At 35.0% G+C, this 57,671-nt stretch carries 51 protein-coding genes, 1 pseudogene and 2 riboswitches (2 of these 54 only partly in view); of the genes and pseudogenes, 29 read left to right on the top strand and 23 right to left on the bottom strand.

What is annotated here, in order from left to right:
- Nucleotides 1-463, bottom strand: partial view of a YfbR-like 5'-deoxynucleotidase gene (locus ACIQ4I_RS15120; protein WP_403097443.1) — the 5' portion only. 167 nt of this gene lie to the left of the window's left edge; the window shows 463 of its 630 coding nt (coding positions 1-463); its start codon is at nt 461-463; its stop codon lies off the left edge, out of view.
- A gap of 257 nt (nt 464-720) precedes the next feature.
- On the opposite strand from ACIQ4I_RS15120, the gene ACIQ4I_RS15115 reads away from it, so the two are divergent.
- Nucleotides 721-1,158, top strand: coding sequence for a hypothetical protein (locus tag ACIQ4I_RS15115; protein WP_403097378.1), 438 nt, complete (start codon nt 721-723; stop codon nt 1,156-1,158).
- 213 nt (nt 1,159-1,371) lie between these two features.
- Here the strand turns inward: ACIQ4I_RS15115 and pbp4 are convergent, their stop codons facing one another.
- Entirely contained in the window at nt 1,372-3,369 is a 1,998-nt protein-coding gene (gene pbp4, locus ACIQ4I_RS15110) for a penicillin-binding protein PBP4(5) (RefSeq protein WP_403097376.1), read from the bottom strand.
- Between the two features lie 199 nt (nt 3,370-3,568).
- On the opposite strand from pbp4, the gene ACIQ4I_RS15105 reads away from it, so the two are divergent.
- The gene (locus ACIQ4I_RS15105; RefSeq protein ID WP_403097373.1) at nt 3,569-4,045 is read left to right on the top strand and encodes a hypothetical protein; all 477 of its coding nucleotides are present in this window, start codon (nt 3,569-3,571) and stop codon (nt 4,043-4,045) included.
- A 118-nt stretch (nt 4,046-4,163) separates the two neighbouring features.
- Here ACIQ4I_RS15105 and ACIQ4I_RS15100 read toward each other — a convergent pair whose 3' ends face one another.
- Entirely contained in the window at nt 4,164-4,670 is a 507-nt protein-coding gene (locus ACIQ4I_RS15100) for a ferritin (protein ID WP_397536874.1), read from the bottom strand.
- Nucleotides 4,671-5,216: 546 nt separating this feature from the next.
- On the opposite strand from ACIQ4I_RS15100, the gene ACIQ4I_RS15095 reads away from it, so the two are divergent.
- The 7 genes from ACIQ4I_RS15095 (at nt 5,217) to ACIQ4I_RS15065 (ending at nt 14,191) form a co-directional block, all read left to right on the top strand.
- Entirely contained in the window at nt 5,217-6,341 is a 1,125-nt protein-coding gene (locus ACIQ4I_RS15095; RefSeq protein ID WP_403097371.1) for a sensor histidine kinase, read from the top strand.
- A 175-nt stretch (nt 6,342-6,516) separates the two neighbouring features.
- On the top strand, nt 6,517-6,999 hold the full coding sequence (locus ACIQ4I_RS15090) for a PaaI family thioesterase (RefSeq protein WP_403097440.1): 483 nt from the start codon (nt 6,517-6,519) through the stop codon (nt 6,997-6,999).
- 116 nt (nt 7,000-7,115) lie between these two features.
- Complete coding sequence (locus ACIQ4I_RS15085) at nt 7,116-7,484, top strand: helix-turn-helix domain-containing protein (protein ID WP_397536877.1); 369 nt, start codon at nt 7,116-7,118, stop codon at nt 7,482-7,484.
- Between the two features lie 583 nt (nt 7,485-8,067).
- A complete protein-coding gene (locus ACIQ4I_RS15080; RefSeq protein ID WP_403097369.1) occupies nt 8,068-8,883 on the top strand; it encodes a 3D domain-containing protein in 816 nt (271 codons plus the stop codon).
- 184 nt (nt 8,884-9,067) lie between these two features.
- Nucleotides 9,068-11,614: a bifunctional lysylphosphatidylglycerol flippase/synthetase MprF gene (mprF, locus tag ACIQ4I_RS15075; protein ID WP_403097366.1), complete on the top strand. Its 2,547-nt coding sequence runs from the start codon at nt 9,068-9,070 to the stop codon at nt 11,612-11,614.
- Nucleotides 11,615-11,805: 191 nt separating this feature from the next.
- Nucleotides 11,806-12,567, top strand: coding sequence for an ABC transporter ATP-binding protein (locus tag ACIQ4I_RS15070; RefSeq protein WP_403097438.1), 762 nt, complete (start codon nt 11,806-11,808; stop codon nt 12,565-12,567).
- Nucleotides 12,554-14,191 carry a hypothetical protein gene (locus ACIQ4I_RS15065; protein WP_403097363.1) on the top strand — a complete coding sequence of 546 codons (1,638 nt, stop codon included), beginning with the start codon at nt 12,554-12,556 and terminating at the stop codon, nt 14,189-14,191. Before ACIQ4I_RS15070 ends, ACIQ4I_RS15065 begins: the two co-directional genes overlap by 14 nt.
- A gap of 12 nt (nt 14,192-14,203) precedes the next feature.
- Here the strand turns inward: ACIQ4I_RS15065 and ACIQ4I_RS15060 are convergent, their stop codons facing one another.
- Nucleotides 14,204-14,485 carry a hypothetical protein gene (locus tag ACIQ4I_RS15060; protein ID WP_403097361.1) on the bottom strand — a complete coding sequence of 94 codons (282 nt, stop codon included), beginning with the start codon at nt 14,483-14,485 and terminating at the stop codon, nt 14,204-14,206.
- 143 nt (nt 14,486-14,628) lie between these two features.
- Here ACIQ4I_RS15060 and ACIQ4I_RS15055 point away from each other — a divergent pair, with 143 nt between their 5' ends.
- From ACIQ4I_RS15055 to nhaC, 3 genes are all read left to right on the top strand, one after another.
- The gene (locus ACIQ4I_RS15055; protein WP_397536882.1) at nt 14,629-14,763 is read left to right on the top strand and encodes a hypothetical protein; all 135 of its coding nucleotides are present in this window, start codon (nt 14,629-14,631) and stop codon (nt 14,761-14,763) included.
- A 161-nt stretch (nt 14,764-14,924) separates the two neighbouring features.
- Complete coding sequence (locus ACIQ4I_RS15050) at nt 14,925-16,019, top strand: amidohydrolase (RefSeq protein ID WP_403097359.1); 1,095 nt, start codon at nt 14,925-14,927, stop codon at nt 16,017-16,019.
- Between the two features lie 244 nt (nt 16,020-16,263).
- Complete coding sequence (nhaC, locus tag ACIQ4I_RS15045; protein ID WP_403097356.1) at nt 16,264-17,709, top strand: Na+/H+ antiporter NhaC; 1,446 nt, start codon at nt 16,264-16,266, stop codon at nt 17,707-17,709.
- A 77-nt stretch (nt 17,710-17,786) separates the two neighbouring features.
- On the opposite strand, the gene ACIQ4I_RS15040 is transcribed toward nhaC, so the two are convergent.
- Complete coding sequence (locus tag ACIQ4I_RS15040; protein WP_403097354.1) at nt 17,787-19,031, bottom strand: hypothetical protein; 1,245 nt, start codon at nt 19,029-19,031, stop codon at nt 17,787-17,789.
- A gap of 99 nt (nt 19,032-19,130) precedes the next feature.
- On the opposite strand from ACIQ4I_RS15040, the gene ACIQ4I_RS15035 reads away from it, so the two are divergent.
- The 3 genes from ACIQ4I_RS15035 to ACIQ4I_RS15025 all read left to right on the top strand — a co-directional run bounded on the left by ACIQ4I_RS15035 (nt 19,131) and on the right by ACIQ4I_RS15025 (nt 22,037).
- The gene (locus ACIQ4I_RS15035) at nt 19,131-20,240 is read left to right on the top strand and encodes a mandelate racemase/muconate lactonizing enzyme family protein (RefSeq protein ID WP_403097352.1); all 1,110 of its coding nucleotides are present in this window, start codon (nt 19,131-19,133) and stop codon (nt 20,238-20,240) included.
- 15 nt (nt 20,241-20,255) lie between these two features.
- Entirely contained in the window at nt 20,256-20,936 is a 681-nt protein-coding gene (locus ACIQ4I_RS15030) for a GNAT family N-acetyltransferase (RefSeq protein ID WP_403097435.1), read from the top strand.
- Nucleotides 20,937-21,071: 135 nt separating this feature from the next.
- Nucleotides 21,072-22,037 (top strand): nucleoside hydrolase, encoded by a 966-nt coding sequence (locus tag ACIQ4I_RS15025; RefSeq protein WP_403097349.1) that lies wholly within the window; start codon nt 21,072-21,074, stop codon nt 22,035-22,037.
- Nucleotides 22,038-22,128: 91 nt separating this feature from the next.
- Here ACIQ4I_RS15025 and ACIQ4I_RS15020 read toward each other — a convergent pair whose 3' ends face one another.
- The 6 genes from ACIQ4I_RS15020 to ACIQ4I_RS14995 form a co-directional block, all read right to left on the bottom strand.
- Nucleotides 22,129-22,335: a hypothetical protein gene (locus tag ACIQ4I_RS15020; RefSeq protein ID WP_403097347.1), complete on the bottom strand. Its 207-nt coding sequence runs from the start codon at nt 22,333-22,335 to the stop codon at nt 22,129-22,131.
- Between the two features lie 46 nt (nt 22,336-22,381).
- Nucleotides 22,382-23,668 carry an Nramp family divalent metal transporter gene (locus ACIQ4I_RS15015; RefSeq protein ID WP_403097344.1) on the bottom strand — a complete coding sequence of 429 codons (1,287 nt, stop codon included), beginning with the start codon at nt 23,666-23,668 and terminating at the stop codon, nt 22,382-22,384.
- A 170-nt stretch (nt 23,669-23,838) separates the two neighbouring features.
- Entirely contained in the window at nt 23,839-24,549 is a 711-nt protein-coding gene (locus ACIQ4I_RS15010; RefSeq protein ID WP_403097341.1) for a Fe-S oxidoreductase, read from the bottom strand.
- A gap of 345 nt (nt 24,550-24,894) precedes the next feature.
- Nucleotides 24,895-25,875: a DMT family transporter gene (locus ACIQ4I_RS15005; protein WP_403097338.1), complete on the bottom strand. Its 981-nt coding sequence runs from the start codon at nt 25,873-25,875 to the stop codon at nt 24,895-24,897.
- 27 nt (nt 25,876-25,902) lie between these two features.
- A complete protein-coding gene (gene pepT / locus ACIQ4I_RS15000) occupies nt 25,903-27,129 on the bottom strand; it encodes a peptidase T (protein WP_403097335.1) in 1,227 nt (408 codons plus the stop codon).
- Nucleotides 27,130-27,160: 31 nt separating this feature from the next.
- Nucleotides 27,161-27,814 (bottom strand): lysoplasmalogenase, encoded by a 654-nt coding sequence (locus tag ACIQ4I_RS14995; protein ID WP_403097333.1) that lies wholly within the window; start codon nt 27,812-27,814, stop codon nt 27,161-27,163.
- Between the two features lie 134 nt (nt 27,815-27,948).
- On the opposite strand from ACIQ4I_RS14995, the gene ACIQ4I_RS14990 reads away from it, so the two are divergent.
- A complete protein-coding gene (locus ACIQ4I_RS14990; protein ID WP_403097331.1) occupies nt 27,949-29,637 on the top strand; it encodes a hypothetical protein in 1,689 nt (562 codons plus the stop codon).
- A 577-nt stretch (nt 29,638-30,214) separates the two neighbouring features.
- Here ACIQ4I_RS14990 and nfsA read toward each other — a convergent pair.
- Nucleotides 30,215-30,946, bottom strand: a complete 732-nt coding sequence (gene nfsA / locus ACIQ4I_RS14985; RefSeq protein WP_403097328.1) for an oxygen-insensitive NADPH nitroreductase — start codon at nt 30,944-30,946, stop codon at nt 30,215-30,217.
- Nucleotides 30,947-31,212: 266 nt separating this feature from the next.
- Nucleotides 31,213-31,326, top strand: a riboswitch (SAM riboswitch).
- A gap of 117 nt (nt 31,327-31,443) precedes the next feature.
- Between nfsA and ACIQ4I_RS14980 the strand changes: the two genes are divergently transcribed.
- Complete coding sequence (locus tag ACIQ4I_RS14980) at nt 31,444-32,739, top strand: O-acetylhomoserine aminocarboxypropyltransferase/cysteine synthase family protein (protein ID WP_403097326.1); 1,296 nt, start codon at nt 31,444-31,446, stop codon at nt 32,737-32,739.
- A gap of 356 nt (nt 32,740-33,095) precedes the next feature.
- Complete coding sequence (locus ACIQ4I_RS14975) at nt 33,096-34,082, top strand: homoserine dehydrogenase (protein ID WP_403097323.1); 987 nt, start codon at nt 33,096-33,098, stop codon at nt 34,080-34,082.
- A gap of 178 nt (nt 34,083-34,260) precedes the next feature.
- On the opposite strand, the gene ACIQ4I_RS14970 is transcribed toward ACIQ4I_RS14975, so the two are convergent.
- The gene (locus ACIQ4I_RS14970) at nt 34,261-34,491 is read right to left on the bottom strand and encodes a MerR family transcriptional regulator (protein ID WP_403097321.1); all 231 of its coding nucleotides are present in this window, start codon (nt 34,489-34,491) and stop codon (nt 34,261-34,263) included.
- A gap of 151 nt (nt 34,492-34,642) precedes the next feature.
- On the opposite strand from ACIQ4I_RS14970, the gene ACIQ4I_RS14965 reads away from it, so the two are divergent.
- From ACIQ4I_RS14965 to ACIQ4I_RS14955, 3 genes are all read left to right on the top strand, one after another.
- Entirely contained in the window at nt 34,643-35,533 is an 891-nt protein-coding gene (locus ACIQ4I_RS14965) for a DMT family transporter (protein WP_403097318.1), read from the top strand.
- Nucleotides 35,534-35,741: 208 nt separating this feature from the next.
- Nucleotides 35,742-36,437, top strand: a complete 696-nt coding sequence (locus ACIQ4I_RS14960; RefSeq protein WP_403097317.1) for a response regulator transcription factor — start codon at nt 35,742-35,744, stop codon at nt 36,435-36,437.
- 140 nt (nt 36,438-36,577) lie between these two features.
- Complete coding sequence (locus ACIQ4I_RS14955) at nt 36,578-38,779, top strand: sensor histidine kinase (protein WP_403097315.1); 2,202 nt, start codon at nt 36,578-36,580, stop codon at nt 38,777-38,779.
- A 53-nt stretch (nt 38,780-38,832) separates the two neighbouring features.
- Here ACIQ4I_RS14955 and ACIQ4I_RS14950 read toward each other — a convergent pair whose 3' ends face one another.
- The 6 genes from ACIQ4I_RS14950 to ACIQ4I_RS14925 form a co-directional block, all read right to left on the bottom strand.
- Complete coding sequence (locus ACIQ4I_RS14950) at nt 38,833-40,128, bottom strand: helix-turn-helix domain-containing protein (protein WP_403097312.1); 1,296 nt, start codon at nt 40,126-40,128, stop codon at nt 38,833-38,835.
- A gap of 167 nt (nt 40,129-40,295) precedes the next feature.
- Nucleotides 40,296-40,931, bottom strand: coding sequence for a response regulator (locus ACIQ4I_RS14945; RefSeq protein WP_403097310.1), 636 nt, complete (start codon nt 40,929-40,931; stop codon nt 40,296-40,298).
- Nucleotides 40,909-41,958 carry a sensor histidine kinase gene (locus ACIQ4I_RS14940; protein ID WP_403097307.1) on the bottom strand — a complete coding sequence of 350 codons (1,050 nt, stop codon included), beginning with the start codon at nt 41,956-41,958 and terminating at the stop codon, nt 40,909-40,911. The genes ACIQ4I_RS14945 and ACIQ4I_RS14940 overlap by 23 nt, the downstream gene beginning before the upstream one ends.
- Nucleotides 41,955-42,650, bottom strand: a complete 696-nt coding sequence (gene liaF, locus ACIQ4I_RS14935; RefSeq protein WP_403097304.1) for a cell wall-active antibiotics response protein LiaF — start codon at nt 42,648-42,650, stop codon at nt 41,955-41,957. The genes ACIQ4I_RS14940 and liaF overlap by 4 nt, the downstream gene beginning before the upstream one ends.
- 213 nt (nt 42,651-42,863) lie before the next feature.
- A complete protein-coding gene (locus ACIQ4I_RS14930) occupies nt 42,864-43,520 on the bottom strand; it encodes a PspA/IM30 family protein (protein ID WP_403097302.1) in 657 nt (218 codons plus the stop codon).
- A gap of 15 nt (nt 43,521-43,535) precedes the next feature.
- Complete coding sequence (locus ACIQ4I_RS14925) at nt 43,536-43,892, bottom strand: lmo0954 family membrane protein (RefSeq protein ID WP_403097300.1); 357 nt, start codon at nt 43,890-43,892, stop codon at nt 43,536-43,538.
- Nucleotides 43,893-44,087: 195 nt separating this feature from the next.
- Here ACIQ4I_RS14925 and ACIQ4I_RS14920 point away from each other — a divergent pair, with 195 nt between their 5' ends.
- The 4 genes from ACIQ4I_RS14920 (at nt 44,088) to ACIQ4I_RS14905 (ending at nt 50,254) form a co-directional block, all read left to right on the top strand.
- The gene (locus tag ACIQ4I_RS14920; protein ID WP_403097297.1) at nt 44,088-45,179 is read left to right on the top strand and encodes a metallophosphoesterase; all 1,092 of its coding nucleotides are present in this window, start codon (nt 44,088-44,090) and stop codon (nt 45,177-45,179) included.
- A gap of 101 nt (nt 45,180-45,280) precedes the next feature.
- Complete coding sequence (locus ACIQ4I_RS14915; protein WP_403097295.1) at nt 45,281-46,108, top strand: undecaprenyl-diphosphate phosphatase; 828 nt, start codon at nt 45,281-45,283, stop codon at nt 46,106-46,108.
- Nucleotides 46,109-46,630: 522 nt separating this feature from the next.
- Nucleotides 46,631-46,808, top strand: a riboswitch (cobalamin riboswitch).
- A 166-nt stretch (nt 46,809-46,974) separates the two neighbouring features.
- A complete protein-coding gene (locus ACIQ4I_RS14910; RefSeq protein ID WP_403097294.1) occupies nt 46,975-49,197 on the top strand; it encodes a ribonucleoside-diphosphate reductase subunit alpha in 2,223 nt (740 codons plus the stop codon).
- Between the two features lie 16 nt (nt 49,198-49,213).
- On the top strand, nt 49,214-50,254 hold the full coding sequence (locus tag ACIQ4I_RS14905; protein WP_403097292.1) for a ribonucleotide-diphosphate reductase subunit beta: 1,041 nt from the start codon (nt 49,214-49,216) through the stop codon (nt 50,252-50,254).
- 229 nt (nt 50,255-50,483) lie between these two features.
- On the opposite strand, the gene ACIQ4I_RS14900 is transcribed toward ACIQ4I_RS14905, so the two are convergent.
- Together ACIQ4I_RS14900 and ACIQ4I_RS14895 are read right to left on the bottom strand one after the other, a co-directional pair.
- Entirely contained in the window at nt 50,484-50,606 is a 123-nt protein-coding gene (locus ACIQ4I_RS14900) for a hypothetical protein (protein ID WP_403097290.1), read from the bottom strand.
- A 622-nt stretch (nt 50,607-51,228) separates the two neighbouring features.
- On the bottom strand, nt 51,229-52,023 hold the full coding sequence (locus ACIQ4I_RS14895; protein WP_403097288.1) for a TIGR00266 family protein: 795 nt from the start codon (nt 52,021-52,023) through the stop codon (nt 51,229-51,231).
- Between the two features lie 267 nt (nt 52,024-52,290).
- Here ACIQ4I_RS14895 and ACIQ4I_RS14890 point away from each other — a divergent pair.
- Both ACIQ4I_RS14890 and ACIQ4I_RS14885 read left to right on the top strand, forming a co-directional pair.
- A pseudogene (locus tag ACIQ4I_RS14890) lies at nt 52,291-52,938 on the top strand (aldehyde dehydrogenase family protein); the annotation flags it as partial.
- A 72-nt stretch (nt 52,939-53,010) separates the two neighbouring features.
- A complete protein-coding gene (locus ACIQ4I_RS14885) occupies nt 53,011-54,183 on the top strand; it encodes a saccharopine dehydrogenase family protein (protein WP_403097286.1) in 1,173 nt (390 codons plus the stop codon).
- Between the two features lie 164 nt (nt 54,184-54,347).
- Here the strand turns inward: ACIQ4I_RS14885 and ACIQ4I_RS14880 are convergent, their stop codons facing one another.
- Nucleotides 54,348-55,736: a polysaccharide deacetylase family protein gene (locus tag ACIQ4I_RS14880; protein WP_403097284.1), complete on the bottom strand. Its 1,389-nt coding sequence runs from the start codon at nt 55,734-55,736 to the stop codon at nt 54,348-54,350.
- 139 nt (nt 55,737-55,875) lie between these two features.
- Here ACIQ4I_RS14880 and ACIQ4I_RS14875 point away from each other — a divergent pair, with 139 nt between their 5' ends.
- Nucleotides 55,876-56,625, top strand: coding sequence for a threonine/serine exporter family protein (locus ACIQ4I_RS14875; RefSeq protein ID WP_403097282.1), 750 nt, complete (start codon nt 55,876-55,878; stop codon nt 56,623-56,625).
- Between the two features lie 10 nt (nt 56,626-56,635).
- Entirely contained in the window at nt 56,636-57,100 is a 465-nt protein-coding gene (locus ACIQ4I_RS14870; RefSeq protein WP_403097281.1) for a threonine/serine exporter family protein, read from the top strand.
- A gap of 112 nt (nt 57,101-57,212) precedes the next feature.
- On the opposite strand, the gene ACIQ4I_RS14865 is transcribed toward ACIQ4I_RS14870, so the two are convergent.
- Nucleotides 57,213-57,671: the final stretch of an EAL domain-containing protein gene (locus tag ACIQ4I_RS14865; protein WP_403097278.1), read on the bottom strand. Its footprint extends 1,554 nt past the window's final position; the window shows 459 of its 2,013 coding nt (coding positions 1,555-2,013); its start codon lies off the right edge, out of view — the gene reads right to left on this strand; its stop codon occupies nt 57,213-57,215.

Below are 57,671 nucleotides of genomic sequence, written 5' to 3'. Positions count from 1 at the left end.
CGGTGTTGCCTCGTTTTAGCTCCGCAAATGCTTCATAAAAGAGATCTAGTTTATCTGCAAATTCGAGTAATCGACCTTCAATTGTTGCATCTTTTCCTTCTTTCATACGATTGAAGAATACCTCTTGAAATTCTTCTGGAATTTCGTTGAAAATGAACTTTTCCATCATTTTCTCTTCCACATGAGCAATCATTTGTTTAAGCTCAGGAGATGCATGTTTTACTGGTGTTTTGATATCGCCAATAAATACTTCTGCAAAATCATGGTTGATTGTCTTTTCATATAGTGATTTCCAATCGATAATTGCACCGTTCATTTCTTCAATTGTCCCAAAAAACATTGCGTATTGTGATACTTTCCAAGAGTGTGCTGCCACATTATGTTCTTCAAATTTGAAGCGGCCCGGGCAACGTATAATACGCTCTAAATCATTTAAACTTGTAAAAAACTTATGGATTCCTATAAAAATCCTCTCCCTTTTTAATTTTATTTATTGTATGCTACTTTACCAAGAATGTGCTTAGGATGTCCACTAATTTCTTCTTGATACGGATATTATAATACATAATTTGCTCGTAATTTATGTATTTACAAAGAACATAGGTTATTTTTACATTGTATTTACAAAGCGAATTTCATGTTCACCTTTTTGTCGATTGCCTGTATTTATGAATTCCTTTATTGTTGAAGTAAGAAATATATAGAAAAGGAAGCCTATCTATGCTTTATTCAACAGTAACTTACATACATGTTATAAGTGCAATTTTATCGATTGGTCCTTTTTTTGTACTCATTCCAATGCTGAAGAAAATGAGACTAGCAAAGACGCATGAAGAGATGACAGCATATGTAACTATTTTCTCTCTTGCTATTCAAGTAGTGAAGCATTCAGGGCATGTACTTACATTATCGGGGATATACATACTATGGTGTAGTGGTTACTCTATTACAACACCTTTTATCGTAATGACGATCACTTTGTTAATTCTTTCGATTGTCTTTTTAGCACGTGCATTTAAGCCAACGATGCAAACATTTAATACACCACAATATAATCAGCAACACTTTGTAGATAAACTAACCAAATCCACATGGATCTATACAATATTATTATTAATCATGCTTTGGTTTATGGTGACAAAACCAGCGTTATGGTAAATATAAGTGCTGAAGTGGCTCGTCCAGGCCCGAAAAGCACATAAGCTTTCGAATCGAAAACATCTTTTTAGTTTTCGACCGAGAATACGTTGTGACTCGAGGGTCTAGCCACTGAAGCCGGATAACATTAGGTAGAATCAACTCTTACTCTCATAAAAATAAAAGGATGCCTTTATAAGTGTTTTTATGCACTTATAGAGCATCCTTTTTTATTTACTTTTCTAATTCTTGAATTAAAGGTTTTACAAGCTCAGTAGCTGTTTTCCCAACTTTTTTATGATCCTCTACTACAGACAAAACTAGGAATTCATGCTTCTTTTTCGTATCAAATGCTACAACAAAGCTATTCTCTTGTCCTTCTGTTCCCTGTGTTTGTTTTAATTCAGCTGTTCCTGTTTTAGCAGCTAGAGTAGAGCTAATACCATTTAAGCTATGTGCTGTACCGTTTGTATTTTGAACAACTTGTAGCATTGCATTTTTGACAATATTTGCTGATTTTGCACTGACAGCATTTTTGGTCTTTGTTTGTTGATTTTTTAACAAATGTGCATATACCACTTTACCGTTATTGGCAAAAGCACTGTACGTAATAGCTTGCTGAATAGGGGACATTAATACTTGACCTTGTCCATAAGCAGTGTCAGCCAATAGAATATCGGATTTAAAAGAATCATTGTTTGAAATTTGTGCAGGTTTCATATCAAATGGTAAATCTAATTTTTCACCAAAGATAAATTTATTGAACCCTTTTCTTAAAAAATCTTCGCCCATTTCTAGTCCTTCTTGAGCAAAGAAAATATTATCTGAGTAGATCAAGGCTGTCTGTAAATTTACTTTTGGAACATTTGATACGCGGGTTACAAAATAGTTACCCCAAGATTTATCCTTTTGCCATTTTAGTCCATTGATTGTACGTTCTTTTTTAGTTGTTAGAGTAACTGAATCAAGTGCAACGCTTGCTGTAACAGTTTTCAACGTAGAACCGGGTGCAAATCGTTGAGTAAAACGATTGATAAATGGCTTTTGTTCATTATTCATATAAGCATCGTATTCTTTTTGTGAAATACCTCGAACCATTTTGTTTGGATCGTAGGAAGGCTTGCTCACAAGCGCAAGTAGATCTCCCGTTTTAGGCTGCATAATGACAGAAGCACCAGTAGCATTTTCAAGTGCATCATATGCCTTTAATTGTGTCTCAGCATCTATGGTTAAGTGAATATTTTTCCCGTCTTCACGATAGGCTTCAAGTAATACTTCTTTGACTTTGCCATTTTGATCTATTAAAGAAATCTTACCACCGTTTTTTCCACGTAATTCTTTATCGTAAGCTCTTTCTAAGCCACTTTTTCCAATAATGGCATCTGTAGCGAGAGTTGGATCTTTTTCAAGATCTTCTTGGGTTACTTTCCCTGTATAACCAATCATTGTTGAAGCAGCTTCAGCAAGGGGATAGTAACGAACATCTACTGCTTGATACTGTACGCCAGCCATTTTTTTTATTTGATCATTATCGATGACTTTTAAAGGGACAAACAAATCTTCTTTGACCCATTTTTGGTTGAGCTTTGTTTCAATATCCTTCGTAGTTATGTCAAATTGCTTTGCAATGGCTTTAATATTTTCTTCTTTTTTGGTTCCTTCTCCAAGTTCTTTAGGGATAATTCCTGCTTGGCGAAATTCTGAATTTGTTGCTAATTCATTGCCATTTTTGTCGAGAATTTTCCCTCGAATAGCATCTTCTTCTGAATAGGAGATCTTATCAGTTGCATCCATATGAGGGAAGATGAGTTCGGGACTCCAATCGACAACAAAATCATTTCCTTCCTTTATAATCTTTCCTTTATAAGAAAGGCTAGGTATTTTACCAAGTGCTGTTGTTAAATCTAATTTATACGTGAATGTGTATTGCCCTCTTTTAATCTTGGTTATGGTTACGTCGCTAGCTTTCATATTTTCTGCACCAATACCATGAAATATATTTGTATACTTATTAATCAATGTTTGCTTATCGTAATTATTTTTTTTAAGCGATTGATTGGATACTAGTGCAGGTAATTCTTGATACTGTTGATTTGTGATGGTTTTGACAAAATTCTTGGCTGTTTGTTCAGCCTTTTGTTCAGCACGTTGTTGTGCCATATAATATGTGCCGCAAGAAATAACGGCGATTAGTATTACTACTAGGCTAATGAGTAATTTTTTACTTTTCAAGCAATATCGCCTCCTTATCGTTATTATAACGATGTATGGTTAAAAGTATAATAGAATTAACTATTAATGTTAAAATGATAAAGTGAAATTTCACTTAACGGGAGTTTTCTAATTCTTGTTTTAAGTGTTAGTAGAATCGGGCTTTTGTATTGAGTGTTGAAGTGAGGGCTACTGATAATACATGAAAAGAGGATTTAATATGAAGAAAATGCGAATTTCACTCATCCTGATAGCGGTTGTGCTTATTGTTTTCGGATGGGGAGCACATAAACAAAAAGAGCAAAAACAACAAATAAATTCAATAATAAATGAACAGCAAGGCGTCAATCAAATCGAGGTAAAAGATAGCGCTGACAAAGTCGTATGGTCAACAAAAAAAGAAGCAGATCAGTACAAAGAACAATATCCTTTAAGCCATGTTGATAAACTGGAAAAAGGAGATCGCAAGGTATTTGCAGAAGATCCAGATTACAAGATTACTTATAAAAGGGATAATAAAGCGCTTTATTCTGTTGAAATATTACGTTTGACAGGCGAAAATACATCAGTTTCTAAGGAAATACAGCCATTTTTGTTTGATGTAAAAGGCAATACTTATGTAATCTATTGGCCAGAACAAAATAAAGTACTTGAGCAATCAGAGAATACACAAAAATTATTAAATCGTGTAAAATGAAACGTCTATCTTTAAAGATTTTAAAGGGTGCCTCTCGATAACTTGATAGAATAATGCAAAAAGCATGATGCTGTGACATCGTTTGTCATTCAACATCATGCTTTTTCTTTTGGAATTTTTATGCTTCAGGAGCGGTAAATGTACGACCTGCTAATTCAGAATCTAACATGAAGATAGCATTTGAATCATTTTCGATTCGTTCAAATTTGTGGATAAGTGTATCTAATGTAGATTCTTCTTCAACTTGTTCGTCAATAAACCATTTTAAGAATGCCATTGTAGCATGCTCGCGTTCATCTAATGCAATATCAGAAAGTCCATAGATTCGACGAGTTACTTCTTTTTCATGTAAAAGTGCAGTTTTAAATGCCTCTAAAACAGATGGAAAATCATTTTCTGGACTTTCAAATCCTTGGATTGTTGCACGATAGCCCATATCATTTATGAAGTTGTACAATTTCATCGCATGGAAGCGTTCTTCTTCAGCTTGTACTAAAAAGAAGTTCGCAAAGCCATCGTAGTTTTCGCTAGTACAATAAGCTGCCATCGCTAAGTAAGTGTGTGCTGAATAAAATTCAAAGTTCATTTGATCATTTAGTGCATTGTGTAGTGTTTCAGTTAACATGAATTTTCCTCCTCAGAATATAATGACGTCAATATTTCCCCTCTAGTATACTACGGTCATAACTATTGGTTCAAAAAATGAAAAAATATTGCTTTTTTTGTAATGTTTTTTATATTTATGACAATTCCTAATTCTATAAATCGCAATTGGATTTAAGGGATGAAAATGATTTATTTTTACGCAATGTTTGTGCATTGTATTATTGTAAGATATTTTGTTTACGGTGCTTTTGCTTGGTATTAGATGGGAGACATCATTTAATAAGCAATTATTATATAATGTATTTTGAAGAACTGCACCCAGAAACATTTGCCGCAATGATTATATTGTTGTTGCAATTTAAATGAAAATCCACCTAATAGTGAAGAAAAAATTGTGATTAGGTGGAATTTTGTCTTAAAAAATTTCCCGAGAAATAATTTTGTCGAAAGCTGATGCAAAAGATGATACTAGCACCTTTTTCATCGTTATTTATATGGTCAAGTCACATAGATACACTTAGACTTTGCTATAATGAAATCAACTAAAAGGCGGTGAGTTGTAATCGTGACAAAATGGTATAGTGTCTTTCCAAAAAATCCAGTGATGAGTGGGGTAGCATGGATTGCTTTTTGTTTGATTCCATTTTATTTAATTTTCCATTCATCACAAAAGCTTGAAGGATCAATTGCTCTTGCGGTATTAATCATGTATTTAATATGCTTCCGTTTTGCCTATAGCGCTACAAATGGGCTTGTATATATGTGGATAGCTTTAGGTATGGTGATCAATGCTGGGATGACAGTATTATTTGGATATATATATTTTTCCTTTTTCACAGCATTTTCTATAGGGAAAATCCACCATACAGTAGGATTTTACATTATGTATGGTCTTCATATTGCGATGACTGTTGGCTCAGTTATTGGTGGGTTCTTTATAGAGACAGATTTGTTCGTTCAAGAGCTTCCTTTAATAGTAGTAATTTTGTTTAGTGCAATTTTGGGGCCTTTTTATCTTTATAGTGAAAGTAAGAGTAAAAAACTTGAAGGTGCATTAGAAACGGCAAACGCACGAATTTCAGAACTAAGCGTTTATGAAGAAAGACAACGAATTGCAAGAGATTTACATGATACGTTAGGACAAAAACTGTCTATGATTGGCTTGAAAAGTGATTTGGCTGTTCGTTTAGTAGAGAAGAATCCAAAAGCTGCTATCGGGGAGCTTCATGATATTCGACAAACATCTAGTATTGCATTAAAAGAAGTACGCGAAATGGTATCGAATATGAAGAATGTTAAATTACAAGAGGAACTAGCGCATGTACAGCAAATTTTAAAGGCGGCTAATATAAGGCTATCAATGGATGGAAATCCACAGTTCGAAAAGATTCCAACAATGCTTAGTAACTCATTGAGTATGTGTTTAAAAGAGGCTATTAATAATGTGGTGCGTCATAGCCAGGCAACAGAATGTAAGATAGCCATCTTGCAAACTGCCGATTTTATAGAAATCATTATTAGTGACAATGGGATCGGGTTATCCAATAGCACTAAAAAGCCATCATGTAATGGTTTAAATGGTATGAAAGAACGCGTTGAATTTGTAAATGGTGAATTGGAAATACGCGAAAAGAATGGAACGACAGTGAGAATAACAGTGCCGATTGTGATCGCACCTAATAAAGAATAATTATTTCGCTCGAATACCTTTGTGGATATTCGGGTTTTTTTATAGAAAAATTCTCTCTTAAGAATAATATTTTCTTTTTAAAGATAAAATTCACTAAAAAGAAAAGGATTCACTTAATTGACGTCGAAATGTAAGTAGTGTGAATATTATTTTAAACAGAAAGGTTGAAATGGGTATGATCAAAGAGAATAGTAAAGCAATTCAAGATGATTATCCAAATGATTTTGCTTGGTGCTATGGATGTGGTCATTTAAACGATGAAGGCATTCATGTAAAAACTTATTGGGAAGATGACCTAACAATTTCCTGCATACAACCGGATAAAAAGTATACAGCAATACCTGGTTTTGTGTATGGGGGATTTATAGCCTCTTTTATAGATTGTCATGGGACTGGGTCAGCATCATTAGCATTGCATCAAAAAAATGGTCACAAACCAGGTGACGGAGTAGAACCACCACGCTTCGTTACGGCATCTTTACATGTAGATTATCTAATGCCAACGCCACAAGGGGTGCAGTTAAAGGCGATCGGTAAGGTAGAAGAGATTCATCCTAAGAAATTTAAAGTGATGATTCAAGTTTTTGCAAGCGATCTTCATGTAGCAAATGCTGAAGTAGTAGCTGTTGTCATGCCAAAAAGCTTTTTGAAAAGCTAAAGGAGTATTTATTATAGAAGAAAATTCTTTTTAAGAAAGTCATTTTTAAAAATCACTATTTGGACATTATGTAAGCGCTTGACATCAGTCTGACAAACACAAGGGAGAGATGGCGAATGTTTAATCCACAAGATTTTGGTGAAAAGTTAAAAGAGCTACGTATTCAAAATGGGTATTCAATGCTATCGTTAGGAAAAGCCATTGGTACATCCGCAAGCCGTATCAAAAGTTGGGAAATGGGCGAAAGTGTACCGTCTGCTAGCTGGATTGTCAAGCTTAGCAATATTCTACAAGTATCAGCTGACGAATTGTTGCTTAATATGCTTGATGAAACACCTTCAAAAGGGGAAAAGGTGTTTCCTAAAAAGCGCAATGCTATTTTAAATGAGTTGAGTGTTTTATTACATGAACTGGATAAAAAGGATTTATGGGAACTTTATACTTTAGCTGAATTAAAAGCATTGCAAAAAGAAGTATCATTATAGAAGTAGAATAATTTTAATAGTAAATAGAGCGAAGTTTTTCGTTTCTAATTAGATACTGGACTGATAACTTTATAATAATTTAATCGTGAGGAGTTATACAAAAGATTTTCTTTTGTATAACTCCTTTTTCTTTTCTAATAGAAGAAACTATCTTCGGCGAAATAAAAGAACATTTTAGTATATTATGCTTGTTAATCCTTTAAAATAGGAAAATTACCATAATAAAGAAAAGGTTTTGTAATATTTCAGGGTGAAAAAGCAGTTTTTTAGCATGATTTTAGCCGATTTTTAACTAAAATTAAAAATATTTTAGGGTGTTTATTGAAATCACTTCTTCTTTTGTAAAAAATATACTAAATCTTTTTCGCGTAAAAGTTAATATATTCCACACGTTACTAACCCAGTCATATCAATAGCTATGAAAATATCTCAAAAAAAATATTAAACTTAATGTATTAAATATCAGAAAATTGGCAAAGAATGTAACACGATTGTCATAGGGTGTACATCGATTAGAAATAGTTATGACATGTGACGATGGTAAAGTTAGTCGTGTTAGTACAAAGGAGGTCGTTTTTAAACGATGAAAAAATATTTAATTGCACTAGCAGGTGTTTTCGCAATAGGAACAGCAGCTTTGACATCTCAAGCATCAGCTGCTAGTTACAAAGTGGAAAAAGGTGATACACTTTGGAATATCTCTCAAGATCAAGATGTATCCGTACAAGATTTAAAAAAATGGAACGAATTAAAATCAGACGTTATTGTTCCTTCACAACAGCTAGAAGTTAGCTCTAAAGCTAAAACATATACTATTAAAAAAGGTGACACTTTATTTAAAATTTCAAAAGAAACAGGGGTCTCTATTAAAGATTTAAAAGCTAATAATAATCTTAATAGTGATCTAATCTATGTAGGCCAAACACTTGCGTTATCAGGAGATTCACATAATGTGAAAGTCGCTTCTGATTCGAACAATCAAACACCAGCTAATACACAAGCAACAAATACTCAAACAACAAATACTCAAACATCTAATAAACAAACAACTAATAAACAAACGACTAATACACAGCCATCAACTAGTCAGTCTGCACAACAATCGTCAGGAAAGACCATGACAGTTACAGCAACAGCATATACACCAAATTGTGCCGGTTGTTCAGGTGTAACTGCAACAGGTATTAATGTAAAAGCAAATCCGAATATGAAAGTTATCGCAGTTGACCCTAGAGTTATTCCATTGGGTTCAAAGGTATGGGTTGAAGGATATGGTACAGCAATTGCTGGTGATACTGGCGGTGCAATCAAGGGAAATAGAATTGATTTGTTGATGCCTAATAATAGCCAAGCTAATAGCTGGGGTGTACGTACAGTTACCATTAAAGTATTAGATTAAGTAAATAATAACTTATGGATATAAGTCCTCAAATTGATATGAAACGCTCTTAATGTGAAAAATCATTAAGGGCGTTTTTTATTTTATTTTGAAAAAATGATGAAATTAAGCAATGTTAACTGCATAAATGTTGTCATAATTGTATAGTAGAATATATGAAGATTAGAAAATTAGGTGGATGTGGATGAAAATCAATAAATCGACGCTTGTTCAATGGCTAAAAATCATTTTACCAATTTTGTTGATGATCTTTGCAATTCATGAAATCGGTAAGATTTTAGGAAATGTTAATGGTCGCGAAATTGCTAATAAATTAGAATCCTTAGATGTCAGAACAGTCACATTAATGGCTGTGATCCCTCTAATACTAGTATTCCCTATGTTTTTCTACGATTATTTTATTATTAAAAAATTAAAGCTACAAAGACCATTAAGACGTTTAATGAAAGAGTCATTAATTATTAATTCGTTTTCGAATCTGATTGGATTCGGAGGTCTTGTCGGAGTATTATTACGAACTCACTATTTTAAGAAGGAAGAAGTGGATAGTACCACTTTTTTCAAAACGATTGCGTCTGTCACATTATTTTATCTTGCAGGAATTTCACTTTTCACTTGGATATTACCTATTTTCTATCGGGATTTTCCTATGTTTAAAGATCATAAAATATTAGTTGTTGCAGCAGGGGTTATCGGTTTATATGTACCATTTCTTACTGTAAAGGCAATTGTGCAATCGATTAAAGGAACGACGACTAATCGCCGGGTATTGGGTGACGTCGCTTTGTTAGGTGTCTCTATTTTAGAGTGGCTTGGCGCATTTACATTTATGATGATATTAGTGTTTATGTTACATGTTCCAATTAGTATTGCAAATATTATTCCGATTTTTATTGTTGCTTCATGTGCAGGGATAGTGAGTATGATTCCTGGAGGGCTTGGATCATTTGATTTGGTGTTTATATGGGGAGCTCAAAGCTTGCAAATTCCAAATGAATCGATTTTAGTTCTGTTGTTATTTTATAGAATTGGTTACTTTGTCATCCCATTTTTAGCAGGACTTGTGCTATTTATTCGTGAATTATGGGGGAAATTCAATGTAGGTTTTAATGCAATTCCCAGATTCTTTTTGGAGAAAACGAGCCATATATTAGCAACTGCGCTTGTATTTTTGGCGGGTCTTGTACTTCTTGTTTCATCAGTAGCTCCTGGAGCCATTGAGCGTATTCGATATGCGAAAGAATTAATGTCATTTCCTGTTGTGAGTATTTCGCATCAATTAGCAGTTGCAACAGGCTTTGTGTTACTTGCATTATCAAATGGTATCTCTTATAAAGACAAAAGCTCTTATCGTATGACCGTATTTGTTTTAATTTTTGCATCGGCACTTTTTATCATCAAAGGGATTCAATATAAGCAAGCACTGTTTATGCTATTTGTAGCAGGTTTATTATTTTTATCACGTGGTCGATTTTATCGAGAAAGTTATATTGTGACATGGGGACGCAGTATTTTAAATACAATTATTATTCTAGTTATTTTGTTGCTTTATATAATTATTGGTTTATTCACGAACCCGTATGTAAAATACTCTATTCCAGAAAAACTAAAACCATTTTTGACAACAGATTCAGAGGATTTATTTAAAAGTGCATTTATGGGTCTAATCGTGATCATAATAGTAGTGATTTTTGAAGTTTCTTTGCGTAAACTTACGCAGTATAACAAGATATCTTCATTAGACTATGAGGAGGAAATTTTTCTACACCTTAAAAAGTATGGCGGTAAGGAATTATCCCATTTAATTTTCCTTCATGATAAGTATGTGTATTGGAATAAGAAAAAAACGGTTCTATTCCCTTATCAAGAAATCGCAGATAAACTTGTCGTACTTGGAGATCTAGTTGGGGAAAAGGGAGATTTCAAAGAAGCTATTGAAGAATTTGTAGCTTTTGCAGATTCTTATGGATACACACCTATTTTCTATGATATTAGTGATCAATTTGTGCCGTACCTACATGGATATGGTTATCGCTTTTTCAAACTTGGAGAAGAAGGTTATATCGATTTACAAAAAGAAGTAAATGAAGTCTTTCATAAAGAAGGTTATTCATGTGAAATATTGCACCCTCCCTATTCTGCAGAAATACTGAATCAGTTACGGAGTATTTCGGATGAATGGCTCGATAATCGAAAGGAAAAAGGTTTTTCGCTAGGTTATTTTAACGAGGGCTATTTACAATTTACACCTCTTGCTGTGTTGAGAAATAATAATCTTGAAATTGAAGCCTTTGCTAATCTTATTCCTCTTTATGATGAAGAGTGCACGGTAACAATTGATTTGATGCGTTCTAAAAAAGGAGAACTACCCGATAAAGCGATGGACTATTTATTTTTAACTATTTTCTCAGCATCTAAAGATCAAGGGTTTAAGCGGTTAAATGTAGGTATGACACCATTATCTCATGTTGGTGTTTCACGTTTTGCTGGCATAAATGAAAAAATTGGGACTCAAATATTAGTAGATGGACAGGATTATTATAATTTCCGAGATATCCAAAGTTTTAAAGAAAAATTTGTAAATGACTGGAAGCCCAAATATCTTGCTTATCGTAAGAGCGTTTTTCTGCCATTTACAATTTTGCAAATTATGATGCTAATTGGTGATAATAAATATTCAACAATGAGAGAACAAGTATCTGAAGCAAAACAATCTAGAAGAAGAACCTAGGAAACTGGGTTCTTTTTTATTTAGGCCCGAAAATTTAAACATCAAACCAAACTGCAATCGTCATAACGTTATGTTAAACTAATCATGCATAAATTGAAAATTATTGAATATATGTAAAACGAAAAGTTTGAGTTAAAAAGGAAGAGGTGTAGATTTTGCAAGATATCATTTTACGTTTAGAAGATGTGAAAATGTCCTTTGGTAATAAGCAAGTATTAAATGGGATTAACTTAACGGTCGGAAAGGGGCAAATTATCGGTTATATCGGTCCAAATGGTGCGGGTAAAAGTACAACCGTTAAACTAATGCTTGGCTTAGTAGAAGGCTATGAAGGGAAAATTGAAATCTTTGGTCAAGATTTAGCGAGTGGAGATTTTACATATAAAAAACGTATTGGCTATGTACCAGAAACAGCAGAGATTTATGATCAACTAACTGCTTGTGAATTTTTAACCTTTACTGGAGAAATGTACGGCTTAGATCATAAGGAGTCAGAAGAAAAGGCATTAAAACTATTACAGGAATTTGGTTTAGATCATGTCTTTCACCAACGTTTATCCTCTTTTTCAAAAGGAATGCGTCAAAAGGTGTTAATCACTTCCAGCTTGCTACACGACCCAGATTTATTATTTTACGATGAGCCTTTAAGTGGTTTAGATGCGAATAGTGTATTAATCGTAAAGGAAATTTTAGCAAAACTTGCGGAGCAGGGGAAGACGATTTTTTACTCATCTCATATTATGGAGGTTGTAGAGAAAATCAGTGATCGAATCGTGTTATTAAATGGTGGGCAAGTTGTAGCAGATGGATCGTTTGAAGAGTTGCAGGAGCAAAGTGAAGAAGGAACATTAGAAGAGATTTTCAACGAGATGACTGGATTTAATGAACAAGAGGCGATAGCAGAACGTTTTGTTTCAGTTGTAAAAGGTGGGCATGTCGATGAAGGATTATAAATCTTTAAAGGTAATGGATCTTTTTAGAGTTCTTTTTGAACGGTTTAATATCGACTATACATCGATGCGTAGAATTCTACAGTTGAAGTTAACGATGGATACACGTCGTACACCAGCTATGTTCAATTCACAAAAGCCTAAGAATGGAAAGAATCAGTTTTTACGTTCACTGTGGATCTACGTGCTTTATGGTGCATTAGGAATAACTCCATTTCTATTTTTCCCCTCGCAATATATGTTTTCTATGGGGATAGCCTTCACGGTTTTAATGTTTATTGCAATGACGGCAATGGTTTCCGATTTTTCAGCAGTGCTTTTAGATATAAGGGATAAAAATATACTGCAGCCCAAGCCAATCAATAACCGTACATTAAATGCTGCGAAAATCATGCATATCGTTATTTACCTATCAATGCTTAATTGTGCCCTTATTATCGTACCACTGGTAGTTGGGGCCATCCGTTTTGGTATACTTTTTGGCGTGTTGTTTATTGTGATGGCAGCTCTATTAAACTGTTTTATCGTCGTATTAACAGCATTAATATATTTATTTATTTTACGATTCTTTAGTGGTGAAAAATTAAAAGACCTGATTAATTATGTACAAATTATCTTAACTGTTACCATTATGGTCGGTTATCAATTTATGGCTCGTTCATTTGAGCTAACTCAAGTTGCAGTGACTTATCAATTCGCATGGTGGCATATTTTCCTACCACCCCTTTGGTATTCTGCGTTTATGGAAATGGTTTTGCATCAAGCTTGGACAGGAAAGCTATTGCTATTAAGTATTCTTGGTATTTTAATGCCAATATTGTCCATCGTTCTATATGTAAAACTAATGCCTACTTTTGAGCGTAATCTATCAAAGTTATTAAGTGATTCTTCAAGACAAAGAGGAAAAACACATATATGGGCAAATTTTTGGTCAAAGATATTATGCAGCGATCCGCAAGAACGAGTATTTTTCAATTTTGCTTCATTGATGATGAGTAGGGAACGTTCATTTAAACTGAAGGCATATCCACAAATAGGGTTTTCGCTAGTTATGCCATTTGTCTTTTTATTTAATACATCACGCTCATTTTCAATAAAAGCTATTCAAGAAAATGGTAGTATGATGGTTTTATATTTTACAATGATCATGCTTCCTTCAATAGTTCATCTATTAAAGTTCTCTGATAAATATAAGAGCTACTGGATTTACAGAGTCGCACCTGTAGCGGATGATCGAATTTTCTATAGTGCAACATTAAAAGCTTGTTATGTGAAGCTATTTTTGCCATTATTTATCGTTGTCAGTGGCCTCTTTGTAGCTATTTTTTCGTGGAGAATATTGCCAAGCGTAGGTATTATGCTGCTGATATCCGTTTTATTATTATGGATTTCCTATGTAATGGGTAGTAAAGAGCGTTATCCATTTTCAAGCTCTCTTGAAGCAACACAAGATACCGGTACAATTAGGTTATTAGGTTCGATGTTATTATTGGGAATTTTAGTGTTAGTGCATCTAGGGTTAAGCCATTTGCAATATGGATTAGCTTTTTATGCAGTGCTGCTAATCGCTGTTATATTTGGAGGCTGGAAGTCTTCGTTTGGAAAAAGAAAAGTCAAGAATGCTTAAGCACTCTTGGCTTTATTTAAATTGGATAGGATTTGGCTCTAATTGTGGGTCTGGCTCAATCGGTTTTAGATTTAGAAGTCCATCTTTTGTAGAGGAGATTCCTTGGACTTGTTTTAGTTCTAATCTGAGTTTTTCCGTTTCAAGTATATAATTTTTTTGCTTCATTTCCTCTAATTTAATCTCATCTTTTAATATGGAATGTTCGATTTCTAAACGTTTATTTTTATTTTTTACAATGACTTTAATAACATTTGATGCTAAAGCTAGGAATACGATTATTACGACAAATTGCAATGCTAATCACCTCTCTAATTTGGAATATATTTAATTATATACAAAATTATAGACGAAAAAGTTTCGTTTTAGTTGAATTTCTTTTAGATATAATGTAAGATTAAAAAATCAGAATATTCAATTAAATTTAGGGGGGGAAACGGATGAAACCGTCAAAATTTGAAACATATTTATTGGATGAAGAATATGATTTTCAGACAACAGGTGAAAATAAGTACCCTGAATTGCAACCTTATGAAATGGAACAATATCCAGAGGGGTTTTTTACAGAGCTATAAATAGTTGATACAGCCGAAGAGGGCTGTATTTTTTTACGGTTAAAGAATGCTTTTGATACTGCATGAAGAATAATGGATTGGGCTTCATAAAAAGCTGGATAGATTTATTGGAAAAAAACTCATTTTGCAGTATGATGTAAGTCAAATGAGGTGTATGAAAAATGACAGTTGATGAACAAATTTTAGAATGGTTCGATTATTTTCATGAACATCCAGAGATTAGTTGGAAAGAGCATGAAACAACGAAGAAAATTGCGAGTATTTTAGATGATCTACATATTTCCTATCGATTATTCGGTGACGTTCCTGGGCTTGTTGCTGAAATCGGTGAAGGAGAGGAAATTGTCGCAGTCCGTGCAGACATTGATGCATTATGGCAAGAAGTGGATGGCGAGTGGAAAGCCAACCATTCATGCGGTCATGATGCCAATATGTCGATGGTACTTGGTGCATTATTACGATTGAAAGATCAATCACTAACACATAAAGTAAGATTTATTTTCCAACCTGCTGAAGAGCAAGGAAATGGTGCGGTTGCTGCATTTGAACATGGTGCAGTGGATGGGGTATCGCATCTATTTGGTGTACATTTACGACCAATTGAAGAATTGAAATTGGGTGAAGTATCACCTGCTATTCATCACGGTTCTGCCATCTTCCTTGAAGGAGAAGTTCGTGGCACAGATGCTCATGGTGCACGTCCACATCAAGGGCAAAACGCGATTGATGTCGTGATGGCCATTCATCAAATGGTCAAAAGCTTTTATGTTTCACCATTTGAGCCACATTCTGCAAAGCTTACAAAGATTGTAGCTGATGGGGGAAGCATGAATATTATCCCTGGCGCTGCAACCTTTACGATGGATATTCGTGCACAGAAAAATGCTGTCCTTAATGAGCTCCAAGAAAAGATTGAGCAAGGTATAGGAGCAATTAAACAACAATTCAAAATCGACATAAGCTGGAAATGGGTTGATTATACTCCAGGAGCTGAAGTTTCAGACGAAGCAGCAAAAATGGCAGAACAAGCCATTATTGAAACAGTGGGGAAAGAACATTTGGCTCCCCATGTAATTACACCTGGAAGTGATGATTTCCATTTCTATACTGTTAAAAAACCTGAGTTAAAAGCAACAATGATTGGGATAGGTGCGAATCTAGCACCAGGGCTACATCACCCTAAAATGACATTCAATCATGAAGCATTGCTGGATGCGTCAAAAATATTGGCCACTGTATTAGTTAAAAAACCTTAATTATTTTGATTGAACCCATCTAACGATAGTTGTTAGATGGGTTTTTATTTGTCTGAAAGAATAATTATACAAAATGAAGAAAATTAGTTATTAATTATTTGTAAGCGTTTTCTTTCTTCGAAAACAAATGCATTATCTCGAATGTGTTGGAAGTGTGTGATTGACTAATAAACTAGTAAAATATAAAATATTCATATTAACGACAATATAACGACTATTCAGAAATTTATAAGGAGATGAGAGGATGAAAAAAGAAATCAGTGCAGGATGGGCAATATTTACTTTTACCATAATGATTATTACGATGCTTGTTACGGTGGTTGTTTTAGAACAAAGTCCACACGTACCATTAATTGTAGGTACGATTGTAGCGGCAATTGTAACTTGGAAACACGGCTATAAATGGATTGAAATTGAAGAAATGATGTACAAGGGAATTAAGTTAGCACTTCCTGCTATTGTAATTATTATGCTGGTTGGATTAACGATTGGAGCGTGGATTGGTGGCGGAGTTGTTGCAACAATGATTTTCTATGGTTTAAAAATGATTTCACCAGCTTGGTTTCTTGTAACAATCTTACTAATTTGTTCGATAGTATCTTTAGCGATTGGGAGCTCTTGGTCTACAATGGCAACAATTGGTGTTGCAGGTATGGGGATTGGTTTGAGTATGGGAATTCCTGCACCAATGATTGCGGGAGCAGTTATTTCAGGATCCTATTTTGGGGATAAAATGTCGCCTTTATCTGATACAACAAACCTAGCATCCGGTTTGACCAATACAGATTTATTTGATCATATTAAACATATGCTCTATACAACGATACCAGCTTTAATTATTTCTCTTGGTGTCTTTGCGTGGTTGGGGAGAAGTTTTGCTAATGTCGGCATGGATACAAAAGAGATTCAAACTACTTTACAAGTCATGCAGGATAGTTTTGTCATTAGTCCTTGGTTGTTACTTGTACCGGTTATTGTAATTGTTTTAGTTGCAAAAAAAGTACCAGCAGTTCCAGCTCTAATTATTGGTATTATTATTGGTTTCCTATCACAAATATTTATACAGGGTGGATCTGTTTCAACGGCTGTTAATGCATTACAAGAAGGATTTAAAATCCAAACAGGCAATGAAATGGTGGATAATTTATTTAACCGTGGTGGCTTAGATTCGATGATGTTAACTGTTTCTATGACCATTGTTGCCATGACCTTTGGAGGTATACTTGAATTTTCTGGTATGTTGAATTCTATGATGAATTTAGTAGTTAAAGCAGCGAAATCGACGGGAAGTCTAATTGCAGCAACAATTGCTTCGTGCATTACAACAAATGCTACTTGTTCAGAACAGTATATTTCCATCGTTGTTCCATCACGCATGTTTATCAATGTTTATAAGAAACGTGGTCTACATTCAAAGAATCTCTCTCGTACTTTAGAAGATGGGGGTACGCTTTCATCGGTATTTTTCCCATGGAATACTTGTGGTGTATTTATACTGGCTACTTTAGGGGTTAGTGCAGCAGAATACGCACCTTATGCTATTTTAAATTATACGGTTCCAATCATTTCGATTATATATGCTTACACAGGATTTACGATTGTAAAACTATCTCCAGAAGAAATGGAAGCATTAAAAAATGAAGAAAGTAATTCAGAAACGGAAGAGAATTTATCTTCAGTACCGGTTTAATGGTCAATGTCAAAAGGGGTGGTTTAAAAGTGTAAAAACCGCTTTTAAGCCACCCTTATACTGATTATAAAAATTATTTAGTGATAAGTTGAGAAATTAAGTTCGTAAATAGCACGGGGACGTCCTTGTTGATAAGACATTTCTTCACCGACTACTTTAGCATAGCCGTGTTCCACCAATTTTTTTAAAATACGCTCAGTTGTTCTACGAGTAACTTGTAAGTATTCTGCTAAATTGAGAGCGGTGAATTGTAAAGATTGTCTGGAGACGCTAAAAGCCATAATCTTGGAAATATTAAGCGGGCTCAACTTGGTTTCTTTTGCCATTTGCAGCACATAGGGATCCTTTGTTTGCAAGGATAACGTAGTAGGCTCTTTAGGAAACGGTCCTTGCAATTCTTTGTTTTCATTCATAATGAAAACAGAATTGGGTGTTGCGAATTTTAATGCTTGTCTTGCATTTTTTTGTGCTTCTAAAATGGATCCACCATAACCAAATGTTAGTTTTATTGGATGTTTACTAATGTTAAAAAATGACTCTAATAGATTGTGGTGAAAAGCATTTTGGATATGTCCAAATGTAGTAAATAATTCAAAATGTTTGTCATCAAGCTTTTGGTATGATGCATGTGTAGTTGCTACAATTCGTTGTAAAACAAGTTGATAATCTTCTATGGATTCAAGAAATTCTAGTACACCTACAACTGCTTTTGCAGATTCTGACTTTGTCATTTTCGACAATGCTTTTGTTTGCTCCAAACGACGTTTGATAGAGCTATTTGAATCATGCATTCGCATCGCCGGAATTCCTTCTGCAGTAAGTGCATCATAAATACTGTGAATACTTGTAATAACAAAGCCAATTTTTTTATCTTGCCATAATTGTTTATGATGACGGAAAATATGATCAAATGGTTTGTCGATATGAATTTCTTGTATAAATGGTAATGGCCCTTCATAATGAATATCATTTACAATATTTCGTACGTGTTGTATGTTCATCACATCAATTGAAATTTTTGAAAGTGGCAAGTTATTATTTGCTAATACTGATAATAGTGATGTTGATATAGCAAACTCTTCTTGTTGTAAATATGTCCATGGAATTGGCCAGCTAGATAATAATGGCTTTGCGTATAAATAAGGCAATGTACCAGATAATAGTAATACATCACAAGGTTTTATTTGTTTCATTAACATAGGTGTTTCATCTGGAGTCTTATAGATGTAAAATTCTAATTGGATATTCTCAACTTCTTGTGCGATACTTATTAAACGATCTCTAAAAGCAAGAGAACTAATGACTGCAATTTTAGTAGACATTATATCGAATCCTTTATTATTTTTTTATCATTAATAGCGACTATTTAACGACAACTATATCAAGAGAAAATAATTTTGTAAAGAAAAGAGTGGGAGATCATGAAAATAACTGAAGTGGAAATTTATGCAATTGAATTACCCTTAATTGAACCGTTTATAATTAGTTACGACACTTATGACACAATGCCTTCTATTATTGTGAAAATGACAACCGATGAAGGGATTATTGGTTACGGAGAAGCAGTACCTGACGAGCATGTAACGGGTGAAACTTGGGAAAGTACTTATATGGTCTTAAAACATCAATTAGCACCAGCAGTAATTGGTCATGATCCTCTGGGCTTTGAGAAAATTCATGAATTGATGGATAAAACCGTTTATCAAGTACCTGCAGCCAAAGCAGCAATCGACATCGCTTGTTTCGATATAGCAGGTAAGAAGTTAAATGTCCCTATTTACCAATTAATAGGTGGTCGTTATCACGAGAAATTTCCAATTACCCATGTGTTAAGTATTGGAACTCCTGAAAAAATGGCAAACGAAGCTGCTGAACGTGTCGCAATGGGGTATCGTTCATTCAAAATGAAAGTCGGTACAGAAGTCATGAAAGATGTAGAAAGAATTCAAGCGGTACGTGAAAAAGTTGGAGAAGATATCGATATTCGTGTAGATGTCAACCAAGGCTGGCATAATGCTTCAACTACTTTAAAAGGTTTACGTGCATTACGTGACGTTAACTTAGATTGGCTAGAACAACCAGTAGATGCAGATGATATCGATGCAATGGTTGAAGTAAAGTCTAAAACAGATGTGACATTGATGATTGATGAAGCATTACACGGTGCAAAAGAAATGCGTGAAATTATCGCAAAACGTGCGGCCGATAAAGTGAATATCAAATTGATGAAATGTGGCGGTATTTATCCTGCTATGAAGCTTGCGAATATGGCGGAAATGGCGGGGATTGAGTGCCAAGTAGGCTCTATGGTTGAATCTTCAATCGGTTCAGCAGCAGGCTTCCACGTAGCATTTTCGAAAAAGATTATGAAGAGCGTCGAATTAACAGGGCCACTAAAATTCTCTAAAGATGTTGGAAACCTTCACTATGATGTCCCATTTATTTGCTTAAATGAACGACCAGGATTAGGTATTGATGTAGATGAAAATGTGATACAAGAACTTTGCCGTCATTCATGCATTGTTCGCTAGAAGGGAAGTAATATGATGACTACTATTGCAGAGGGTTTGCTAGGATTAACACCATATACTGTTGAAATATTAACAATGAACCATATACCGCAACTTGAAAAATTACAAGCTGAGGTATGTGCTTCATTACCTGATAAAAATACATTGCAACCTCTTAGCGAAGAAGAATTTAGCTATATTTTAAATGACCATGGTTTAATGATTGGAGTATATGTAGAAGATGAATTGATCGCATTTCGAGCATTACTTGAGCCAATCATTGATGATGAACATTTAGGAAGAGATTGTGGTATCCCTGAGGAAAAACTGTCACGTGTACTCTATCAAGAGATTTCTAATGTATCACCGAGATATCGTGGCTATGGCCTGCAAAAAAAGATGGCCCAAATTATTATGGATCAAGTCGATTTAAGCCGTTTCGATTATATTTGTGCGACAGTAAAACCACTAAATATCCCAAGTTTGAAAGATAAGTTTTCTCAAGGGCTACTCGTAGCTGGACTAAAAGAAAAATATGGCAATAAACTTCGCTATATTTTCTACAAAAATTTAAATGAGGAAAAGCTAACATTTACAGAAACTAGAGCCTTATTAATGTCTGATAAAACGGGGCAACAACAATTATTAAAAGAAGACTTTCTTGGAACGGATATGTTTGAACAAGATGGTCAGTGGTTTATTACTTATAGAAAATAATAATATAGGGCATCGCATCAGTGAGATTTTTCGACTATGCGGTGCCTCTTTTAAAGATGAATGATTCGCCAAAACAAGTTACAATTACATCAAGAAGTCTGATAATAGCAATATAAGCGTGAGGAGTGGATAATTTTGAATAAAACCCCAGTAATTATTGACTGTGACCCAGGAATTGATGATGCTATGATGCTTGCTCTGGCATTTTCGCGTCCAGAATTAGATATTAAGCTTGTCACAACAGAAGCAGGTAATTTATCAACAGATAAAACGACATATAATGCCCTTAGCTTTTTAACCTATATAGGCCAAGATGTAGAAGTAGCACGTGGTCTTGAGCAACCTATTTTCCGGACTTTAGAAGTAGCGGAAGATATTCATGGTGAAGGGGGACTCGGCAATGTAAAATGGGCAGATCCAACTTTAAAAGAAAGCGATCGAACTGCTATCACGGCAATGTGTGAAATTTTATTAGCAAGTGATCAACAAGTTATTATTGTCGCAACCGGCCCATTAACAAATATTGGCGCATTGTTACTTGCACATCCAGAAGTAAAACCGAAGATTAAACTGATTTCATGGATGGGTGGAGCTGCTGTTGGTGGGAACATGTCAACAACTGCAGAATTCAATGCTTATGTAGATCCACATGCTACAGAGCTTGTATTCCGCTCAGGTGTACCGATTATGATGAGCGGTCTAGATGTAACGCATAAAGCTTATATCACAAGAAAAGAAATGGCAAAACTGCGTACACTTGGTACACCATTTGCTGAAAAAGCGGCCGATATGATGAAATTCTATACATTTACACAATCACAAACACCATTCCACCCACCACATTTTGAAGAGCAAATTCGTGTCCATGACGTTTGTGCTGTCGCAGCCTTAGTAGCACCTGAATTATTCCAAGGTGACGATTATTATGTAGAAGTTGAATTAGAAGGTCGATTAACTGCAGGATCTACAATTGTCGATTATGCAAATAACACAGGTAAAACGCCAAATGCCAAAGTATTACATAACGTAGATCGTGAGGGTTTTGTAGAACTATTCTTTGAAGCTTGTACAATAATAGGAGAAAAGCTTTTAGAAAAATAGAAAAGGTTTAAGGCTCTCCCCTATAAAAATAGGTTATAGAAACAAAAATAAAAAGGTGTCTAAAATTTTTAGACACCTTTTTATTTTATTATTATGTCCATTTACCATCATATTTATCGTCTTTAGCTTCTGACTCTAAATCTTTAGTTAGCTCTTCCATTGGAATTGGATCGACGGTATGCATATCTTCGTGCAAATCATATAGACTAATATTTTCTGTATCCATCATATCAGGCCGTTCATCAGATGGTAAGTCTGCAAATATTTTTTTATCCTTTGGCAATGAATCTTTCTTCATCTATTCACACTCCTTTTAAAAAGTAGTGTGTGTCTAGTGAATAATTTTATTCACCAAAAGCTGTTTGATAAAGCAGATATATATTTAAGCATACAACGATCGCTGCCACGATCCAGCCAAGAATTGTTGTAAACTTATGATTTACAAGTCCGCCCATAATTTTCTTGTTACTTGTGAACATAATTAATGGGATTAATGCGAAGGCAATTCCAAAGGATAAAATAACCTGACTCCACACTAGGGCTTTTGTTGCGTTGGCACCAAATGCGATGATTAAAAGAGGTGGAATCATTGTAATCGCACGTCTTAAATAAATCGGAATATGCTTTCTGATATAACCTTGCATCACAACATCCCCGGCTAAGGTACCAACAGAAGAGCTAGCAAGCCCAGCAATTAATAAGCCTAACCCGAATGATATAGAAGCCATTGGTCCAATCATTTCGCCAAGTGAATGGAAGGCTACATCTAAATCTTCAACATTCATGCCTTTTGAATGGAATACGGCAGCAGCGATGATTAACATACTCATATTAATTGCCCCTGCAATAATCATGGCAATGACAATATCCATAAATTCAAATTTGAAGATTTTACGTTTCTCTTCATCATTTTTACCAACAACGCGATGTTGAGTTAGCGATGAATGCAAATAAATTGCATGTGGCATAACGGTAGCACCTAAAATACCTGTTGCAAGTAAAACAGAATTTACACCATCAAAATGTGGTATAAAGCCTGTTGCAATTGCCCCGGCATCAGGATGTGCCAAAAATGTTTGGAGTGCAAATGCCAATACAACCATCATCACCATTGCAGTAATTCCAGCTTCAAATGCACGTACGCCACGGCGTTGAAGCTCTAAAATAGCGAATGAACCAACAGCTGTTATGAGTGCTGCAGGTAGCATTGGAATATCGAACAATAAATACATGCCAAGTGCTGCACCAATAAATTCTGCTAAATCGGTGGCCATTATTACGAGCTCTGCTTGAATCCATAATAGAATGGATGTCTTTTTAGAAAAGTTTTCACGCGCAACCTCAGGTAAGTTTTTTCCTGTTGCAATGCCAAGTTTTGCAGATAAAGATTGGATTAGAACGGCCATTAAATTTGAAATGGCAATCACCCATAACAATAAATAACCATATTGAGATCCAGCGGTAATATTCGTAGCAAAGTTTCCTGGGTCTATATAAGCCACAGCTGCAATAAAAGCAGGTCCTAAGAAGGGAAGTACGCTTTTAATGCCATGTACTTTACCATTTAGAACATCTTGAGCTGTTGTGTGTTGTAACCTTGAGACTTGCTTTTCTTTATACACTTTACTCATCGTTTTTCCTCCATTCTCAAATGTGTTGTTTCCGAAATAAAGTTTCCTAAAGGAAAGTTTTGGTGTGTTTAGTGTACTGCAATCACTTTGAAAAGTAAAGATATTAGATTCATATTCTTTTATTTTCTTTCTAGGCCATCGCACACACATTTTAATTGAAAAAGTATAAGCTATTTCAATGGACAAAAACCACATTGCATCCATCCAGGGACGTCCTTTGAGAAACAGCAAGTTTTGCGCACAGGCATATTGATAAGTTTTGAAGGGTGATCTCCCCCTGTATATTCTTTAAAATAAGAGTGCTTTGCAAACGAAGACCATAAAGAGTCATCTTCTAATAATGCAATATCAATTTGTGCTTGTTCGCAAGTACCTGGATTTGAAAGAAGTACATGTAGATGCCATAACATATAGCCAAAAACATTTTCCCATAGCATTTTCGGTGAGACCGAAGTAATTTTACGCAACTGAACGAAAATTGCATTACATTGTTGTTCTAATATTTTCATAAATGTAGTTTCCCGTTCGTCTTCATTAATCATTTGCCAATCTGAAGAATGTGTAAACATGCATAATGCTTTGTTTCCAAATTCCTCTTTAACACCAAACTTCAGATTACCAAAGGAACCATCCCATACTTCGTCGTACGTTGTTAACATATAAAACTGCATCGCAACGAACATGCCATAACGACGTGTAAAATACGATAAAGCAATTGTATCGGACTCTACATTACTTATTGCTTTAATAAGCGTTAAAAAATCAGGTAAAAACTCATCATTATGTAGTTGTTGCAGGCTAAATACAGTATTTGCTGAATCATCAACATAGATACTATAGGATTGTAATTGTTGTAGTTGATCTCTTGATAAAGAGCTCATATTATCACCTCTTAAGTATTACTATACAATAATTATGTAATTTTCAAAAAATACTTTAGGATAAGTATTGACATTTAAATTGATAATGATTATCATTGTCATATAGAGAAATAAACCTCCTCTAAAAAATGTAGGTAGAGCAGGATTCAATTAGCTACTTTTCTCCAAAATTTGGCTAACAATTAAAAAATTCCTAAACCCCCCTCAAAAGTTTAGGGATGTTCGACTAGACTGGGCGATAAGATTTCATCAATCTTATCGTTTTTTGTTATGTCCAAAATAATAATAATAAAAGATGCCCAGAAAATCAGTTTTCACTGAATTATAGGACATCTTCCTTATCCATTATTCTTTTATTCTATCTTTTGTTACAGTTTGCAAAACGACACTACTTTTTTTCTTCAGTATCGTGGTGTAATAGCTATGTAGTGACATACCGACAATAATAGTTGCTATACCAAAGAGTGCAAGTGGCTTAGGTAGTGGAACATCCAATAGCAACATTTCGCCAACAATAACGAAAAGGATTTCAGTAGATTGTGTTGCTTCAACAGCCGCCAGTTTTCCTTGGTCATTATGGACGCGATCCGTTGCGATGAAGAATAGCACAGTCGCAATTACACCAGAGCTAATGCCGACAATTAATGATTGAATCATCTGACTAACTGAAGGAAGGCCAACCGTTGCAAGTGCATAAATTGCGATGACAATCCAAACAGGTATAGAAGCGATAGTCATTCCTAGTACACGTTGGAAAGTATCTAGCCGACCATTACATACATCCATCATTTTCCGATTTCCAAGTGGATACGCAAATGCAGCAATTACTACAGGGAAGATTCCAAATAGTAAGCTTTCTAAGGAAACGTATTTCATACTTGGAATTTGTATTAAAATAATGCCTACTAAAATAATACTCGAAATAAGTAATGAAACGAGCGGTATTTTTTGCCGGATGACTTTACCATCAATATATTGAACAAAGAACGGTGCAAGTAATACTCCTGCTACAATTGTAAACTGCCAAGTGCCTGATACGAGCCAACCTGGGCCGTATGCAGCAGCAAAGGTGAGGGGAGCATAAAAGAGTACAAAGCCAACAGAGCTCCAAAGAAGCCAAACTTTTGGTTGGGTTTTTATCTCTTTTGCTACGGCAGTAAGTCCTCTACGTGATGCGACGATGACAAGTAAAAAGGGAAGCATGAAGAAATAGCGCAATGATGAACTCCATAGCCAGCTTCCACCTTCTAGCTCCATCGAGTGATTTAAAATAAATGTTACTGCAAAAAATAATGATGCCAATACACCAAGAGCAATTTCTTTCACAATGTCACCTGCCTATCGATTCACCAACTATGCTTTTTGTTCAAACAATTGAACGATTTCTATAATAACTTCAGTTGCTTTAACCATTGTTTCAGCAGAAACATATTCATACTTACCGTGCATATTTTCGCCACCAGCGAAGATATTAGGCGTTGGAAGTCCCATATATGAGAGTTGAGAACCATCTGTACCGCCACGAATTGGTAAAATTAAAGGTGTAATATCTAAGTTTTCCATTGCCTTTTGTGCAATGTCAACAATTTCTTTTACAGGTAGGATTTTTTCTGCCATGTTGTAATATTGGTCTGAAATTTCCACAGTAATTGCATTTTCACCGTATTCCGCTTTAATTGCTTTTTCAGCTTCTAGCATTAATGCTTTTTTCGCTTCGAAAGCTTCACGATCGTGGTCACGAATAATGTAAGAAAGAGACGTGTTTTCAACTTCACCATTGAAATTCATAAGGTGGATGAAACCTTCATGATTTTCTGTCAATTCTGGAACATCAGCTTTTGGTAGCATTTCTTGGAATTTAATTGCCATTGTAATGGCATTGACCATTTTTCCTTTTGCAGAACCTGGATGAACGCTAGTACCACGAGTGGTTACTTTAGCTCCTGCAGCATTAAAGCTTTCATATTGAAGTTCTCCTAGTGGACCACCGTCCATTGTGTACGCATAATTTGCATTAAAACGTTTCACATCAAATTTATGAGGTCCACGTCCAATTTCTTCATCGGGTGTAAATGCTACACGGATTTTGCCGTGTTTTACTTCAGGATGGTTAATCAAATATTCCATAGCAGTCATGATTTCTACGATTCCTGCTTTGTCATCTGCACCAAGTAAAGTAGTACCATCTGTTGTAATCAATGTTTGACCAACGTAGTTAGCTAATTCTGGTGAATTTTTTGGAGATAATACAACTTCAGCATTTAGTTGGATATCGCCGCCATCATAATTGTCATGACGTTGTGGATTCACATTTGTACCTGTGTAGTCAGTTGCTGTATCAACGTGTGCTAAAAATCCGATTGTTGGTAATTCTTTATCAGAGTTTGCAGGCAAAGTTGCAAATAAATAGCCATTTTCGTCTACTTCTATTTCTTCCATACCGATTTCTTTTAATTCAGTTTCTAATACACGTAGTAAATCCCATTGTTTTTTAGTAGAAGGTGTTGTTTCGCTTGCTTCATTAGATTGAGTATCAATTTTAGTGTATTTGACTAATCGTTCGATTACTGTTTCTTTCATTGTTTGAATCCTCCTTATATTTAAAGCATTGTCATAATTCTAACACTTTCTTTCGAGCTACGGAATATTTTAGCGTGCTCATTGCAAAGAAAAGTTGTGCACTATAGTAACTTGTCATAATAAGAATATCTGACATTGGTATATCTGTTATAAACATATTAATAGCTAAGATGGAGTCTGAGAAAATAAATGAAAAGGCACCAAGAATAATAATGGGTGAATACGTTTGCAAAGCTGACCATCCCATTGTTAAGATAACGGCAATATAAAAGCAAACCGCTATACCAAGTACATAATTACCTGTTCTAAAAATATTTCCTGCAATCCATGCGACCATCAACATACCGTAGGCCAATAAAAAAATAGCAATATAGGGATTTATCGCTTTCATTTTCACTTTGAAAAATGCGACAATGTAGCAGATATGACCGACTAAAAAGAAGGATAGACCCAGTAAAAACCAGCGAATGGTGGCATCTCCTAGCATGCAGAAGAACAGCCCTAAAAGAAGCCACTTTGAAAATGCTGGATTGTTCGAATCACGCTGTAAATAGACGAAAATAATCATCAAGATTATTGGAATAATTTTAAACGAAATTTTCAATAAAAAAGGTTGTTCAGGTATAAAGAAAATATAAAGAATGGAAAAGAAAATAACGAGTGTAATGAGATGTAGCTTTTTCATATTTACACTTCCTTTGCTAAATTTTTTAATACATTTATATCTAAATTAATTCGAATCAATCAATCATGAGCTAAATTCTATGAAACTTTCTCTGAAGTCATTCGTATCTTAAATATGAGAAAGGATGAGTAACTATGACAATGACTTTTATCATGTCAGCAATCGTTGCAATAGTAGCAACATTTCTAATTGTGCCGTTTGCAAGTAAAACGCCTGAAGGTGATTTTAAGACAAAATTTAAAATGCAATTCGGTATTGCAATGTTTATACTTGTTTTTGTTATTACCGCAATTGTCTTTTATGTAACAAAGATAGATCAAAACTGGTCTCAATTGTGGCTAGAGCTCCTTGTTATTGCTTTAATTGGTGCACTATTATCTAATGGTGTTGAAAGAAAGATTAAAGGATTCATAACTCTAGCAAGTTTAGTTTTCGGTGTTTATCTATTATCTACGCCATTTTTTAATGCAAATCAAAAATACCAATCTGCTGAGATGACAAAAAAGGTTGAAATCAAAGCTTTTGATGACACGAAAACACCTGCAAGCGTTCCACCTAAATTTGCACGAAATAAAATGAAAAAGGCATTTAGCCAAGTACCAAATACAAGTTACTACGAGTTAGGTAACCTACAAATTCAAAAAGTAAATGGTGAATATGTTTATATTGCACCAGTAGAATTCTCAGATTTCTTTAAATGGATGAAGGGGAAAGAATCACCAGGTTATTTGATGATGAGTGCTACAAATTCATCGGATAATCCAAAGTTCGTAAAATCTCCGATGGTGTATACAACTTCAGCTTATTTAAATAACAATGTTGAACGTCACATGCGATTAGCAAATACGAAAGAAATTTTCTATGGTGATGCACAATTAGAAGTAAATGATGATGGAAAACCATACTATATTCGTACTTATGGTAAGTTTATCTCTGGGCGTAATGGTTTTGACCCAAAAGGGATTGTCATGGTTGATGCGAAAACAGGTGCTTCAAAAACTTACGCATTAAAAGATGTGCCTGAATTTATCGATGGTGCAATTTCTCCAGAAGCTGTTAGCCGTCAAAATGAATATTTCGGTAAATATGTTCACGGTTATTGGAATAGTATGTTCGGTAAAAAAGACGTGAAACTTCCTTCTGATGAAGGGACAGAAGCAAATGTCAGCCCTGTATTTGATGAGAATGGCATAATGTATTACTTCACAGATTTTACAAGTCCTAAAAAGGGTGTAGATTCTATGCTGGGCTATTCATTGACGAATGCTCGTACAGGTCAAGCTACTTACTATTCAGGTAATAAAGATGAAGCTTATATGGATTCACAAGGTGCAATTCAAATTATTGAGAAAAAATTCATCGAGAAAAAATGGCAAGCTTCTATGCCAATTATTTATAATTTCTATGGTGAAGCAAGTTGGTTAGTACCAGTGCTTGATTCTAATGGTTTCTTACAAAACTATTCAATCGTTTCAGCAGCAAATCCTGAGCTTTCTGTTTCTGCTGCAACACCAAACGAAGCGTTAAGACAATATAAAACAATTATTAATCGTTCAGATAATAGTTCTTTAAATGGCAGCTCTTCAAATGAAGAAAAAGCAGCTAAAGGTAAAGTCATACGTGTCTATAAAGAGAAAAATAACGATTACACAACCATTTCCTTCTTGCTAGACAATAAAGAAAACTATATCGTCAGCTCCGAAACAGCGCCTCTTGCAGTGTACCTGAAAGAGGGGGATCAAGTTGAAGTGAAATATGTGAATTCAAACGATGTCTTCTTACCGGTTAAAGAAATTACGATTAAAGGGATTGAAGAAAAATAGGCTAGGAAATTTTTGCCGATAGCAGGGCTTATTTAATAAGTTTCTAAAAAGATATAGGCCAACAAAAACAATTTGTTTTTGTTGGCTCTTTTTCTATTTATTTACTTTGAACTCGGTTATCACTTGAAAGTACCAAGAAAAGTGGTGCTAGGGGCTCGAGTAGTGCAAGTTTGAGGCCACTGAAAAAGTGTAGTAATACAAATATTTATAGTATATATCTGCTATTAAATGAAGTGGAATTAGCTCCGCTTTCCGTGGGCGAACTGACGAGCCTCCTCGCTGCGCTGTGGGGTCTCGTCTAGCTCGTTTTCCCACAGGAGTCTCCGCTAATTCCACTTCAATGAGAATAGATATACAAGATTTTTATTATAAATTTACATCTATTTTTACTTTTTCAGTGCCCTCGCAAGTTTTGATCTGAGTAGTGCAAGTCCCTAATCGAGTGAAGCAATTCCTGATGCTGAATAGCGTTAATTCATCCCTCATCCCTAAAACCTTATAAAATTACCCAAGATCATCTCCAAGTCAGAACAAAGTATAAACGTATCCACAAACTAAGACAGCATACATTTTTTCCTTATTTCCAAGTAAAACCTTTGTTGGCTAAGAACTCTTTGATAAATGGGCGGCGTTGTTCGATTAGGAAGTCAGCCATTTGTTTCGTCCAATTAGCCGTTTTATTGTTTGATGAACGACTTGCATAATATTCTTCCAATGTCGCATCGTATTCATCTAATAGCTGATCGTATTTTTCTATATCGTAGCTATTTTCGTGAAGTACAGCATCTAAAGGAAGACGTGGTTTTGTTTCGTTTCGTTTTGTTGGGGTACCGATTGTCATTGCAAATAATGGGAAGACGTAATCTGGTAAATTGAATAATTTACTAATTTCTTCTGGATTATTTCGAGCACCACCGATATAGCAAATACCATAGCCTTCTGCTTCAGCGGCAATAACAAAGTTTTGTGCAAATAGGGCAACATCAGCAACACCTGCTAAGACGTTTTCTGCTGAATCAGCAACAATTTCTACACCTTGTTTTTTACCTGCCACTTGTAGTCGTTTGAAATCTACGCAGAATAGAAATGCTGCGCCTGCAGTTTGGAATTGGAAAGCATTATTTGAAAGCTCACCAAGTTTTTGTTGTTTTTCTTCATCTGTAACCCAAATGACACTATATGCTTGAATGAAGTGAGATGTTGCTGCCATTTGTGCCGTTTCGATTAAATCTCGCACGGTCTCTTTTGGGATTTTTTCACCTGTATATTTTCTAACAGATGTATGACTACGTAAAAGTTCTTTAACCATAATGTCAGGCTCCTTTTCAATTAGGTATCAATTTCACTATACGGGATTTTATTGAAAGTGACTACTAAAAAATACTGCTAGGAATTGTTGATATAAAGTGAGGAAATTTAGTTAGAAAAGAGAATATATTGTACCCATTACTGGAATCTAAATAGTAATACAGATATTTTCTCCCGTTAAAATGTTTAAAGATTCAGAAAAAACATTGACATTTATTCTAGGAATCTTCTATACTTACGTCAACAAGATGGAACAGAATCAAATAACCTTTATCAAGAGCGGCGGAGGGATAGGCCCTGCGATGCCCAGCAACCAGTAAGTATACACACTTGCTACGGTGCTAATTCCTACAGATTCTAATCGGATCTGAAAGATAAGGGGAGGATAATGCTAATTAAGCCCTCTTCTTACGTGAAGAAGGGTTTTTCTTTATATAAAAAACCCTTTTACACACCTCCGTTTTCCATCTAACCATTTAACTTTTAGGAGGAATTAAAATGACAGAATTACGTAAAGAGACTTTAGCAGTACGTGGTGGTCAAACACCAGATCCAACAACAGGGGCAATTACAGTACCTGTATATCGCACAACAGCATATAAATTTAATGATTCTGAACATGCACGAAAATTATTTGCACTTGAAGAACCAGGAAATATTTATTCTCGTATTATGAACCCAACAGTAGATGTTTTCGAAAAGCGTATTGCATTACTTGAAGGTGGGACAGCAGCAGTTGCTTTATCTTCAGGGATGGCAGCTATTGCATTTTCGATATTGAACATTGCACGTACAGGTGACCATATTGTTTCAGCAGCTAGTATTTATGGTGGAACATACAATCTTTTTGCGAATACATTGCCTCGTTATGGTATTACAACAACATTTGTTGATGAAACAAATCCAAATGAATTTGAAGAAGCTATTCAAGAAAATACAAAAGCTATTTATGCTGAAACAATTGGCAATCCAAGTCTTTCAATTGTTGATATTGAAGCATTGGCAGAAATTGCACACAAACATGAAATTCCATTAATCATTGATAATACATTTGCTTCACCAGTTGGATGCAACCCAATTGAATTCGGTGCAGATATCGTCGTACATTCTGCAACAAAATGGATTGGAGGTCACGGTACAACAATTGCTGGAGTAGTTGTTGATGCTGGGAAATTTGACTGGACTCGTGGTAAATTCCCTGATTATACAGAACCAGATGCATCTTATCACGGATTACGTTATGGCATTGATACTGCAGATGCAGCATTTGCAACTCGTTTACGTGTCCAATTATTACGTGACTTCGGTCCAACGCTTAGTGCGGATGCAGCATTCCAATTACTACAAGGTCTAGAAACGTTGCACTTACGTGTTCCATATCATAACGAAAATGCACGAAAAGTAGCAGAATATCTTCAAGGAAATGACCAAGTTGATTGGGTGCATTACAATGGATTTGAAAATAGCGAATTTGCTCTCCTTGCAAATAAATACTTAAAAAATGGTTACGGTTCAGTACTAACATTCGGTATCAAAGGTGGTCGTGATGCTGGACGTCAGTTGATCGATAATATTGAACTATTTTGCCATGTAGCAAATGTAGGGGATGCTCGTTCATTAATCATCCACCCAGCATCTACTACACACCAACAATTAAATGTAGAAGAGCTAAAAAAATCTGGAGTTCCAGAAGAACTGGTACGTCTTTCAATTGGCTTAGAAGCAGCAGAAGATATTATTGATGCATTAGAAACAGCATTTGCAAAAGTAAACGCATCTGCAGCTATTAAATAAGGTAGTTTTCAGATAAAAAAATAGAGAGGAGTGACGCATGTATAGCGCTCACTCTTTTCTTTTCTAGATGTAACAGATTTTTTTTGTATTTTTGGAAATTTAAAGATTCCATCAAATCAACGATGTAAGCGATTTTCATGACCTCCCTAAAAAAACAATTGTCCTTCTCAGAAAGATTTTCCTTGTAATCTGTCTGTAGGTAGTCTAAAATCATCAATAAGTTCAATAATTTAGAATTTTAAAAGGTGAGCAGGATTACCTGCATATGTCATGAAAAAAGTACATGAATGCGTAAAAGTAAATTGAGATTACGCAATTCTGAATATAGGAAAGAAAAAATTTTGGAGGGCGAGAATATGACAACAGTGAAGGTAGCAATTCTAGGCTTTGGCACAGTTGGCCAAGGCATTTATCGTATTGTCAATGAAAAGCGAAAGCATTTTAAGAGCACTTTAGGTGTAGATATTGAAATCGCTAAAATTCTTGTAAGTAATGTGAATAAGCCACGTCCACATGCGCCAAAAGAATTACTAACAGACAAGTTCGAAGATATTTTAGCAATTCCAAACTTAGAAGTTGTTTTTGAAGCGATTGTCGGGGAAGAACCTGCATTCAAATACTTATCACAAGCGATTGAAAAGGGCATCAACATTATTACAGCCAACAAAGTGATGTTCGCAAAACACGGTTTAGCATTACAAGAAAAAGCGCAGGAATATGGCGTACAGGTTGGATACGAAGCTACAGTAGCTGGTGGGGTACCGGTAATAAAAACAATGCAAAACATCTTACGTGTAAATGAAGTAAGCCATATTCAAGGAATCTTAAACGGTACTTCAAACTATATCCTAACTCAAATGCGTAGCGAAGCTATGCCATTTGATGAGGCGTTACAAGATGCACAACGTTTAGGCTATGCTGAAGCTGATCCTTATAATGATATCTCTGGCCAAGACCCATTCCGCAAGCTAATGATTTTAAGTGCCTTGGCATTTGGAGAACAACCAAATTGGGATGAAGTAGATGTGGTGGGTATCACTGAAATCACAGCTGAGCAAGTGGAAGATGCGAAAGCAAAAGGTTTACGCTATCGACATGTAGCCGATGTTCGCCGTGATGAAGCGACTGGTAAAATCTTAGCTACAGTTGGTCCACAATTAATTGGCTCAGAACATCCATTGTATTCGATTGAAGGTGTAAACAACGCTGTAGCATTAGATACGAATTACATCGGTACACTTACATTAGTTGGTCCAGGAGCAGGCATGTTCCCAACTGCAAGTGTAATGGTGGAAGACTATGCAGATATGCTAGTAAAAGCACCTGTAACAGTATCAATTTAATGCTTCCATCGCTTGTTTTATAGGTTTTAAAATAAAGAAAGCGAGTGTTTATAGCTTTTCGAAAAACATAAGTGAAATGAGCTTGTAAACTACTTAATAGTTGAAAAGTATACTTATAAATAAAAGAATGGGGCTACTATAAATAACATTGGTTACTTATAGAAGCCCCATATTTGTATTAGTCTTCATCTTTAATATCAATATCTTCAGGAATGGGTGTGTTTTTCCATATTTCAATTTCTTCTTTTATTCTTTCAAGCTGCTCGTGGTATCGATCGAATTGATCGCTACTAATTAAAAATTGTTCACCGTCATGAACGGCACGAATGCGGCCTTCTAAAACATAACGCATCACTTGATGTTCAGGCATAGAAATCTCCTTTGCTGTATCTGCAACGGTTTTGTACATAGCGTAAGGCCCCCTTTTTGCCTCATTATAATAGAAGAAAAGACTATCCTCAACTTTCAGAATTTATGATATATTTTAATGAAAATAAATAAATATTTTACAAAAAAGGGGAATCCGCTTTTACAAGCGGAATAAACGAGGGAGGAGAATGATGAATCTTTTGCCATATGTGCTCGTGTTGTTAGCAGCTATTCTATGGGGAACAGTTGGTACAACACAGACCTTTTTAACAGATGGTATACAACCTTTAACTGTGGCTGCAATGCGTTCGGGAATTGGAGGAGGTATATTGCTGATTATTGCAATAGCGATGAAGAAAATCCAATTTCGCCATTGGCCTTGGAAATATACATTTTATGCAGCACTTTCTATGGCACTTTTTCAGCCGTTATTTTTTACATCTGTTCGTTTGACAGGGGTGGCAATCGGCACAGTAGTAACCATTGGTAGCTCTCCAGTATTTGCTGGGCTCATTGAATGGCTCTACTTTAAAAACAAACCAACTCGTACATGGGGAATTGCAACCGTATTAGCAATTTTCGGTTGTATACTTCTTTTTGTGAATAAAGGACAAGCAACTGTGAATCCACTGGGCATTAGTTTAGCTTTGTGTGCAGGAATCGCATTTGCGACTTATACACATGTGAGTAAATCGTTAATGGACAAAGAATCGGCTTTACCTGCAGTAGCAATGACATTCTCAATGTGTGGATTATTATTACTACCAATCGCCTTCATTTTAGGGGTATATTGGGTCACTCAGAGTGCAAATTGGCCACCGCTATTGTTTATGTGTATTTTTGGAACAAGTATAGCGTATGTTTTATTCCAAACAGGATTACAAAAAATTCTCTCATCATCTGCTGTAACATTATCTCTAGCTGAGCCGTTAACTGCGGCATTGCTAGGTGTTTTCTTAGTAGGTGAATATTTGAGCGTTGCATCCTGGATTGGTGTAGCGATGTTACTGGGTGGAATAATTGTGATTACATTTGGAGGACGAACGAAAAGTATTCCACAAATAGAGGTCAGCGTTGAATAACTTTGTGGATAAACTGTTTTAGGAGTCAATGTTGGCTTTTAAAACAGTTTTTTTGTGGATAACTTTCTGAAAAGATTTGTGTATTCCTGTAAAATATGAATATTGATATAAAAATCTTAAGAATTTCTTCATTTTTATCATTACTTCTTTTTAAGATTTGGTCTGTAAAATGATGACTATAAGAAAACAAGGAAATGAGGTGTGACAAATGGCGCCATATACCATTTTAGTAACAGATGATGACCAAGATATTCGAGATGGCATTGAAATTTATTTGAAAAACGAAGGCTACAACGTCTTAAAAGCAGCAAATGGTGTGGAAGCTCTCGAACAATTATTGGAGCATGAAATACATTTAATCATTTTAGATATTATGATGCCAGAATTAGATGGGATTCAAACGACGTTTAAAATTCGAGAAGAACGTAATATCCCAATTATTATGCTTAGCGCCAAAGTAGAGGATTCAGATAAAATTCATGGTTTATCGGTTGGGGCAGATGACTATGTAACAAAGCCATTTCATCCTTTAGAATTAATGGCTCGGGTGAAATCACAATTACGCCGATATGTGAAACTTGGAACCTACAATGAACAACAAGGGAAGGTAACAGTAGGTGGACTGTCACTAGATACAGATGCAAAAGAACTATTGCTAGACGGCGAGCCAATTAAGCTAACAAAAATCGAATATAACATTACAGAACTTTTACTCACAAATGTAGGACGAGTTTTCTCTATTTCAGAAATTTACGAACGTGTATGGAATGAACCTGCCTACAATGCCGACAATATTGTTGCAGTACATATACGAAAAATTAGAGAAAAAATCGAAGTGGATCCAAAGAATCCAAGATACTTAAAGGTGGTGTGGGGTATTGGCTACAAAATTGAAAAAACATAGTCCATTCATATGGTCAATGGTCGCACTAATTATTGCCACAAGTAGTTTACTTTACTGTTTAACCTTTATTTTTCAGTTAATGGATTTTAGTTTTGCTAGGAAATTTGCACAGCTTACACGTGTGATTGGGGGAGTGTAATATGAAAAAATCTAAAAACACTGTTTTACTTTCCTTGATCTGTATGATATTAATCGGAGCATTTACCCTTCTAGAGTACGGGAACCAATATTTAGCAAAAAACTTTTTTGAGTCAGATACTTTTCAATCAGAGTATCAAAATTTCACTGATCAATTAGGTTCATTTGTATTAAATCCATTAAATGCTACCTTAGCAAAAAAGAAATTAAAGGTAACAGATCAAGAAATAGATGATTACAGAAATTATTATGGGAGTTTAAGTGAGCAAATTACGAATATCAATGACCAGTATAAAGATAAAGTTGATGAAGCAAGAAGCTCAAAAGCAACTTCCGTTGAGAAAGCCCTAACCACAGAACGAGACAAAAAGATTAAAGATATTACAAAGAACTTTGAAGATAATAATTATGTTAGCGAAAAGATTTTCAAGATTAAAGAAAGAGAAATCGATAAGTATGTAAGTGATTTAGAAAATCGTAAGAAGGATTTTTTAAATAGCTATGATTACTTTGCGTATAAATTAACTGATTTAACAACAGGCACAACATTCACAGCAGGAAACTTTAATGATACAGCCGTTTATACTCACGAATATGATAGGCAAAGCACTTTCAATTCTTCTACTCTTAATGAAACTTCTGTGAGTGATATGACAACTACAGATAATGGAATTTCATTTAATATATCAGATAATATTCAAAATACAACTCATCAATATGAAGGTGAAATTCAAATATCCAAAACAGCATTCCAAAATTCAGTTTTTTATCAAGAATATAAGGACTTTAAATTTCACCAAAGATTACTAGTAATCTTTTGGATCTTAAGTTTAGTGTCTCTTATAGTATTATTTTTCAATAGACCATTTAAATTTGAAGTGAACAAGGAAAATTCTTTACTACGCACTATTCGTAAATGGCCAATTGATGCACGAGCATTTTGCTTATTCATCACTGGATATGGTGTCATTATTGACTTAATGGTGTTGTCAGATCATCTTGCTCACTCTAACTTTATTTATAATATGTTTTCTTTTATTGCAGTACTTGTAGTAGCTATTCCTATTCTTTACCTTTTAGTATGGTTAGCGGTGGCACAATTACTTCTAATGATAGAAGATATGAATACGGAAGAAAAACGGTTAAGAGCTTATAAAAAATCCCTAAGTCTACATGTTGCTCAGGATTTAGGAAATCTATTTTTAAACATGAGCGTTGGATTACAATCTGTTGCACTTTTAGTTATTGTCTTTTTAGCAGGAGTTGGGATTGTCGGGGCAATGACCGCATATGAATTGGTGCCGGTCTATATCGTGTTATTCTTTACAATTGCTTTACCTGCAACGATTATTTTCTTACGTCGTATGAGCTATTTAAATAAAATCATGAAGCAAACAGAGGATATGGCAGAAGGACGATTAAACAGCGAGATTAAAGTTCGAGGTAAATCCGTTTTTGCTAAACATGCTACTAATTTAAATCGTTTACGCGAAGGGGTGAGTACTTCTTTAACAGAGCAGGCGAAAAGTGAGCGGCTAAAAACAGAGTTAATCACAAATGTAAGCCATGATTTAAGAACACCACTTACTTCAATTATTACGTATACTGATTTATTGAAAAATCCCGATTTAACCGAGGATGAACGAAATAGCTATATAGCAATCTTAGATAAAAAATCTCAGCGATTAAAAACGCTAATTGAGGATTTGTTTGAAGTTTCAAAAATGGCTTCCGGAAATATAGAATTACAAAAGCAAAAAGTGAATTTAAACCAGCTGTTGCAACAAGCCCTTGGAGAACATGAAGAAGACATGGAAAAAGCTGCAATGGATTTCCGTATTCATATAACAGACGAACCACTAATGGCATATGTTGATGGACAAAAATGGTGGCGTGTGTTGGATAATCTCATTATTAATGCTTTGAAATACACTTTAGAAGGTACGCGAGTTTATATTTCATTGGATAAAGTAGAGCAACAAGCACAGTTTGTGATTAAAAACATCACGAAATATGAGCTAGGAGACCAAAATGTAGAGGAGTTATATGAACGCTTTAAACGTGCAGATACATCACGCCATACAGACGGGTCTGGACTTGGTTTAGCCATTTCACAATCTATTGTAGATTTACATGAAGGTAAAATGGATATTACTGTAGATGGAGATTTATTCAAAGTAACTGTCAATGTTCCTATCGTTTAAAATAAAAAAATAGCTATACCGGGATTTCGGTATAGCTATTTTTTTTCAGTATATTAAGATAAATCTTCCCAGACTTTAATATTATGCATTGCATACATTGCCTCGGTTGCTCTCTGGAAATAGTGTGATGCTTTTTTATATTCATTTTGTTCACATAATAAATTGCCAAGTAAAGTAGTATATTTATAAACATTTTTGTAATCTTGTGTTTGTTGAAAAAAATTTATAGCGCTAGCAATAAAACTCTCGTCAAAATCACTTAGGTGATGAATTATTTTATAAATATTAAAATGATAAACAAATTCTTTTGCCGTTTCTTCAATACGGTGATCATCTATCAGCTGTAATCCTTTTTTGCACCATGTCTCTACGCTTGTCGCATTATTTAACTTTGAATATTCTTTGACCATAGAATGGATCGTAATAAGAATACGTATAGGCTCCTTTTTGACAGCTAAACTTTTTCTGTAATATGAAATAGCTCCTCTGGAATCTCCTTCTAAAGCATAAATGTATCCTAAATTTTGGAATATAATACCGTAATTTTCTTCTAAATTGTATTTATTGCACACATTATAGCAATTGTCGAAGATTTCGAGTGCACAATTATAATGACCATTTTGTATATGAGATAGGCCTAATCTTATATAACAGTTGACCATTTGTTGATGATAATCTAATTCTGTATAGAGTTTCATTGCTTGTTGTGCATACTCAATCGCATTTAATGTTCGGTATAGTTTATGATATACCGAGCTTAACATGAAATAATACTCTGCTCTTTCCCATTTAGTAAGCTGAATATTTGGCATTAATATCCCAGCTTTTTCGAGAAAAGATAATCCTGTTTTGTATTTATTAGAACGCAAACAATACAAATAACAATTAGTGTAATAGAAGAATTTTTGGTGATCATTTAAATTCTCTTCCATAGTAGTCAACGCATTTAGAAGGGTAGTGATTTTATCTAAAGGTTCATCCGTCATTAGGAACAACCGGAGTAGTCTTATGTTAAATGTATAGAAATTTTCTACATTACTAAACTCTAGATTCATCGATTTATAATATTCTATTGTTTCTTTCGTTAGGGATGGATCATTTTTTAGAAGAACTTTTTTAATGACTTTATAGCTATCTTCCATAAACTGATCTTCATCTACGTCTATGTAATGGTCTAAATTAATACTTAGTCGTTTAAGAAGTGCATTTTTTACTTCATCTAGTGGAATTTGTTTGCCACTTTCAATTTTACTTAGATAAGAAGTAGAACAAATATCTTGGGCTAATGCTTTTTGAGTTATATGTTGTTTAATGCGTTCGGATTTTATAATATTCCCAATATTTTGCATAATAATCCTTTCAACTTTTGTACTATTTTTAGAATTATTGCATGATTTTAAAGGAATTTAAATCGGTAGAAAGGTGCATTTTCCGCAAACTATTTACAAATTTGCGAAATTTTTATTATAAAAAGGAAATAATTTGGAAAAAACCACTCATTTTGAGTGGCTCCATACTATTTAATTGGAACGAGTTGATGATTAAATGCATAAACGACTGCTTGTGTACGATCTTGTACTTCTAATTTGGAGAGAATATTACTTACATGTGTTTTGACAGTTTTTAAAGCGATAAATAGTTCGTCCGCAATGTCTTGATTGGTTTTTCCTTGAGCCATTAGTAAAAGGACTTCATGTTCACGTTCTGTTAAATCTTCATGAAGTGGTCTATCCTTGTGGCGCATCCGCTGCATCATTTTATTTGTTACTTCTGGTTCTAAAATAGGTTGACCATCACAGGTACTACGAATAGCTTCAGCAATTTGCTTAGCATTCGTTGTTTTTAGTAGATAGCTGATTGCTCCAGCTTCTAAAGCAGGATATACTTTGTCATCCTCTAAAAAACTTGTAACAATCATTATTTTAGCTTCTGGCCATTGTTTGATAATCGCTGCTGTTGCTTCAGCTCCGGTCATAATTGGCATAACCATGTCCATTAAAATGATATCAGGGCGATGTTCTAGTGCTAGGTCGACAGCTTCCCTACCATTTGTTGCTTCTGCAACAACCTCCATATCAGATTGTGCCTGTAAGTAGGCCGAAACGCCAATACGCACCATTTCATGATCATCAGCTAATAGAATCCGAATCATTCTTTAACATCTCCTTTTCTACTGGAATTTGTATTTCAACAACTGTACCTTGTGATGGGACAGATACGATTTTACATGTTCCGCCTATTTCGACTGCACGTTCTTCTATATTGTATAAACCATAGGAACCTGCTTTTTCATCAACTGTTTTAAATCCAACACCATTATCTTGTACCCGGAAAATGACGCGTTTATTTCGTTCAACTAGTAGTAATTCTAGTTCAGTTGCTTTTGCGTGTCTTAATGTATTGGATAATGTTTCTTGAGCGATTCTGAATAAATGATCCTCAGCACCTTTTGACAGGTGTACATCTTCTAAGCGATATTTAATTTTAAAGGATACCTTTTGCTGTAATTCAATTAATAGATCTTCCAGACCTTGTGTCAATGATTTATTTTTTAATGCGACGGGGCGAAGGTGAAGTAAAAGGGCTCGCATCTCCAGCTGTGCTTGTTGAACGATTTGTTCCGTTTGTAGGAGCGTATTCTTCGTATGATTAGGTAAATCCTCAGCTGCTGTTTCGTTAACTGTTGAAAGCAACATAGAAGCAGCGAATAGTTGTTGTGAGACAGAATCATGAAGTTCTCTTGCTAGACGTTGCCTTTCCTGAATGATACGTTCTTGAATGATTTGGTCTTGATTGACCGCTTTATCATTCGTTAGTTTTTGCAGACTTTTGCGTTGAGTACTGATTAATTCTTTTGTGTCATTTAATGATTTTTGTAAACTAGTATTTACATCAAATGTTTCATGTGGAATATTGTCATTTTTTAAGACATTTTGTAAAGCTTGCTCGAATTGACGCTCTTTTTGCTGTACTAATAGCAAACTCCAAGAAGAGATACAAATGCTGAAAATGAAAAGTAAGATAATGAATAAAATGACGATTGGTAAATTCCAATAATTGGTCGTCCATAGAATTTCCCAATTGGCTAAGTTTGAACCATATAGAATAAAGAAAATCGTAGTTAGAATGATCATTTCAAAGAAGAAAAAGCTAATCGCTCGAGTCAAAAATTTGGTCATTGGCGAATCACCTCAACATCTCCCAAAAATGTTGAAACGGTAATAATTAGTTCGGAACTTCCTTCTTCAATATATTCATAACCATCACGAAGTGTAAGGGTATCGTGCCAAATGCGTGGGAAAGTCGTTCCAAAACATTTTGCATCACCAACAAAAGTATTGTAATGAAGACGAACAGGTACTTCGTAAGGGACAATAATCCGAACTTTTCCAAATCCTTGGCGAATGGAAATAAGCGAAGTTCCCTTTGGTAATACGGTTTGGGTAGTATCAATATGCAAATCACCTACAAGACTTTGAATATGCACATCTTGCCACTCATAAGATTGTAATGGCGTACTTTGAAATGAAAAAAAATGGTTTTTAATCGGGTGACCAACTGTTTTTTGAGATACGGGCTTTGCAAATGAAATCTGAATCGGATCACCTTTTTTCATTTGCCATAACACATAAATTAAAGTAGTTACCACGATAATTCGTAAACTCCACATGGACATGAGTGTAATCGCTACACAAAATACGCCGACCCAAAAAAGCCATTTCCGTCTTTTACGTATGCTTATATATATGAAAAAAGCACCCATAATCGCAAACATGAAACTGCCATTATCAAAGAATGTAGATTCTATAAAAATAAGCAAAAAAGCAGAAATCACAAGCGTTGTCAGTTTGTTTGTTGAAAAATGAGTCATTGGTGGCCTCCTTCTAAAAAATAGGCTTTGTTTTACTAAATTATGGATATATTAATTTTTCGCTGTGGGTCTCGTCTGGTTTGTTTTCCCATAGTAGTCGTCTCTTTTCGCTCAATTAAAATTAAACTCCATAACAAAGCCAAACAATAAATGCGAAAAAGAGAAGGACATCCTTCTCTTTTTTAGTATAACGATAGTCCTGTGGAAGTCTAGCTATTGTAGTAATTCTGTCTTCTCTTTTTTTGTTGCTTGTTTTTCAAGTAGTGCTAGACGTTCTTCCATAGAAGTTACCTCATGCTCACGGTCGATTTTTTGACCAAGACGTTCAATATAGTTTTCCATTTCATCAAATGAATTAAGTCTTTTATTACTATTGCTAGTAGACTCGGGATTTAGGATGTGATCCATTTGGTTATGTGCACGAACTACATTTTCTTTTCCCATCAGTTGCAATTGACGGACTTTCATATCTTTAATCTTGTGTTTCATTTCTTCATATTTACGTTCAAGACCAAATAGTTCTTCAGTAGTTTTATCGATACTATCTCTTAAAACAATACTGCGTTGTGTATATGTTTGAATTTCTTGTTCTGCAAAACTAATTAAATCTTGTTCACCACTTAATTTTGCAAGTTCTAATTGTTTTGAACGTTTGTCATGCATTTCCATTGTTTCTTCAAGTTCTTTTTCAAGCTTTTGTTTCAGTTGGCCTTGTCTTTCTAACCATTTACCTGTTTCTTCTGTTTGTTTTTCTGCTTCGCGGACATATTGATTTAACATCGCTATTGGATTTTTTTCTTCTTTCTTATCGAACAAATGATGAAGATCTGCCTCTATAGTATATTTTAATCGTTGTAATAAGTTGACCATGGTTGATACCCCCTGTTATTTTGTTAGTTCATTCCATTGATTTTCAAAATTTGTGAATGGGTCATCCTTTTTTGGAGCAAAGAAAGAGTTGCTATAATCTTCTGAGCCATTCCATTTACGGACGATGAACCATAAAATCGCAATTGCAGCTAAGCCGATAAAACCTGGAATATTTGCAGTAGATGTTAATAATCCAGTAATGGCAACAAATGCCCAAACAACTTTTGAAAAAGTAGAATTACTTTTCAAATAGTAGTGAATACCTGCAAATAAAATTGCTGCTGAAATAGCTAAACCTAATAAAGCTCCTAAAGAACTTAAAATCGTAATGGCAGCGATTACGCCGATGATTAATAAACCAAATTTCTTCATTGGTTATTTCCTCCCTTCGTTTGTACCTTTATGATACCCAGAATTTTGATTCGTCCAAACGGGCTGGAAGTGGATTTTAATCTAGGTCTGGAGACTGAGAGCATCTACGACTGGTTATAATTGAAGTGAATGGTGTTTTATTTGTAAAATGTCTACAAGGAAATTAATATCGGCTCGAAAAGAGGTATGTCAATAATGAAAAGAAGAATGATAGTAGGTTTCGTATTTTTCGTTTTATATAATGCAATTGTCTATTATCTTGGATGGAATGTTTATCATTGGTTAGAATTAGCTTTTCATATGAAGATGCCAATTGTTTTTTCAATTGTATGGTTGTACTTTGCTTATAGTATTGTCATTAGTAATTTCAATGAACGTTTTCGAATAACGAAAGTAGTTAGTTGTTACTGGATGATTTTGATGGAGTACGGACTTCTATTGTTCCCAATTGCAAACTTTTTGTTATGGCTAGTACCGTCATTTCATATAGTGTGGGTAGGTTATATTATCTTGTTTTTATTTATAGCTATTATTGGATTTGGTTCATATATGGCATATTCTCCAGTTGTTCATAGGAAAACAATACAAATAAAAAAACAGCATCAGACAATCCAAAATTTTAGAATGGTTATTGCTTCTGATTTTCATCTCGGTATCTTGTCCAATAAAAATCTTTTACAGAAATTTGTTACGCGTTCGAATGCTGAAAAACCCGATATTGTTTTTCTAGTAGGGGATATTGTAGATGATCATCCATATTGGTATAAAGCATACGACATGGATGTAGTCATGAAGACATTAACTGCTACATATGGTGTTTATGGTGTGTTAGGAAACCATGAATACTACGGAAAAGCAATTCCTACCTTTGTAAATGAGATGAAAAAATCAGGGGTACAAATTTTACAAGATGAAACAATTTGTATAGCGGATTCGTTTTATGTTACAGGAAGAGAAGACAAAACAAATAAAAGTCGTAAGTCTCTACAACAGTTATCTACTGTGGTGAATACTCGTTTACCTTGGATTGTTATGGACCATACCCCGTCAGATTTAGAAACGCCAGTCGAGCTTGGGGTAGACGTACACCTTTCTGGACATACCCATTTAGGTCAAATGTGGCCGAATCAATGGATTACAAAAAAAACGTTTGAACTTGATTATGGGTATCTATTGAAAAAGACAACACATATACTTGTTTCATCAGGTTTCGGTTTTTGGGGACCTCCAATTCGCACTAATAGTAGAAGTGAAATGTGGGTAATTGATGTTGAGCTGAAAGATTAATTTAATGAAACTTTAAGATAGCTTCTCCTTCTGTTATGTTATGATAGTTTTACTAGAAATGAATGTTAGAATCATTCAAAAAAAGAGAATAAGGAGATACTATGGACTTTATAGAGTTGTTAAAATCCATTATTTTGGGTTTTGTAGAGGGTATGACAGAGTTTGCTCCGGTTTCATCTACAGGTCATATGATTATCGTTGATGATATGTGGTTGAAAACGCCAGAGTTTTTAGGGGAAGCTTCTGCGAATACATTTAAAATTGTTATTCAGTTAGGATCCATCCTAGCTGTTGTTGTGGTCATGTGGAAACGAATGCTGAGCCTTGTTGGTTTATATAAAATAGAAGGGCAAAAACCACATCATCGATTCAATTTATTACATGTTATTATTGGCGTAATTCCTGCAGGTGTATTAGGTGTATTATTAGAGAATTTTATCGATAGTCATTTATTTGGTATTAAACCCGTTATCTTTAGTCTGTTCGTTGGAGCAATATTTATGATTATAGCAGATAAATTTGGACCAAAGAGACCGAAAGTTACTTCATTAGATGATTTATCCTATGCACAAGCCTTTAAAATCGGCCTAATTCAATGCTTATCATTATGGCCAGGTTTTTCACGTTCTGGTGCAACTATTTCCGGTGGGGTATTACTTGGTTTAGACCACCGTACAGCATCAGATTTCACGTTTATCATGGCAGTACCAATTATGGCAGGTGCAAGTCTTTTATCACTTCTTAAACACTGGGATCAAATTAATTTCGGCGACATGGGCTTCTATGTAACTGGCTTTATCAGTGCATTCGTCTTTGCGCTTATTTCAATTAAGTTCTTCTTAAAATTAGTATCAAGAGTAAAATTAGTTCCATTTGCGATTTATCGTATAGTATTGGCAATCGTACTTGCTATTATCGTATTTATGTAAGAAAAAAGGGCCTTAAAGGTTCTTTAGTCTGTAGACAAACTCGAAGAATTTCGAGTTTGTCTACAGACTTTTTTCTTTTACAATATATAGATAGATAAATATAACCCGTTGATTTCCACTGCGGGCGAACACTTTATGCGGGTGGGGCCAAACCATTTTCGGTATATGATGTAGAAGTTAAAGATGACACATATCAATACGCAATTAAAATCGATGCAAAAACTGGAGATGTTCTAAGTAATAAAGATTACGAAGATTAGAGATTCAATAAAAAAGAAAAATTGGTATTGAAATAATCTTGTCAATAGGAGTCGCTTTAAAAAAATGCCTATGAAGGGCAGCTTTCCTCAGCTATTGGGTATGCTACAAAGCTATTTGATATAGAACAAATATAATTAAGAATCTAGTATATTCAAAAATATATGTTCACTTGGTAGTTCTTTTTCTTTAATTGTGCAATTCTGCTTGTCTAAGACAAACACAATATGTTAGATTATATATATTATAAAAACACAATATATAGTATAAAGACGATAATTGGTACCAGCAATGGTGTAAAAGGGAATTCGGTTCAATGCCGAAGCTGTCCCCGCAACTGTAGGTGTGGACATTTGTCAAAAAGCCACTGAGCAATGCTTGGGAAGGATGACAAAATGGATGAAACACAAGCCAGTAGACCTGCCAAATTTTCGTTTTGCGACACTTTCTTCGGGGGTTGAGAAGTGGGGGCAAATAATTGCAGCACATTCATTCACTGTTATGTGGAATTTTTTTGCTGTGATTTTGTTTCCATTTCAACTAGAGCGACTGTTCTGCCGATGAAGGCGAACAGTCGCTTTTATTTTGTGTAAAAAGGAGACGACGATATGGTAACAATAATAGATGAAAAAGAAACAGTATTGCAGCGATTAGAGGCTGAATTTGGCAAAGAGGAAATGAGTCCTTTACGACGTAAGCATGAACGTTTTGTGCATAAACATCCTGATGCGGCAGATGGAGAATGGACTAGAGCACTAGCATTAGATGCATTAAGCTTTCTAGATGAAAACGAACCCTATTGGACATTTGCTGCTGCACGTCTATTACTAATGGAAATCTATCAAAAAGCTGCTGTTGAGCGACAAGTTACTGTAGAAGATGTCTATAAAGTATTTCCAGAACAAGTACATAAACTAGTTGGAAAAGGTCTCTATAATCCGGTGTTAGTAGAAGCTTATTCAGAAGACGAACTACAACAACTGGCCTTCACAATAGAGTCAAAACGGGATGAACTTTTTACATATATAGGACTAAAAACATTAATAGATCGATATGTGACACGTGATTTTGATAAAACGCCAATTGAACTACCACAGGAACGCTGGATGGTCATTGCTATGACGTTAATGCAAAATGAAAAAGAAGATCGTATTGAAAAAGTAAAAGAAGCTTATTGGGCGATGAGTAATCTGTATATGACAACAGCAACACCTACATTATCAAATGCCGGAAAGACACACGGACAATTATCAAGCTGCTTTATCGATACAGTAGATGATAGTTTGCAAGGTATTTACGATTCCAATACAGATGTTGCGACACTTTCTAAATTTGGTGGTGGTATTGGGGTATATATGGGTAAAGTCCGTAGCCGTGGTGCGTCTATTCGTGGATTTAAAGGTGCATCTAGCGGTGTAATTCCATGGATCAAGCAATTAAATAATACAGCCGTATCGGTAGACCAGCTTGGACAACGTCAAGGAGCGATTGCGGTTTACTTGGATGTCTGGCATAAAGATATTTTTTCATTCCTTGATTTGAAATTAAATAATGGTGATGAACGCATGCGTGCACATGATATTTTCACAGGTGTATGTCTACCAGATATTTTCATGGAAGCAGTAGAAAATCGTGATGATTGGTATTTGTTTGACCCTTATGAAGTACGTTCCCTTATGGGATTTGGATTAGAAGATTGTTATGATGAAAAACGCGGCGAAGGTTCATTCCGTGCAAACTACTTAGCATGTGTGCAAAATACTTTATTGTCACGTGAAGCCGTACCAGCAATTGATATTATGAAAAGAATTATGCGCAGTCAGTTAGAAACAGGCGTACCATTTATGTTCTATCGTGATGAGGTTAACCGTAAAAATCCAAACAAACATAAAGGCATGATTTACTCATCTAATTTGTGTACAGAAATCGCACAAAATATGTCACCAACAGAATTTGAGTCAGTAGAACTTGAAAATGATATGATCGTCACTCGCCGTAAACCAGGAGATTTTGTTGTATGTAATCTATCTTCTATTAACTTGGGTAGAGCAATACCAGCAAATGTATTAGAACGCTTAATTCCAATTCAAGTACGTATGCTTGATAATGTGATTGATTTAAATGCAATCCCAGTAAAACAAGCGGCTCATACGAATGCACGTTATCGTGGAATTGGCCTTGGTACATTTGGTTGGCATCATCTACTTGCTACTTCAGGTATTGCTTGGGAGTCGGAAGCAGCAGTTAAATTTGCAGATGAATTATATGAAAAAATTGCGTACTTAACGATTAAATCTTCTATGAAATTAGCAGAAGAAAAAGGTGTATATCCATTATTTGAAGGTTCTGATTGGCAAACAGGTAGCTATTTCGAAAGCCGTGGCTATCATGGCGAAAAATGGGCAGCCCTACAACAAGAGGTTGCTGAAAAAGGAATGCGCAATGGCTATGTAATGGCTGTGGCACCAAACTCAACAACATCAATCATTGCAGGAAGTACGGCAAGTATCGATCCAATCTTCCAAAAGAGTTATTCTGAAGAGAAAAAGGATTATAAAATTCCAGTTACAGTGCCGGATTTAAACGAAAAAACAACATGGTATTACAAATCAGCATACTTTATCGACCAAAACTGGACAATCAAGCAAAACGCAGCGCGTGCACGCCATATTGACCAAGGGATATCATTAAATCTTTACGTGCAAAATACAATTAAAGCAAAAGAGTTACTAGCACTTCATCTAAATGCATGGAACAGCGGTATTAAGACGACTTATTATGTCCGTTCTACATCCGTTGAATTACTAGAATGTGAATCATGTGCAAGCTAATTAGGGGAGATAAATAATGACGGAAATAAAAAAACGTATATTAATGGATAAAGAAGCACCAAACCGTTCGACTAAAATCGTTAATGGTCGTTCTTCTAATATATTAAACTGGGATGATGTTCGTTTTAGTTGGGCATATCCCAAATATAAAAAAATGCTAGGTAACTTCTGGACACCTTTTGAGATTAATATGAGCAATGATAGTAAACAATTTCCACAGCTAACAGCTGATGAGAAACAAACATTTAAGAAAATTATTGGTTTACTTGCACTACTTGATAGTGTTCAAACAGATTATGCAGGTCGTATTGCCGATTATCTAACAGATTCAAGCATTAATGCATTGATGATTATTTTGGCACAACAAGAAGTGATTCATAACCATTCTTATTCTTATATACTATCAAGTCTTGTTTCAAAAGATGAACAGGATGAAGTATTTGATTTTTGGCGTACCGAACCTGTGTTGGAAAAACGCAATGATTTTGTTATTAAAGGGTATAAACAATTTGCAGAAGAACCAACTGTTGAACATATGCTAGATTCAATTGTTTATGATGTTATTTTAGAAGGCTTATTCTTCTACTCAGGATTCTCTTTCTTCTATCATTTAGCACGCAATCAAAAAATGGTTGCAACGAGCACAATGATCAACTACATTAATCGTGATGAACAATTGCACGTTGATTTATTCGTCAAAATATATAAAGAATTGTTGGAAGAATACCCTGAGTATGATACGCCAGAACGTGCGGAAAAAGTAGAAATGATCTTCCGTGAAGCAGCAGAACTTGAAATTGAATGGGGAAGAGAAGTAATTGGCGATAAAATAGATGGTTTAGATATTGAAGATATTGAGGATTATATTTACTTTTACGCCAATGTTCGTTGCACGCAACTGGGTTATGAACGACCTTTTGAAGGCTACCGCAAAAATCCAATGAAATGGATTAAAGCCTATGAAGATGTCGACCTAGGCAAAACAGATTTCTTTGAACAACGCTCACGTCAATATGTAAAAGTGAATGTTCAAGATAATGGGTTTGATGAATTGTAATTTACATCGTTTTCGAATCAATGAATAGATGTAAATTTAGCCAATAGAGAAAATGCCGTGTTTATCATATTTTTGATCTACACGGCATTTTTATTACGCTTGGTGGGTGGCTTCCGTATGGAATGCCATGATTCCAGTGATTAATAGAAATAGAACAAGAGAAGCCCCACCAAATGCAAGCTGATATTTTCCATATTTGTATAGGTGCATTTAGTTTCTTTCTCTCTGCTTAAAAACGATCAAGGTATAAGTTTAAAATTAGAGCCCCAGCGGCTACAATGAAAATCCCAACGCCCATAACAAAAAAGAAAGTCCCTTTTAAGTTTGCTTCTGGTTGTTTTTTACCTTCCATGAATAAGCCTCCCTTTAACCTGTTATTTCTAACGATTTCTTAACATACAGATTACCCATATAAGCAAAGATTAATTCTGTAGAACTAATTTTGGGTAAGGATAAAAATGTATGAATTGAAAAAGTAGAAGTATTGTTTGAATGGAGGAATGCCTTTTATATTGAGACTTAATATACTTGAGTTCGATACAATTTTACTTTTTATGGATTGGGGAGTTTATCTCATGGATTGGAATTTAATTTTCGTGAATAGCGTACTTTATTTGTGGATTAACATATCTACTTACGAGTAACTCTCCGCATTGTTAAAAAAGAGGTTATCTAAAAAGTCCATGTTTTAATATATGGAAAGAAAAAGGTTGTAATTTCGTGGTAACAAAAAGAATTCGCTTCCTTTCCACGGGTGAACCGGAGATCCTTCTTGCCCGTTTAATATTGGGCTGAGGGGTCTTCATCTGGCGCGCTTTACCGCAGGAGTGTCGCGAATTCCTTTTGATTCAAATATCTTATTCATATCATTAATTTTAGTCCATTATTAAAAGGAGTTATCCTTTTAGGACAACTCCTTCAATAACAATACAGATAACCCTCCTCAGACGAGGGAAAGGGCGACCGCATTTAAATTAGTTATCACTGAAAATGTTAAATAGCCCTCCAATGCCTTTTTCGTCTGCTGATGAACCTCCTATAGTTCCTGGGGCTGCTGCGAATACTCTGCTTGCTAAACGGCTAAATGGAAGGGATTGAATCCATACAGTACCTGGTCCACTAAGTGTTGCGAAGAATAAGCCTTCACCACCGAATAGTGCTGTTTTAACGCCTCCAACAGCTTCAATGTTGTAATCGACTGAACCAGTCATTGCAACAAGGCATCCTGTATCAACGCGAAGTTTTTCTCCAGGTTGTAGATCTTTTCGGACAATTGTACCGCCAGCATGAATAAATGCCATACCATCGCCTTCTAATTTCTGCATGATGAAACCTTCACCACCGAAGAAACCAGTACCTAATTTTCTCTGGAATTCGACACCGATTGAAACCCCTTTTGCAGCTGCAAGAAAGGAATCTTTTTGACAGATAATTTTGCCGTCAAATACACTTAGATCCATAGGGATGATTTTCCCTGGATAAGGTGCTGCGAAAGAAACATGTTTTTTCCCCATACCTTCATTTGTGAATGTTGTGATAAATATACTTTCACCTGTGATTAAACGTTTACCAGCGCCCATTAACTTACCCATAAAGCCACTACCGCCGCTTTGTGAACCATCCCCGAATACAGTTTCCATACGAATACCGTCTTCCATCATCATCAGTGAGCCTGCTTCAGCAACGACAGTTTCGTTTGGATCCAATTCTACCTCGACAAATTGCATATCATCGCCATGTAATTTGTAATCAATCTCATGATTATTCATATTATTTTCCTCCGAATCGTATAATCTGTTCAGTATAAGTATAAATACGATTAGTAAAATAGAAAAGTTTCAAGTTTTATTAATTTATGAATAATGAGTAAAAAATATCCTAAGGAAAATGAAGGGTATTTTTGCTTCATGTAGAAATATTATTAGTTAATAGAGCAATTTAATGCATTAAGTGAGGGGGATATACATGAGTATCCAACTACAACATTATTTTGGGGGCAATTTCAGACATTAGAGAATGAGAAGTATGTAGGTGATTTGAAGAAAGTATCTCTTGAGATGGGGGGCAAAAATGCTGTTATTGTTATGGATGATGCAGATTTAGATCTTGCAGTAGAAGGTTTTTTATTTAGTTCATTTGGTACAACAGGGCTGCTTTGTACAGCATGTAGTCATGTTATTGTGCATAAAGATATTAAAGAAGAATTGGAACAGCGCCAACTAGAAGCAATGGAGTAATTAACAATTGTGGACGGTCTCGATGAATCTATAAAAATTGGTCTAGTCATTAATAATGCGACATTATACAAGATTAATAGTTATGTAGAAATAGGTCAACAAGAGGGAACAAAACTACTTACTGGAGGCAAAATTTTAAAAGAATCTCCATTTAATCAAGGTTATTTTTACGAATCAACATTGTTCACAGATGTACGTATTGCTCAAGAGGAAATCTTCGGACCTGTCGTATCACTTATTTCTGTAACTAGTCTAGAGGAAGCGATTGCCGTCAACAATAGTGTTCAATATGGCCTTTCCAGCTCTATTTTTACAAAGGATATCAATAAAGCTTTCTAAGCACACGCGATTTAGATACGGGGATTGTTTATGTAAATGCAGGTATAGCTGCCCTTTGGCGGAACAAAAGGAACTGGTAATGGTCACAGGGATTCCGGAATTGCTTCACATCGATTATAGTGGTAAATTACAACTCGCCAAATCGATACAGAATAATAATCACATGAGGGGGAGTACAGTATGAAAATTGCAGTATTAGGTGCTGGTTTAATGGGAAAAGAAGTTGCTCGAGATTTAGTGAAAAACCATAATGTTGAAAAAGTTTACTTGGCAGATTTAAATGTAGCACAAGCACAGCAATTTGCAGATACACTTCAAACGGACAAAATTGAGGTACTACAATTAGATGCAACAAATGACCAGCAACTTAAAGTAGTGATGTCTAAAGCAAATGTTGTGGTCAATGCATTATTTTATAAGTTCAATGAAAAAGTAGCACGTACAGCAATTGAAGTTGGGGTTCACTCAGTTGATTTAGGGGGACATATAGGTGGAGTAACAGATGAAATATTAAAACTAAACAATGCAGCTAATGCGAAAGGCATTACACTTATACCAGATTTAGGTGTTGCACCAGGTATGATTAATATCTTAGCTGGTTTTGGTTCTTCCAAATTAGACCATGTAAAATCCGTTAAAATTTATGTAGGTGGTATTCCAGTCGTAAAAGAGCCACCTTTAGAATATAATGTTGTTTTTTCATTAGATGGTGTTTTCGATCATTATACAGACGTTTCTCATGTTGTACGAAATGGAAAGTTATGCGAAATTCCGTCATTATCTGAAATTGAACCATTTTACTTCAAAGGTTTTAATGGATTAGAAGCCTTCCATACTTCAGGCGGGTTATCAACACTAGCGCAATCTTACCCAAATGTTCAAACATTAGAATATAAAACTGTTCGTTATACTGGACATGCAGAAAAATTTAAACTACTTGTTGATTTAGGTTTAACAAGTAAGGATACAGAGGTAACCATTAACGGAACAACGGTTAAGGCTCGTGACGTATTACGTGAAGTATTGCAAAGTAAAATTAAGCTTGGAGATAAGCAGGATGTGGTATTACTACGTGTTGTAGTAAGTGGCGAAAGTAATGAAGAAGCAGTAACTTATGAATATGAGATGGTTACCTATAGAGATCAAGATAATAACGAAACGGCCATGGCATTAGCAACAGCGAACACCATTTCAGTAGTCGCTCAATTAATAGGTGATGGTACTATTACTGACAGAGGGGTATTTCCTCCAGAAAAAATTGTACCAGGAGAGGAATACATTCGTGAAATGCAACATCGCGGCGTTGTCATTAGAGAGACAAAGCATCGCTCTACTAACATCGTTAAGGGGTAAGAGCGATAATTGGCAAATGCTTAATAATTGAGAATAAGTAATATCGCAATTAATCCGTCGCTTTACAGTTATACAGTTTACTAAATGAGCATTCAAGAAATTACGTTGCATTAAAAAGGGGTATCTAAATGTTCAAGTTGAACTTTTAGGATACCCCTTTAGCATTATTTCTTTTTAGTTTCGTTTAATTCTGAAACAGTTACAAATGAATAACCCTGTTTTTCAAGATAAGTAATGACTGCATCGAGCCCATCTGCAGTAGGCATATGGATATCGTGCATTAAAATAACAGCTCCTGGATAAGTTTCCTTTTTAACATATTCCAATAACTTTTGCGAATTATGATGTTCCCAATCCCTTGTATCTACACTCCATAAAATGACGGGCAATTTCGTTTGAGCGCGAACTCTGTTGTCAAAAGACCCATATGGTGGTCTAAAGAGAGTAGGATTATGACCAGTTGCTTTCTTTATAGCTGCACTTGTTCTTGTTAACTGGCTCTTAATTTGTGTATTTGTTAGATTCTTTAAATTAGGGTGTGAATACGTATGATTTCCGATTTCATGACCTGCCTCTTGAACTTGCTTTGCCATCTTAGGATTTGCGTTAACTTGAGAGCCAACCATAAAGAATGTTGCTTTAATATTGTGCTTTTTCAAGATTTTTAAAACTTTTGGTGTAACAGCGTCACTAGGACCGTCATCAAATGTTAAGGCTACTAATTTATTGGATTTTTTCTTAATTGGCTTTCTCACTTCTACTTTAAACGGCTTTGCCAGTATACTATTAATAGATGATAAAGGAACATTAATCTTCTTTATTTGTGTACTATCTTTGGATAGTTTACTGCCATCGAAGTAAACAGTATATGTTTTGTCAGTAAGAGAATAATCTTCAAAGTTCACCCAAACAGGCTTTAAATTTTCTTTAACGGCAGAAGTAGTTGATAACTTTTTCAAATCTGGATCATTACTCATTTGTTTTTTCACTGCTTCTGATAGAGTAGTAAGATTTTTTTGAGATTGAATAACATCTTGAAGTAAAATTTGCTTATTATTTTTCTTATCATACATAAAAGTTTTTACATTTTTTTGTTTAGGACCTATACCTGTGTATATAGTTTGTGTTAAAACAAATGAGTAGTAGTTTTTTTTATGTACGACAGTTTTATAGGTGATGTTAAGACTGCCAACTAAAGTGTCATCATTATGAAGTGATTTTTCCATATCTTTTAAATATTGATCGCGAACTTTATGTATGGTATCTGTTACTGATTGATTGAATACTTTACTAGTTGTTTTGGGATATTGGATAGTATAAGGTGCATTTTTATTGGTTGATTTCTCTGTCACAATATATATACCATCGTATTTTGACTTTTCCTTCACAATGTCTGATGAAGCAGCTAATGCGATGTTGTCAGAATTGTTTGAAGAAGCCGTTCCATCTCGTGTAGTAACTAAAAAAAGTGTTAAACCGGTTAGTGTCAGGATGGCACCTATTAATAGAAGGTAAACCCAATGTGGTTTCTTCTTTGGATGAATAGTAGTCACTTCCCAACTGCCTCCTTTATACTTGATGATTCCATTCTAACTTATTAGACATGGAAAAAGAGTAAAAAGTTTTAAAAATATTACATTTTGTTAAATTATTTTAAGAAAAGATAAATCTATGCATGAGGTGAGCGGAAAAATGATTGAAATAACACAAGAAGAATTAGCTATTGATTGTTTTCTTCTCGCAGGACGTATGCTCATCCAAAGTGGAGCGGAAACGTATCGTGCAGAGGATACGATGCTGAGAATGGCAAACTCACAAGGACTAACGAATGCCCAAAGTTTTGTGACACCTACTGGTATAATATTTTCTGCAGGACATAAACGTCCCACAAGAATTGCACAAATTTCGAGTCGTACAACAGACTTAGAAAAGATTGCGCTTATTAATTCAGTTTCTAGAAAGTTAACTGCTGGTGTGATTACACTTGAAGAGGCTTATGAAGAGTTATTAAAGATTGAGCGTACAAATTTGTTTTTTCCTATCTGGGTTCAGGTTGTGGCCTCAGCAATTGCGAGTGGTTGTTTTTTAATCCTATTTAAAGGCACATGGATTGATGTCCCATTCGCAGTAATTACTGGGGGAGTTGGCTATCTAATCTTCTTAGCAATGCATTCTTTAACGAAGGTAAAGTTTTTTGCTGAGTTTACAGGTTCTTTATTTGTGGGGTTACTATCGGTTTTATTTTATAAAATCGGATGGGGATATCAACTTGATAAGATTGTTATTGGTTCGGTGATGCCATTAGTACCCGGGCTACCGATTGCAAATGCTGTACGTGATTTAATGGCAGGACATTTTGTATCTGGTGTTGCAAAAGGAATGGAAGCACTTCTTACAGCTTTTGCAATTGGCGCTGGTATAGCTCTAGCACTGTCTTTTTAGGAGGAATTTTATGGATTGGTTTGTTCAAGGTATTCTTAGTTTTATAGGGACTGCAGGGTTTGGCGTTATATTTAATGCACCAAAAAGGTTATTATTCCATTGTGGCTTAGTTGGTATGACTGGTTGGCTCATCTATTATGCTTTTATACAAAAGGGTGTAGATGCAGTTTTTGCCACATTCGCTGGAGCGTTCATAATCTCAATTGTGGCCCATGTTCTTGCTCGACAATTTAAGACACCAATGATTGTGTTTAGTGTTGCTGGTATTATTCCTTTAGTTCCTGGTGGTCTAGCTTATAATGCAATGCGTACTATTGTAGAAAATGATTACGTTAAAAGTATTCAATATGGAGCAAGAGTATTTATTATTGCGGGTGCAATTGTAATGGGGCTGGTATTTGCTGAGGTATTTATGCAACTGATCTTTAATGAAATTCGTAAGAGAAAAGCAAATTTATCAAAGATGTCTTCATAAAAATCATACAAAAGCGATTGAATTCATATAAAATTGGATTCAATCGCTTTTTTGTATATTATTATTGAAAGTTCTGAGTGTGTGAAGAAAAAACTATGAGTGGATTTTCACTTTATAATAGTTTTTCAACTTCTTTTGCTTCAATTGGGCGACTTATATGGTAACCTTGGATAGCATCGCATCCAAATTCTGTTAGGATATCTTGTTGTTCCTGTGTTTCAACACCTTCAGCCAATACACTCATATTAATTGATTTCCCAAATTGAATCATACCTTGGATCAGCATTTGACTTTTAGGTTGATATTGAATAGTTGAAATAAATGTTTGGTCAATTTTGATTTGAGATAATGGCAATAGTTGCATATAACGGAATGAAGCATAGCCTGTTCCAAAGTCATCAAGTGCAAATACAATTCCCTCATTTTGCAATTGTTTCATTTGTTGTATGATGGAAGTTTCTGCTTCTGCTTCTAATGCAAATTTTTCTGTTATTTCAATTTGAATCAATTCAGCTGGACAATCAGTGTCTTCAAGTATTCGGCGTACTTGTTTAACCATATTTTTATCACG

The organism is Rummeliibacillus sp. NPDC094406 (genome assembly GCF_044763875.1).
GTDB lineage: Bacteria > Bacillota > Bacilli > Bacillales_A > Planococcaceae > Rummeliibacillus.
This window is presented reverse-complemented; position numbering and strand designations above follow the sequence as displayed.

What these genes read in the sequence shown, in the direction of transcription:
- ACIQ4I_RS14950 (WP_403097312.1), bottom strand. Translation starts at nt 40,128, where the DNA reads ATGCAAAATATTGGGAATATTATAAAATCCGAACGCATTAAACAACAT.
- pepT (WP_403097335.1), bottom strand. Translation starts at nt 27,129, where the DNA reads ATGAAAGAAACAGTAATCGAACGATTAGTCAAATACACTAAAATTGAT.
- ACIQ4I_RS14915 (WP_403097295.1), top strand. Translation starts at nt 45,281, where the DNA reads ATGGACTTTATAGAGTTGTTAAAATCCATTATTTTGGGTTTTGTAGAG.
- ACIQ4I_RS14970 (WP_403097321.1), bottom strand. Translation starts at nt 34,491, where the DNA reads ATGTACAAAACCGTTGCAGATACAGCAAAGGAGATTTCTATGCCTGAA.
- ACIQ4I_RS14945 (WP_403097310.1), bottom strand. Translation starts at nt 40,931, where the DNA reads ATGATTCGGATTCTATTAGCTGATGATCATGAAATGGTGCGTATTGGC.
- ACIQ4I_RS15070 (WP_403097438.1), top strand. Translation starts at nt 11,806, where the DNA reads ATGTCCTTTGGTAATAAGCAAGTATTAAATGGGATTAACTTAACGGTC.
- ACIQ4I_RS15050 (WP_403097359.1), top strand. Translation starts at nt 14,925, where the DNA reads ATGACAGTTGATGAACAAATTTTAGAATGGTTCGATTATTTTCATGAA.
- nfsA (WP_403097328.1), bottom strand. Translation starts at nt 30,946, where the DNA reads ATGGTTAAAGAACTTTTACGTAGTCATACATCTGTTAGAAAATATACA.
- ACIQ4I_RS15055 (WP_397536882.1), top strand. Translation starts at nt 14,629, where the DNA reads ATGAAACCGTCAAAATTTGAAACATATTTATTGGATGAAGAATATGAT.
- ACIQ4I_RS15030 (WP_403097435.1), top strand. Translation starts at nt 20,256, where the DNA reads ATGACTACTATTGCAGAGGGTTTGCTAGGATTAACACCATATACTGTT.
- ACIQ4I_RS14905 (WP_403097292.1), top strand. Translation starts at nt 49,214, where the DNA reads ATGACGGAAATAAAAAAACGTATATTAATGGATAAAGAAGCACCAAAC.
- ACIQ4I_RS15010 (WP_403097341.1), bottom strand. Translation starts at nt 24,549, where the DNA reads ATGAGCTCTTTATCAAGAGATCAACTACAACAATTACAATCCTATAGT.
- ACIQ4I_RS14930 (WP_403097302.1), bottom strand. Translation starts at nt 43,520, where the DNA reads ATGGTCAACTTATTACAACGATTAAAATATACTATAGAGGCAGATCTT.
- ACIQ4I_RS15040 (WP_403097354.1), bottom strand. Translation starts at nt 19,031, where the DNA reads ATGTCTACTAAAATTGCAGTCATTAGTTCTCTTGCTTTTAGAGATCGT.
- ACIQ4I_RS14965 (WP_403097318.1), top strand. Translation starts at nt 34,643, where the DNA reads ATGAATCTTTTGCCATATGTGCTCGTGTTGTTAGCAGCTATTCTATGG.
- ACIQ4I_RS15065 (WP_403097363.1), top strand. Translation starts at nt 12,554, where the DNA reads ATGAAGGATTATAAATCTTTAAAGGTAATGGATCTTTTTAGAGTTCTT.
- ACIQ4I_RS15100 (WP_397536874.1), bottom strand. Translation starts at nt 4,670, where the DNA reads ATGTTAACTGAAACACTACACAATGCACTAAATGATCAAATGAACTTT.
- ACIQ4I_RS15105 (WP_403097373.1), top strand. Translation starts at nt 3,569, where the DNA reads ATGAAGAAAATGCGAATTTCACTCATCCTGATAGCGGTTGTGCTTATT.
- mprF (WP_403097366.1), top strand. Translation starts at nt 9,068, where the DNA reads ATGAAAATCAATAAATCGACGCTTGTTCAATGGCTAAAAATCATTTTA.
- liaF (WP_403097304.1), bottom strand. Translation starts at nt 42,650, where the DNA reads ATGACTCATTTTTCAACAAACAAACTGACAACGCTTGTGATTTCTGCT.
- ACIQ4I_RS14990 (WP_403097331.1), top strand. Translation starts at nt 27,949, where the DNA reads ATGACAATGACTTTTATCATGTCAGCAATCGTTGCAATAGTAGCAACA.
- ACIQ4I_RS14925 (WP_403097300.1), bottom strand. Translation starts at nt 43,892, where the DNA reads ATGAAGAAATTTGGTTTATTAATCATCGGCGTAATCGCTGCCATTACG.
- ACIQ4I_RS14920 (WP_403097297.1), top strand. Translation starts at nt 44,088, where the DNA reads ATGAAAAGAAGAATGATAGTAGGTTTCGTATTTTTCGTTTTATATAAT.
- ACIQ4I_RS15080 (WP_403097369.1), top strand. Translation starts at nt 8,068, where the DNA reads ATGAAAAAATATTTAATTGCACTAGCAGGTGTTTTCGCAATAGGAACA.
- ACIQ4I_RS14980 (WP_403097326.1), top strand. Translation starts at nt 31,444, where the DNA reads ATGACAGAATTACGTAAAGAGACTTTAGCAGTACGTGGTGGTCAAACA.
- ACIQ4I_RS15015 (WP_403097344.1), bottom strand. Translation starts at nt 23,668, where the DNA reads ATGAGTAAAGTGTATAAAGAAAAGCAAGTCTCAAGGTTACAACACACA.
- nhaC (WP_403097356.1), top strand. Translation starts at nt 16,264, where the DNA reads ATGAAAAAAGAAATCAGTGCAGGATGGGCAATATTTACTTTTACCATA.
- ACIQ4I_RS14875 (WP_403097282.1), top strand. Translation starts at nt 55,876, where the DNA reads ATGATTGAAATAACACAAGAAGAATTAGCTATTGATTGTTTTCTTCTC.
- ACIQ4I_RS15090 (WP_403097440.1), top strand. Translation starts at nt 6,517, where the DNA reads ATGATCAAAGAGAATAGTAAAGCAATTCAAGATGATTATCCAAATGAT.
- ACIQ4I_RS14975 (WP_403097323.1), top strand. Translation starts at nt 33,096, where the DNA reads ATGACAACAGTGAAGGTAGCAATTCTAGGCTTTGGCACAGTTGGCCAA.
- ACIQ4I_RS15115 (WP_403097378.1), top strand. Translation starts at nt 721, where the DNA reads ATGCTTTATTCAACAGTAACTTACATACATGTTATAAGTGCAATTTTA.
- ACIQ4I_RS14900 (WP_403097290.1), bottom strand. Translation starts at nt 50,606, where the DNA reads ATGGAAGGTAAAAAACAACCAGAAGCAAACTTAAAAGGGACTTTCTTT.
- ACIQ4I_RS14870 (WP_403097281.1), top strand. Translation starts at nt 56,636, where the DNA reads ATGGATTGGTTTGTTCAAGGTATTCTTAGTTTTATAGGGACTGCAGGG.
- ACIQ4I_RS15035 (WP_403097352.1), top strand. Translation starts at nt 19,131, where the DNA reads ATGAAAATAACTGAAGTGGAAATTTATGCAATTGAATTACCCTTAATT.
- ACIQ4I_RS14960 (WP_403097317.1), top strand. Translation starts at nt 35,742, where the DNA reads ATGGCGCCATATACCATTTTAGTAACAGATGATGACCAAGATATTCGA.
- ACIQ4I_RS14955 (WP_403097315.1), top strand. Translation starts at nt 36,578, where the DNA reads ATGAAAAAATCTAAAAACACTGTTTTACTTTCCTTGATCTGTATGATA.
- ACIQ4I_RS15085 (WP_397536877.1), top strand. Translation starts at nt 7,116, where the DNA reads ATGTTTAATCCACAAGATTTTGGTGAAAAGTTAAAAGAGCTACGTATT.
- ACIQ4I_RS14885 (WP_403097286.1), top strand. Translation starts at nt 53,011, where the DNA reads ATGAAAATTGCAGTATTAGGTGCTGGTTTAATGGGAAAAGAAGTTGCT.
- ACIQ4I_RS14995 (WP_403097333.1), bottom strand. Translation starts at nt 27,814, where the DNA reads ATGAAAAAGCTACATCTCATTACACTCGTTATTTTCTTTTCCATTCTT.
- ACIQ4I_RS14895 (WP_403097288.1), bottom strand. Translation starts at nt 52,023, where the DNA reads ATGAATAATCATGAGATTGATTACAAATTACATGGCGATGATATGCAA.
- ACIQ4I_RS14910 (WP_403097294.1), top strand. Translation starts at nt 46,975, where the DNA reads ATGGTAACAATAATAGATGAAAAAGAAACAGTATTGCAGCGATTAGAG.
- ACIQ4I_RS15020 (WP_403097347.1), bottom strand. Translation starts at nt 22,335, where the DNA reads ATGAAGAAAGATTCATTGCCAAAGGATAAAAAAATATTTGCAGACTTA.
- ACIQ4I_RS14940 (WP_403097307.1), bottom strand. Translation starts at nt 41,958, where the DNA reads ATGACCAAATTTTTGACTCGAGCGATTAGCTTTTTCTTCTTTGAAATG.